The 57,671-nt window shown below is 72.2% G+C and carries 45 protein-coding genes (1 of these 45 running past the window's edge); 17 read left to right on the top strand and 28 right to left on the bottom strand.

Annotation, left to right across the window (positions count from 1 at the left end; genetic code table 11):
• The 3 genes from fdh to AB0G15_RS28100 all read right to left on the bottom strand — a co-directional run.
• Nucleotides 1–2,581: the 5' portion of a formate dehydrogenase gene (gene fdh, locus AB0G15_RS28110; protein ID WP_362845545.1), read on the bottom strand. 611 nt of this gene lie to the left of the window's left edge; the window shows 2,581 of its 3,192 coding nt (coding positions 1–2,581); it begins with the start codon at nucleotides 2,579–2,581; its stop codon lies off the left edge, out of view.
• A gap of 81 nt (nucleotides 2,582–2,662) precedes the next feature.
• Complete coding sequence (locus AB0G15_RS28105; protein WP_362691042.1) at nucleotides 2,663–3,163, bottom strand: flavin reductase family protein; 501 nt, start codon at nucleotides 3,161–3,163, stop codon at nucleotides 2,663–2,665.
• A gap of 9 nt (nucleotides 3,164–3,172) precedes the next feature.
• Nucleotides 3,173–4,396, bottom strand: a complete 1,224-nt coding sequence (locus tag AB0G15_RS28100; protein WP_362845503.1) for a styrene monooxygenase/indole monooxygenase family protein — start codon at nucleotides 4,394–4,396, stop codon at nucleotides 3,173–3,175.
• 403 nt (nucleotides 4,397–4,799) lie between these two features.
• On the opposite strand from AB0G15_RS28100, the gene AB0G15_RS28095 reads away from it, so the two are divergent.
• The 4 genes from AB0G15_RS28095 to AB0G15_RS28080 are packed head-to-tail and all read left to right on the top strand — an operon-like array spanning nucleotide 4,800 to nucleotide 10,535.
• The gene (locus tag AB0G15_RS28095) at nucleotides 4,800–5,183 is read left to right on the top strand and encodes a YbaB/EbfC family nucleoid-associated protein (protein WP_362845501.1); all 384 of its coding nucleotides are present in this window, start codon (nucleotides 4,800–4,802) and stop codon (nucleotides 5,181–5,183) included.
• Nucleotides 5,180–5,491 carry a hypothetical protein gene (locus tag AB0G15_RS28090; protein WP_362845499.1) on the top strand — a complete coding sequence of 104 codons (312 nt, stop codon included), beginning with the start codon at nucleotides 5,180–5,182 and terminating at the stop codon, nucleotides 5,489–5,491. Before AB0G15_RS28095 ends, AB0G15_RS28090 begins: the two co-directional genes overlap by 4 nt.
• 9 nt (nucleotides 5,492–5,500) lie before the next feature.
• A complete protein-coding gene (locus AB0G15_RS28085; protein ID WP_362845497.1) occupies nucleotides 5,501–9,844 on the top strand; it encodes a hypothetical protein in 4,344 nt (1,447 codons plus the stop codon).
• A gap of 1 nt (nucleotide 9,845) precedes the next feature.
• Nucleotides 9,846–10,535 (top strand): hypothetical protein, encoded by a 690-nt coding sequence (locus AB0G15_RS28080; protein WP_362845495.1) that lies wholly within the window; start codon nucleotides 9,846–9,848, stop codon nucleotides 10,533–10,535.
• A 101-nt stretch (nucleotides 10,536–10,636) separates the two neighbouring features.
• Here AB0G15_RS28080 and AB0G15_RS28075 read toward each other — a convergent pair whose 3' ends face one another.
• Entirely contained in the window at nucleotides 10,637–11,290 is a 654-nt protein-coding gene (locus AB0G15_RS28075; protein WP_362845493.1) for a response regulator transcription factor, read from the bottom strand.
• A complete protein-coding gene (locus AB0G15_RS28070) occupies nucleotides 11,265–12,416 on the bottom strand; it encodes a histidine kinase (RefSeq protein ID WP_362845491.1) in 1,152 nt (383 codons plus the stop codon). The genes AB0G15_RS28075 and AB0G15_RS28070 overlap by 26 nt, the downstream gene beginning before the upstream one ends.
• Before the next feature lie 167 nt (nucleotides 12,417–12,583).
• Between AB0G15_RS28070 and AB0G15_RS28065 the strand changes: the two genes are divergently transcribed.
• Complete coding sequence (locus AB0G15_RS28065) at nucleotides 12,584–14,446, top strand: serine hydrolase domain-containing protein (protein ID WP_362845489.1); 1,863 nt, start codon at nucleotides 12,584–12,586, stop codon at nucleotides 14,444–14,446.
• A gap of 332 nt (nucleotides 14,447–14,778) precedes the next feature.
• Here AB0G15_RS28065 and AB0G15_RS28060 read toward each other — a convergent pair whose 3' ends face one another.
• Nucleotides 14,779–15,744, bottom strand: coding sequence for a WYL domain-containing protein (locus AB0G15_RS28060; RefSeq protein ID WP_362845487.1), 966 nt, complete (start codon nucleotides 15,742–15,744; stop codon nucleotides 14,779–14,781).
• A 243-nt stretch (nucleotides 15,745–15,987) separates the two neighbouring features.
• Here AB0G15_RS28060 and AB0G15_RS28055 point away from each other — a divergent pair, with 243 nt between their 5' ends.
• The gene (locus AB0G15_RS28055; protein WP_362845485.1) at nucleotides 15,988–17,109 is read left to right on the top strand and encodes an epoxide hydrolase family protein; all 1,122 of its coding nucleotides are present in this window, start codon (nucleotides 15,988–15,990) and stop codon (nucleotides 17,107–17,109) included.
• Nucleotides 17,110–17,291: 182 nt separating this feature from the next.
• Here AB0G15_RS28055 and AB0G15_RS28050 read toward each other — a convergent pair whose 3' ends face one another.
• A complete protein-coding gene (locus tag AB0G15_RS28050) occupies nucleotides 17,292–17,774 on the bottom strand; it encodes a hypothetical protein (RefSeq protein ID WP_362845483.1) in 483 nt (160 codons plus the stop codon).
• A 168-nt stretch (nucleotides 17,775–17,942) separates the two neighbouring features.
• On the opposite strand from AB0G15_RS28050, the gene AB0G15_RS28045 reads away from it, so the two are divergent.
• Complete coding sequence (locus tag AB0G15_RS28045; RefSeq protein WP_362845481.1) at nucleotides 17,943–21,230, top strand: BTAD domain-containing putative transcriptional regulator; 3,288 nt, start codon at nucleotides 17,943–17,945, stop codon at nucleotides 21,228–21,230.
• Between the two features lie 225 nt (nucleotides 21,231–21,455).
• On the opposite strand, the gene AB0G15_RS28040 is transcribed toward AB0G15_RS28045, so the two are convergent.
• The 3 genes from AB0G15_RS28040 to AB0G15_RS28030 are packed head-to-tail and all read right to left on the bottom strand — an operon-like array spanning nucleotide 21,456 to nucleotide 23,064.
• Nucleotides 21,456–22,409 (bottom strand): NAD(P)-dependent alcohol dehydrogenase, encoded by a 954-nt coding sequence (locus AB0G15_RS28040; RefSeq protein WP_362845479.1) that lies wholly within the window; start codon nucleotides 22,407–22,409, stop codon nucleotides 21,456–21,458.
• Nucleotides 22,406–22,609, bottom strand: coding sequence for a helix-turn-helix transcriptional regulator (locus AB0G15_RS28035; protein ID WP_281048031.1), 204 nt, complete (start codon nucleotides 22,607–22,609; stop codon nucleotides 22,406–22,408). The genes AB0G15_RS28040 and AB0G15_RS28035 overlap by 4 nt, the downstream gene beginning before the upstream one ends.
• A gap of 23 nt (nucleotides 22,610–22,632) precedes the next feature.
• Entirely contained in the window at nucleotides 22,633–23,064 is a 432-nt protein-coding gene (locus tag AB0G15_RS28030; protein ID WP_362845477.1) for a hypothetical protein, read from the bottom strand.
• A gap of 354 nt (nucleotides 23,065–23,418) precedes the next feature.
• Here AB0G15_RS28030 and AB0G15_RS28025 point away from each other — a divergent pair, with 354 nt between their 5' ends.
• Nucleotides 23,419–24,219 carry a hypothetical protein gene (locus AB0G15_RS28025; protein WP_362845475.1) on the top strand — a complete coding sequence of 267 codons (801 nt, stop codon included), beginning with the start codon at nucleotides 23,419–23,421 and terminating at the stop codon, nucleotides 24,217–24,219.
• 136 nt (nucleotides 24,220–24,355) lie between these two features.
• Here AB0G15_RS28025 and AB0G15_RS28020 read toward each other — a convergent pair whose 3' ends face one another.
• From AB0G15_RS28020 to AB0G15_RS28010, 3 genes are all read right to left on the bottom strand, one after another.
• Nucleotides 24,356–25,837 carry a cryptochrome/photolyase family protein gene (locus tag AB0G15_RS28020; protein ID WP_362845473.1) on the bottom strand — a complete coding sequence of 494 codons (1,482 nt, stop codon included), beginning with the start codon at nucleotides 25,835–25,837 and terminating at the stop codon, nucleotides 24,356–24,358.
• 76 nt (nucleotides 25,838–25,913) lie between these two features.
• Complete coding sequence (locus tag AB0G15_RS28015) at nucleotides 25,914–26,441, bottom strand: anthrone oxygenase family protein (protein ID WP_362845471.1); 528 nt, start codon at nucleotides 26,439–26,441, stop codon at nucleotides 25,914–25,916.
• A gap of 87 nt (nucleotides 26,442–26,528) precedes the next feature.
• Nucleotides 26,529–26,927, bottom strand: coding sequence for a VOC family protein (locus AB0G15_RS28010; protein ID WP_362845469.1), 399 nt, complete (start codon nucleotides 26,925–26,927; stop codon nucleotides 26,529–26,531).
• A gap of 406 nt (nucleotides 26,928–27,333) precedes the next feature.
• Between AB0G15_RS28010 and AB0G15_RS28005 the strand changes: the two genes are divergently transcribed.
• On the top strand, nucleotides 27,334–27,987 hold the full coding sequence (locus AB0G15_RS28005; protein WP_362845467.1) for a TetR/AcrR family transcriptional regulator: 654 nt from the start codon (nucleotides 27,334–27,336) through the stop codon (nucleotides 27,985–27,987).
• A gap of 191 nt (nucleotides 27,988–28,178) precedes the next feature.
• Here the strand turns inward: AB0G15_RS28005 and AB0G15_RS28000 are convergent, their stop codons facing one another.
• Nucleotides 28,179–29,168: an AraC family transcriptional regulator gene (locus AB0G15_RS28000; RefSeq protein WP_362845465.1), complete on the bottom strand. Its 990-nt coding sequence runs from the start codon at nucleotides 29,166–29,168 to the stop codon at nucleotides 28,179–28,181.
• A gap of 327 nt (nucleotides 29,169–29,495) precedes the next feature.
• Here AB0G15_RS28000 and AB0G15_RS27995 point away from each other — a divergent pair, with 327 nt between their 5' ends.
• Complete coding sequence (locus tag AB0G15_RS27995) at nucleotides 29,496–30,479, top strand: dienelactone hydrolase family protein (RefSeq protein ID WP_362845463.1); 984 nt, start codon at nucleotides 29,496–29,498, stop codon at nucleotides 30,477–30,479.
• A gap of 212 nt (nucleotides 30,480–30,691) precedes the next feature.
• Here the strand turns inward: AB0G15_RS27995 and AB0G15_RS27990 are convergent, their stop codons facing one another.
• Entirely contained in the window at nucleotides 30,692–32,857 is a 2,166-nt protein-coding gene (locus AB0G15_RS27990) for a glycogen debranching N-terminal domain-containing protein (protein ID WP_362845461.1), read from the bottom strand.
• Nucleotides 32,858–33,044: 187 nt separating this feature from the next.
• Between AB0G15_RS27990 and AB0G15_RS27985 the strand changes: the two genes are divergently transcribed.
• The 6 genes from AB0G15_RS27985 (at nucleotide 33,045) to AB0G15_RS27960 (ending at nucleotide 39,633) form a co-directional block, all read left to right on the top strand.
• Complete coding sequence (locus AB0G15_RS27985; RefSeq protein ID WP_362845459.1) at nucleotides 33,045–34,247, top strand: LacI family DNA-binding transcriptional regulator; 1,203 nt, start codon at nucleotides 33,045–33,047, stop codon at nucleotides 34,245–34,247.
• A gap of 56 nt (nucleotides 34,248–34,303) precedes the next feature.
• Complete coding sequence (locus tag AB0G15_RS27980) at nucleotides 34,304–35,575, top strand: extracellular solute-binding protein (protein ID WP_362845457.1); 1,272 nt, start codon at nucleotides 34,304–34,306, stop codon at nucleotides 35,573–35,575.
• Nucleotides 35,576–35,641: 66 nt separating this feature from the next.
• Nucleotides 35,642–36,775 (top strand): sugar ABC transporter permease, encoded by a 1,134-nt coding sequence (locus AB0G15_RS27975; RefSeq protein ID WP_362845455.1) that lies wholly within the window; start codon nucleotides 35,642–35,644, stop codon nucleotides 36,773–36,775.
• Nucleotides 36,775–37,662 (top strand): carbohydrate ABC transporter permease, encoded by an 888-nt coding sequence (locus tag AB0G15_RS27970; RefSeq protein WP_362690945.1) that lies wholly within the window; start codon nucleotides 36,775–36,777, stop codon nucleotides 37,660–37,662. Before AB0G15_RS27975 ends, AB0G15_RS27970 begins: the two co-directional genes overlap by 1 nt.
• 44 nt (nucleotides 37,663–37,706) lie before the next feature.
• Entirely contained in the window at nucleotides 37,707–37,937 is a 231-nt protein-coding gene (locus AB0G15_RS27965) for a zinc-ribbon domain-containing protein (RefSeq protein ID WP_362845453.1), read from the top strand.
• 166 nt (nucleotides 37,938–38,103) lie between these two features.
• Entirely contained in the window at nucleotides 38,104–39,633 is a 1,530-nt protein-coding gene (locus AB0G15_RS27960) for an N-acetylmuramoyl-L-alanine amidase (RefSeq protein ID WP_362845451.1), read from the top strand.
• A 149-nt stretch (nucleotides 39,634–39,782) separates the two neighbouring features.
• Here AB0G15_RS27960 and AB0G15_RS27955 read toward each other — a convergent pair whose 3' ends face one another.
• The 4 genes from AB0G15_RS27955 to pdxH all read right to left on the bottom strand — a co-directional run bounded on the left by AB0G15_RS27955 (nucleotide 39,783) and on the right by pdxH (nucleotide 44,140).
• The gene (locus AB0G15_RS27955; protein WP_362845543.1) at nucleotides 39,783–40,400 is read right to left on the bottom strand and encodes a DUF2461 domain-containing protein; all 618 of its coding nucleotides are present in this window, start codon (nucleotides 40,398–40,400) and stop codon (nucleotides 39,783–39,785) included.
• 53 nt (nucleotides 40,401–40,453) lie between these two features.
• Nucleotides 40,454–41,638: a 3-deoxy-7-phosphoheptulonate synthase gene (locus tag AB0G15_RS27950; protein ID WP_362845449.1), complete on the bottom strand. Its 1,185-nt coding sequence runs from the start codon at nucleotides 41,636–41,638 to the stop codon at nucleotides 40,454–40,456.
• Nucleotides 41,635–43,413, bottom strand: a complete 1,779-nt coding sequence (locus AB0G15_RS27945; protein ID WP_362845447.1) for an AMP-binding protein — start codon at nucleotides 43,411–43,413, stop codon at nucleotides 41,635–41,637. Before AB0G15_RS27945 ends, AB0G15_RS27950 begins: the two co-directional genes overlap by 4 nt.
• A gap of 88 nt (nucleotides 43,414–43,501) precedes the next feature.
• Complete coding sequence (gene pdxH / locus AB0G15_RS27940; RefSeq protein WP_362845445.1) at nucleotides 43,502–44,140, bottom strand: pyridoxamine 5'-phosphate oxidase; 639 nt, start codon at nucleotides 44,138–44,140, stop codon at nucleotides 43,502–43,504.
• Between the two features lie 117 nt (nucleotides 44,141–44,257).
• On the opposite strand from pdxH, the gene AB0G15_RS27935 reads away from it, so the two are divergent.
• Nucleotides 44,258–44,941: a methyltransferase domain-containing protein gene (locus AB0G15_RS27935; RefSeq protein ID WP_362845443.1), complete on the top strand. Its 684-nt coding sequence runs from the start codon at nucleotides 44,258–44,260 to the stop codon at nucleotides 44,939–44,941.
• A gap of 108 nt (nucleotides 44,942–45,049) precedes the next feature.
• On the opposite strand, the gene AB0G15_RS27930 is transcribed toward AB0G15_RS27935, so the two are convergent.
• From AB0G15_RS27930 to AB0G15_RS27890, 9 genes are all read right to left on the bottom strand, one after another.
• On the bottom strand, nucleotides 45,050–45,805 hold the full coding sequence (locus tag AB0G15_RS27930; RefSeq protein ID WP_362845441.1) for an ABC transporter permease: 756 nt from the start codon (nucleotides 45,803–45,805) through the stop codon (nucleotides 45,050–45,052).
• Nucleotides 45,802–46,590 carry an ABC transporter permease gene (locus AB0G15_RS27925; RefSeq protein ID WP_362845439.1) on the bottom strand — a complete coding sequence of 263 codons (789 nt, stop codon included), beginning with the start codon at nucleotides 46,588–46,590 and terminating at the stop codon, nucleotides 45,802–45,804. The genes AB0G15_RS27930 and AB0G15_RS27925 overlap by 4 nt, the downstream gene beginning before the upstream one ends.
• The gene (locus AB0G15_RS27920; RefSeq protein WP_362845437.1) at nucleotides 46,587–47,744 is read right to left on the bottom strand and encodes an ATP-binding cassette domain-containing protein; all 1,158 of its coding nucleotides are present in this window, start codon (nucleotides 47,742–47,744) and stop codon (nucleotides 46,587–46,589) included. Before AB0G15_RS27920 ends, AB0G15_RS27925 begins: the two co-directional genes overlap by 4 nt.
• 66 nt (nucleotides 47,745–47,810) lie before the next feature.
• Nucleotides 47,811–48,209, bottom strand: coding sequence for a nuclear transport factor 2 family protein (locus tag AB0G15_RS27915; protein ID WP_362845435.1), 399 nt, complete (start codon nucleotides 48,207–48,209; stop codon nucleotides 47,811–47,813).
• A gap of 42 nt (nucleotides 48,210–48,251) precedes the next feature.
• Complete coding sequence (locus AB0G15_RS27910) at nucleotides 48,252–49,031, bottom strand: alpha/beta fold hydrolase (protein WP_362845433.1); 780 nt, start codon at nucleotides 49,029–49,031, stop codon at nucleotides 48,252–48,254.
• Complete coding sequence (locus AB0G15_RS27905; RefSeq protein WP_362690900.1) at nucleotides 49,028–50,155, bottom strand: Gfo/Idh/MocA family oxidoreductase; 1,128 nt, start codon at nucleotides 50,153–50,155, stop codon at nucleotides 49,028–49,030. The genes AB0G15_RS27910 and AB0G15_RS27905 overlap by 4 nt, the downstream gene beginning before the upstream one ends.
• Nucleotides 50,152–51,351 (bottom strand): saccharopine dehydrogenase NADP-binding domain-containing protein, encoded by a 1,200-nt coding sequence (locus AB0G15_RS27900; RefSeq protein ID WP_362845431.1) that lies wholly within the window; start codon nucleotides 51,349–51,351, stop codon nucleotides 50,152–50,154. The genes AB0G15_RS27905 and AB0G15_RS27900 overlap by 4 nt, the downstream gene beginning before the upstream one ends.
• Nucleotides 51,348–57,068 carry an amino acid adenylation domain-containing protein gene (locus AB0G15_RS27895; protein ID WP_362845429.1) on the bottom strand — a complete coding sequence of 1,907 codons (5,721 nt, stop codon included), beginning with the start codon at nucleotides 57,066–57,068 and terminating at the stop codon, nucleotides 51,348–51,350. The genes AB0G15_RS27900 and AB0G15_RS27895 overlap by 4 nt, the downstream gene beginning before the upstream one ends.
• Nucleotides 57,065–57,671, bottom strand: a 607-nt coding sequence (locus AB0G15_RS27890; RefSeq protein WP_362845427.1) for a phosphopantetheine-binding protein, incomplete at its 5' end; no start/stop codon positions are given. The genes AB0G15_RS27890 and AB0G15_RS27895, both read right to left, overlap by 4 nt.

Here is a 57,671-nt window from a genome sequence, read left to right as displayed (position 1 = left end):
AGCCCTTGCCGTCGGGCTGCATGATGAACGGGTCGGTCCCGGCCAGCGCGGCCTCGGCCAGGGCGCCCTCGGGCGGCAGGTAGCCGGGCGGCTTGTCCCTCTCGAAGTCCGGCACGTCGAGACCGGTCCACTCCCCCTTCACCCCCTTGTCGGGGTCCCACCACACGTAGGCCTTGCGCTCGCTCCACGGGCGGCCCTCGGGGTCGGCGGAGGCCCGGTTGTACAGGAGGCGCCGGTTCGCGGGCCAGGCCCAGCCCCATTCGGGCGCGACCCTGCTCTGCTCGCTCCCCGGCCTGCGCCGGGCCGCCTGGTTGACCTCGTCGGCGTACACCCCGCAGTAGATCCAGCAGCCGCACCGGGTGGAGCCGTCAGGCCTGAGCTCGGTGTAGGCCGACAGGGCCCGCCCGTCGGGGCCGGTGCCGTTGATCTCGCGCAGCACGGCCCGCGCCGACGGTTCCGCGTGCTCGCCCTCCTCGGGATAGTCCCAGGTCAGCTCGCGGACCGGCCGGTCGATCTCGTCGTCGGTCATCCGCCGCCTGATCCGCTTGCCCAGGTGGTAGTAGAACGACAGGTCGCTGCGGCAGTCGCCCGGCGGCTCCAGCGCCTTCTCCCGCCACTGCAGCAGCCGCTGGGTGTTGGTGAAGGTGCCCTCCTTCTCCACGTGGCTCGCGGCGGGCAGGAAGAACACCTCGGTGGCGATGTCCTCGGTGCGCGTCTCCCCGGTCTCCAGTTCGGGGCCGTCCTTCCAGAACGTGGCCGTCTCCACCAGGGTCAGGTCCCGCACCACCAGCCAGTCGAGGTTGGCCAGGCCCAGGCGCTGGGCCCGGCCGCCCGAGGAGCCGACCGCCGGGTTCTCCCCCACCACGAAGTAGCCCTTCACGGTGCCGTCGATCTGTCCCATCACCGTGGTGAAGTGGCCGTGGTCGCCGGTCAGGCGCGGCAGGTGCTCGAAGCGGAAGTCGTTCTCCTCGGTGGCGGCGTCGCCCCACCACGCCTTGAGCAGGCTCACCATGTAGCAGCGCTTCCTGCCCCAGAAGCCGGTGTCGGCCCCGGCCTTGGCCAGGTAGTCGTCGAGTCCCTCGTGCCGGTGGGCGTGCGGCATCGGCAGGTATCCCGGCAGCAGGTTGAACAGGGTGGGGATGTCGGTGGAGCCCTGGATGCTGGCGTGGCCGCGCAGCGCCATGATGCCGCCGCCGGGGCGGCCGATGTTGCCCAGCAGCAGCTGCAGGATCGAGGCCGTGCGGATGTACTGGGCGCCCACGGTGTGCTGGGTCCAGCCGACCGCGTACGCCCAGGCGGTGGTGCGCTCCCTGCCCGAGTTCGCGGTGATCGCCTCGGCCAGCTCGGCGAAGCTCTCCCGGGAGATGCCGCACAGCTCCGCCACCGTCTCGGGGGTGTAGCGGGCGAAGTGCCGCCGCAGGATCTGGTAGACGCAGCGCGGGTGGCGCAGCGTCGGGTCCGTGGGCGGCCTCGACGGCGCGGCGGCGCCGCCGGAGCCGTACTGCTCGGCGCCCGCCACCTCGGCGTGCCGCGCTCCGCCCTCCAGGTGCTCGCCGTGCTCGCCGCCGGCGCCGGCCTCCTCCACCCTGCCCTCGCCGCCCTCGCCGCCCTCGCCGCCCTCGCCGCCCTCGTACGCCCAGCTCGACGGGTCGTACGCGCGCGTCTCGGGGTCGAAGCCGGAGAACAGCCCGTCCAGGTCCTCGGTGTCCCCGAAGTCCTCGGAGATGATCGCCGAGGCGTTGGTGTAGGCCAGCACGTACTCGCGGAAGTCCAGCTCGTTGGCGAGCACGTGGTTGATCAGCGCGCCGAGCAGCACGATGTCGCTTCCCGCGCGGATCGGCAGGTGGCGGTCGGCGATCGCGCTGGTGCGGGTGAAGCGCGGGTCGATGTGGAACACCTTCGCCCCGCGCGCCTTCGCCTCGACCACCCACTGGAACCCCACCGGGTGGCATTCGGCCATGTTGGAGCCCTGGATGACGATGCAGTCGGACTCGGCCAGATCCTGCTGGAAGTCCGTGGCACCGCCACGCCCGAAGCTGGCCCCCAGACCGGGGACGGTGGAGGAGTGTCAAATACGGGCCTGGTTCTCCACCTGGATCGCGCCGAGGGCGGTGTAGAGCTTCTTCATCAGGTAGTTCTCTTCGTTGTCCAGCGTCGCCCCGCCCAGGCTCGCGATGCCCATGGTGCGCCGGACCGTCCTGCCCTCGAACTCCTGCTGCCAGGTCTCCCGGCGGGTCCGCACCACCCGGTCGGCGATCATGTCCATCGCCGTCTCGAGGTCGAGCGGCTCCCAGTCGGTGCCGTGCGGCCGCCGGTAGAGGACGCGCGTCTGCCGGCCGGGATGGGTGACCAGCTGCTTGCTCGCCGATCCCTTGGGGCACAGGCGCCCGCGCGAGATGGGCGAGTCCGGGTCGCCCTCGATCTGGGTGACCCGGCCGTCCTTGACGTAGACCAGCTGGCCGCAGCCGACCGCGCAGTACGGGCAGATCGACCGCGCGACGCCGTCGGCCTCCTCGGTGCGGGGCCGCAGCGCGCCGGTGCGCGCCGAGCGCGCGGCGTCGCCCCTGGCGTCCTCTCCCATGAGCTGCCGGATCACCGGCCAGCGGGAGATCCCTCTCCCCCGTGTCACCTTCGGGGCCCTACCCCTTCCCACCTGCTCTAATCACCTGGCGGGTTCGCAGAGCGCCATCTCGCGGTCCGGCGCGGAGAAGGCCCGGTAGTTCCCCGAGTGGAAGACCAGCGGCTCGCCCTCCTCCCGCCGGAAGTGCTCGACCTCCCCGACGAAGATCAGATGGTCGCCCCCGTCGTACGTGGCCACCGCGCGGCAGGCGAAGTGGGCGACGGTCCCGGCGAGCACCGGCACCCCGCCCGGGGCGAGACGGGTCTCCACCCCGGCGAACTTGTCGGGCAGCGGCGTGGCGAACCGCCGCGACAGGTGCTCCTGGCCGGCGGCCAGGACGTTGACCGCGAACCGCCCGGCCTCGGCGAAGGCCGGCGCGCTGGGGGCCCGCCGGGACAGGCACCACAGGACCAGCGGCGGGTCGAGCGAGACGGAGGTGAAGGAGTTGACGGTCACGCCCAGCCGGTCACCCCGCGGGGTGGCGGCGGTGACCACCGCCACCCCGGTGGCGAACTGCCCGAGGGCGTCGCGCAGGGATCTCATGACGGCCCCTCACTTCCCGGCCCGGGCCAGGTACTCGGCCGCGCCGGCCGGGTCCAGGAACCAGCCGGCGTAGTCGGACGGGTCGTCGAAGCCGTTGACGAAGCGGGAGGCCACCTCGGGCAGCCCGCCCGCGGCGCCGAGGATCTCCAGCACGTGCGGCGGCGGGGGCGCGAGGAGCGCGTTCGTCCAGGTGGTGACGTGCCGGGCGTCCAGCCAGTAGCGCTCGAAGACCCGCTCCATCCACGCCGCGTCGTACGGCCGCTCGCCGCGCTCGAGGATGTCGGACAGGTAGGAGGCCGCGCACTTGGCGGCGTTGTTGGAGCCCTGCCCGGTGATGGGGTCGTTGAGCACGACCACGTCCGCCACGCCCAGGACCTGGGCGCCCGACGGGAGCGTCGCCACCGGCCTGCGCACGACCGGGGTGAAGCGGCCGGACAGGACGCCGCCCTCGTCGGTGAGCTCGACGCCCGCGGCGCGCTCGGCCTCCCACGGCAGGAAGGTCTCCAGGATCCGCCTGCTCATGGCCAGGTGCTCGGCGGGGGTGCGGGCATCCGCCCAGCAGTCCATCGGCCCGCCGGGGACGCCCTCGAACACCATGATCTCGCAGGGGCCGGTGACGGTGAGCGCGGGGAACACGAAGTACTCGCCGACCCCGGGAATCACGTTGAAGCACACCGCGGAGTAGTCGGGCCGCGGCGCGAGGCCGTTGACGTAGGTGAGGGCGAGGGCCCGCTGCGGGGCGCGGTACGGCGAGCGCGGCGCGTCCCGCTCGAAGAGCGAGGCGATCGGCCCCTTGCCCGCCGCGACCAGGACCAGGTCGTACTGGGCGGCGTAGTCCTCCAGGTCCTCCACGGTGGCGTCGTGGATGACGATCTTCCCGCCGAGCCGCTCCACCTCGGCCATCCAGGCGGGCATCTTCAACCGCTGGTCGACCGAGCGGGCGGGGGCGTCGAGCCGGGCGGCCCAGCGGATCGCCGGGTCGCCGTCGGGCCCGGCCACCGCGAACTGGATCCCGTCGATCGGCGGGCAGCCGTCCGCCCACAGGTCCAGGCCGAGGTCACGCTCGTGGCCGAGTGCGGTGCCGAACATGGCCTGGCTGGACATGACCCGGCCGCCACGGATGTCCTCCGGGGTCCGGTTGGAGACGACGGTGACGTCGTAGCCGTTCCGCAGCAGGCCGAGGGCGAGGTGCAGGCCCGCCTGACCGGCGCCGACGACGAGGATTCTGCGCATGGTGACGTGTCCTTTCGAAGAGGGTCGGAAAGCTTCGGGAAGCCTTGAGGAGGCTTCGGGGAAGCGGGGAAACGGTCGAGCGGCGCCTGGTGAAAAGGTACGACGGCCGCCGCCGCCCGTGCCATCCGCTCAGCGCGGGTTCCATCCATCTGGCGCGGATCTCCCCGGACCCCCTCTCCGGCGCGGGCGCCGACGCCGAGGTGGAGCGAGTGCGGTGGATGCCGGAGCGGTGTGCCGGCCGGTGGATACGGCGGGCCGGCCTGAGGACGCCGCCGACCTTGCGCGGGTGCCTCACGTCGACGCTTGCCAGCGACCCCTGTTGGATTGTCCGCTATTACTACTTAGACCCCAATCCTGAATAATGTGATGTTAATCTTTCCTTCATGAGGCAGAAAGCAGTCGAATGACGGATGCGCTCCAAACGACCGTCGAAGAACTGGCCGGCCAGGTCAACCAGCAGGTCGAGCGCGTGCGCGAGGCGTATGAAGCGCTCAACTCGATCGAGTCCACGATGGGCTCCTCCGACGGGCTGATCAGCGTGACCGTGGGGCCTCAGGGCCAGGTCCGAAACATCGAGCTGAACGCGCGCGTTTACCGCAAGCTCTCCGCCACCGAGCTGGCCGACGCCATCATGGAGCAGATCAACCGTGCCACGGCGGCCGTCTCGGAGCAACGCCGGCGCCTGCTGGAGCCGCTCATGCCCGACGAGCTTCGCTACGACCAGGTCTTCGGCGAGAACGTCACGCTCGACGCGTTCCTGCCTCCCTTCGTGGATCCAGACGCATGAGCGGATCCTCCGGCGGCTACCACGTCCGCCGTGATGTGCTGCGCCGGCAAGCCCACGTCTATGACGAGCAGCGCGTCGACATGACGCAGGTGCGCGACGACCTGCAGGCGGCCTTCGACCGCGACAGGAACACACTGGGCAACGACGAGTATGGAGCCGAGTTGGCCAAGAAGCTGCCGGGGATAGAGGAACGCATTTTCTCGGACCTGCAGGCCTACATCGCCAACTTGGAAGGCACGATCTCCGGCCTGCACACCGCCGCCGGCAACTACGAGCGGGCTGATCAGCCCTGGGCCTCCGGCTCCTGATCGTCGTCCATGGGGTTCGACGGGTTACTGGTGCCCGACTGGGCCAAGCCGTACGTCGGCTGGGTCGTCGGCATGGACTGGCCGGAGGGCGACGAGACCGGCTGTTTCCGGCTCGCCGACGCGTGCGTGACCGCCGCGCACCGTATCGTCGAGGGCACTGCCGCCGACCAGCCGTGGACCGCGGACAAGATCGGCTCTGAGTGGGACGGCGCCGCCCACCTCGCCTTCGCCGAGCGCGTCAACAAGATGGCCGGTCAGCAGGTCGCCGATCTGGTCAACCGGCTGATCAACACTGCCGTCGCGCTCAACGGCGTGGGCGTGCAGATCCAGTACGCCAAGTACATGATCGAGGTCACCGTCTGGCTACTGATCGTGCAGATTGCTTACCTGATAGCGGCCGCTTACGCCAGTGGCGGGGCGAGCCTGGCCCTCATCCCGCCCCGCGTGCAGCTCGCCCGCCTGGCAGTCGCGCAGATCGCCAAGCGGACGCTGCTCAACATTGCGCTGTTCGCCGGAATCGTGGCCGGTATGGACGCCGGCATCCAGCTCACGCAGATGGCGCAAGGACGCAGGGACGAGTTCGACGTACGGCAGCTTGGGGTGTCCGCGCTCAGCGGCGGCGCGATGGGCGGGCTCATGGGGCTGCTGAGCGGCGGGCTCACCCGGCTGGCCACGCCCGCCCTGCGCGCGGGGCTGACCAGGGCGGAGATGGCCACGGCCGAGCGGCTGCTGGCGGCCGCCAGCTCCTCTGTCTACGGGCAGGCCGCCCAGTACGCGGTGACCGGTGGCATCACCACGGCCGGGACCATGCTGGCGCAGGGCAACTTCAGCTGGGACCTTCTGGCCAAGGGCATCACCTCCAGCGCGCTCGGCGCGGACGGTCAGCACCTGACCCCCACCCTGCCGACCCGCGGCGGCGACACGTCGTTTCCCAACGGCGACCCGTTCCCCGACCCGCACAACGGTCCCCACCCCGGCCCGGACCCCGTCTCACTCCTGGACACCGATCCGCGTCTGACCTCGGATCCGGTCACCCAGAGCAACACGGACCCGGTCACCCAGAGCAACACGGATCCAGTCACCCGGAACAGTGCGGACCCGGTCACCCAGAGCAACACGGATCCAGTCACCCGGAACAGTGCGGACCCGGTCACCCAGAGCAACGCGAATCCAGTCACCCGGAACAGTGCGGACCCGGTCATCCAGAGCAACGCGGATCCAGTCACCCGGAGCAACGCGGATCCGGTGCCCCATCAGCAGGTCGGAGCGCGCGTGGAGCCCGGAACCGATCCGGATCGCGGCACCACGCTGAGTCAGGCGACCGATACCGCGTCCGCGGCCGGACCCACCACCGGACCTGAGCCCGCCCGCCGGGACCTCGCCTCGCACGACGTACCGGATCGGCAGGCGCAGGGGCCGGCGGGAGAAGCCCAGAAGCAGGCCGCGGTGCAGCAGCACCCGATGTCCGTGCACCCTGCGGAGGCGGCACCGCGCCCTCGGACGCCCGAGCAAGGCACGCATCCCGTGGTCCGCGGCACGCCGGACCACGGGGCCGATGGCGCACCCCGCCAACCGGGCGAGCGGGCGTCCGGCAGCGCGCCCAACCGCACGACACAGGGCGGCACACCGCATCAGGTACCGGAGCGTCCGGTCGGAGGCACACCACATCAGGTACCGGAACGGACAGGAGGTGGGGCGCCTCCGCATCAGACGCCGGAGCGTCCGGTCGGAGGCACACCACATCAGGCGCCGGAGCGGACAGGGAGTGGCTTGGCGCAGCCGACGGGTGAGCGTGGGCCCGGGAGCTCGCCCGCCGACACGGCGGGACGTGGCGGCGGAGCCGAGCCGGGCGTACCGGCGCGGCAGGGGGCGTCCGGGGAGACGCCTCCCATGAGCAGGATCGAGCGGCTGCTCAACCACCACGTCCCCGACTCCGGCGACACCGGCCCGTCGCCCCAGACGCCGGGCGGAGCCGGACAGGCGACCGATGGCACACCGCCGCCGCCCCGCCCGGGCGAGCTCTCGGCCAGGCCGCCCCAAGGCGGGCCCGGTTCGGGGAACAGTACGTCGTCGCGGGTCCCGTTCGACTTCCAGCGCTTCTACAACGACCCCCGCTGGACGGCTGAGGCCACGAGGTTCGAGCAGAGCCTGGGCGCGTACTACTTCAACGACTCGAAGACCGTGGACGCCGCCCGCGCCGCACTGGGCAAACTGCGGGACGTCCTCCTGGGCCTCACCTCAAGACAGCCCGGCGAGAGCCGTGAGGCCTTCGTCCGCCGTGTCGAGAGCGTCTTCTTCAAGGATGACGCGGCCAGCGCCGGTCAGGTGGGCACCCGCTCCGGCGTGACCGTGGACGACCTGCTCGCACACGGGAACCTGCGCGAGTTGGTGACGGCCTTCTACAACGGCGCCTACTACAACCGCGCCAATCCGCTCATCTTCGGCAACGCCCTGCTCGACATCATGGACAACGGGGGCTGGGGCCGGGCACGCGAGGTCGGTCTCGACATCGGCGAGGTGCGGCGGGCGCAGCACCAGCTCGACGAGCGGCTGCACCGCCCGCTGCTCGGGCGGCTGGAGGCCAGGTTCATGCCGAACATGTACACCTTCAACCGCGATCCGTTCGGCACGGGAAACGTCGGCATGCTCTCCGAGCGCGGGGCCAGGGATGTGGCCGAGATCATCCAGAGCCAGTTCAGTCGGCATGAACGTACGGAAGAACATATCCAGGAGCTCGGCCTCAACACGACCCCCCGTCACTACGACCGGCTGGGAGCGCCGTTGGGCAGGTTCGAGCGGGCGTTCGTGGAGGAGAACGTCCACGGGCGGCTCGCCCCGGACACGCCGCTGCCCTGGCGGGAGGGCGTGACCATGCACGACACAACAGGAAGCCGGTGGGCCAGGAAGATCACCGCCGAAGGCTTCCCCGTGATCGACGGGGTCTCCGGAACCACCGCCAAGATGCTCACCGCCGTCAAGTTCCTCAACCTCGGCCCCAGCACGACCGAGCACTTCCTGGGCGCACTCATGGGATGGATGCTGCCGGGCCGGGACCATTCCCTGTTCGAGATCGCCAGAGGCGCGCAGATCGCAGACGTGGGCGGGATGAGGCTGGAGCCCGGCTCCCGGCCCAACGTGGTGGACTTCTACCGGAGCCTGCCCGGCATAGACCTCGCCACGCTGCGGCGAGAGATCCTGCCCGACGGCATGTTCCCGCACGAGTCCAGATATGCCGCGAATGCCAGGGACCCGGCAGGTTTCTCCGAGACGCAGCATCCCAAGGTGGGCGGGACCGTCGACCGTTTCTGGCCGCAGTTCGAAACCGGCCGGGTCACCGATCCGGATCTCGCCGGCTGGCTGGACCGCTCGGGCATCGACCCGAGCGACCCGGCCCAGGTGCGGGCGCTGGGCGAGCGGCTGTCACCCGCACACGTGATGGCGCTGACCGTCTACACCAGGCACAGCCACTACCTGATCAACAACGTGACGCGCACCCAGCTCTGGACCGGCGGGGTGTCGGAGTCGATGGTCCAGAACCGTATGGTGGACAAGGTCCACCAGCTCGTCGGCAACTACCTGGACAATCTCGCCGCGAACACCAAGGCCCTGCCGCTGCCGATGGCCCTGCGGCCGCTGCTGCACATGGGTGACGGTCACCTGGACTCCAGATCGCCGCTGAGCGCGTTGGCCGACTCCTACGTCGACGCGGCCCGCCGTACCGAAGAGGCCAAACAGCGCTTCGCCGAAGCGCGGGACGAGGGCCGCAAGGACGACGCCAGGCAGGCCGGGAAGGACCTCAGGCAGGCCCGGCGGGACGGGAACGAGTCGTGGAAGGCGCTCAAGGAGCACCTCGGCCAGGTCATGCCGCGCCTTTGGGATGAGATGCGCTGGCACGCCGACATGGTGCACGACGCGATGGCGCAGCTTCCGGGGGTCGGCTCGCCCGAGAGGCCCGTGCAGGCATACCGTGGGGACTGGATGACGCCGGTGCACTCGCCGATCTACGGCTCCAGGTTGCATCCGTACGGAACGGCTCGCGAGTTCCTCAGCGTGAGCAAGCTGCTGGAGGTGGCGATCAGGTTCATGGTCGAGAACCCGGCCGGCGAGCGCAAGATCCTCGTGGCCTACCAGCTCACCGGGCAGCAGGCCAAGGACATCTCGATCTTCTCCTCCTTCACCGAGGACCAGGAGGCCGTCTTCCCGCCGCATTCGCGCGTGCGCCGGAGGAACGACCCGGAGCTGGTCGCGAGCCTGCGCGACGAGGTGGACCGGCTCGCGGCGGACATGGTCGAGCGCGGCGTCATCCCAGAGGTGCCACGCTCGTACGAGATCATCGTGATGGAGGAAGGCTGACGTGAGCGCCGGATGGGCTGAGCTGGACGACAGGGCATGGCGGCTCTACGGGGGTGTGCACCGCCTGTTGCTGCGCCTGGCAGGCCAGCTTCCGGACGAGCTGATCACTCGGGCCCGCACCATGCTGGCCGAGGGCGACCTGGCCTACCTGCCCGACACGGTGACGATCGCCGCGGCGGAGGCCGGGGTCGGGCTGACGGCTCAGGAGGTCGGGGTTCTGCGCGAGGTGTTCGTGGCGCTCGGCCTGGAGGGCGAGCCGACGGCGGCCGACGAGATCACGCTCACCACCACCACCCCCGCGACCGGCCACATCTTCTCTCCCGACTCGGCCCGGCCGGCGCGCGTGCCCGCCGGGCTCGACCTGACGGACGGCGTCCCCGGCGAGGTCGCCGACCTGGAGGACGACCTGTTCGACCTCACCGACCATCTTGTGGTGGACGCGCTGAGCGAGAACGCGGGCGTCGTCGCGGTGCGGCGCGCCTGGCGCGACGGTTCCGGGGAGAGGCGGCGGGTCTATCTGGTCGAGGTGGATCCGGGCGTGCCCGCCTGGGAACTGGCGCTGGAGGGGCAGAAGGAGGCGGCACAGATGGGCGAGAGCGATCCCCAGGTCGAGGTCTACTGGAGCGGCGATGACCTGCCGCCCTACCACCGCTCGGCGATCGAGGCCGCGATCCTCCTGTGGCGGCGCTGAGGCACCGTCCAGGCGGCGCGACCATGTCGGGCCCTGTTCCGGAGGCAGGCCCGCATCAGGCCCGAGGAGAAGAATCACGGCGGACGCGACGACGGAAGTGCTCAGTCCACCAGGCCGGCGCGGTAGGCGGCGATGGCCACCTGTACCCGGTTGGTGACGGCGAGCTTGTCGAACAGGTGGGATACGTGGCTTTTGACGGTTGCCTCGCTCATGTGCAGGCTGGCCGCGATCTCGGTGTTGGAGCGGCCGAGCCCCACCTCGATGAGCACCTCCCGCTCGCGGCCGGTGAGGGTTTCCAGCCGGGCGAGGGCGTCACGGCGACGCCGGACGGGCACGTCGGTGGTGACCCGGTGGATCAACCGCCGGGTCACCCGCGGGGACAGCATCGCGTCACCGCTGCGCGCGAGGCGTACGGCACGGATCAGATCGTGCGGCGAGGTGTCCTTGAGGAGGAATCCGCAGGCCCCGGCCTCCAGGGCGGTGAAGACGTGCTCGTCGCTGTCGAACGTGGTGAGGATCACGACCGCGGGCGCACCGGCGAGCCGGCGGATGGCCTCGGTGGCGGCGAGGCCGTCGGTCCGCGGCATCTTGATGTCCATCAGGATGACGTCCGGCCGCAGGCGGTGCACGGCGTCGACCGCCTCGTCCCCGTCCGCGGCCTCCCCCACGACCTCCACGTCGGGCGCGGATTCGAGGATGAACCGCAGTCCGGCGCGGATCAGCGATTCGTCATCCACCAGCAGCGTCCTGATCATGTGTGTCCCTCGCGGATGCGTCCCACGGCAACCGGCCCTCGAGACGCCAGCCTCCCGCATCGCCGGGCGCGCCGCGTACCGTTCCGCCGATCAGCCGGAAACGTTCCGCCAGGCCCACGAGACCGGCCCGGGCGCCGGAAGGACGCGCGGCGGGCCGGAGCGATCGCCCGTTGACGACCGTGATCGTGACGCCGTCCTGCGGGCTCCCGGTCACGGAGACGGTGACGGGTGCTCCGGCGGCGTGCTTGTGCGCGTTGGTCAGCCCTTCCTGTACGAGCCGATAGGCGGCCCGGGCGGTCGCCACCGGCAACGTGCCGAGGTCGCCGTGCAGCGTGACGGCGTTGCCGGCCGACGTCCAGGACTCCACCAATCGCCGCAGGTCGGGAAACCCGTCGTCATGTCCGGCCCGCAATACGCCCACGATCTTCCGTAGCTCTTCGAGGGCCTCCTGCGCGGTGACCCGGATCAGCGCCGCCTCCCGCTCGATCCGTGCCGGTTCCACGCCGGGGTTGACCTCCAGCCCGCCGGCGTGCAGCGAGATGAGGGTGACCTTGTGCGCGAGCACGTCGTGCATCTCCCGTGCGATCCGGCCGCGCTCGGCGGCCTTCGCCTGTTCGTCGCGCAGGTGTTGTTCGGTCTCGGCGCGCTCCGCGCGTTCCCGCAGTGATCTGGTGAGTTCGCGGCGGGTGGCGGTGTACCCGCCGGCCACCAGCACGGCGGCGGTGGCGGCCATCGCGGAGAGGAGCGCGTCCGTGCTGAACCTGCCGTCGTCGACCCACTGCTGTGCCAGGAATCCCGCCACGCCGATCGCCGCCAGCGCCGCGAACCGCGGGCCCAGCCGCGCCCCCGCACCGGAGAACAGGCCGATCAGCAGCGGCCCGGGGTTGCCCGACAGCGCGTACGCACCCGCCCCGATGGCGGTGACCGCGGTCGGCCACCGATCGCGGAACCACACGGCACCCGTGGCGAGCAGCCCGGCGGCCGCGATGACCACGCGCGGCAGCGGCGCCCACGGCACCCTGACCGCCAGAATGGCCAGGAACAGGCAGAACGCCACGGAGGCCGCGCTGATCGCGCGCGGGCCGAGTGTGACGACCCGCCGCAGCGCGTTCCGGTACGTCACCATCGGCCCAGCGTAGCCAGGACGGCGGCGCGTCACCTCCTACGAACGTCGATGCCTTCCGTCCGAAAATCTCCGACTTTAGTGTGATGCGACCATGGCTGTGATGGCGATGCAGCCGCGCCCTCGCCGGCGGCACCGTTGATGCTCCCGACAACGTCAGGAGTCACGCCGTGTGGCCAGTCGCCCTTCCCCGCCTGCTGCTCATCGCCGCGCTGTCGCTGGTGGCCGTCTGGCCGCCTGCCACGGCGGCGGCCTCGACGCGCGTTCCGGACACCCGTCAGCTGGCGGACTTCTTCGACGCCGCCATGCCGAGAGGGCTGGAGGCCAACCACGTGCCGGGCGCGGTGGTCTCGGTGGTGGGCGCCGGGAAAACCCTCTTCAGCAAGGGGTACGGCCTGGCCGACCGCGAGAACGGGACGCCGTTCGACCCGGGCACCTCGTTGGTGCGGATCGCCTCGATCACCAAACTGTTCACCTGGACCGCGGTGCTGCAACAGGTGCAGCGGGGCAGGCTCGACCTGCACGCGGACGTGAACCGCTACCTCACCACATTCCGCGTCCCCGCGACGTACCCCCAGCCGGTCACGCTGGCGCAGCTGATGGACCACACCGCAGGGTTCGAGGACCGCACCCTCGGCGTGGGCGCGCGGCGCAAGGCCGACGTGCCGCCTCTGGGCACGTATCTCGCAGAGCGCATGCCGGCGCGGATACGCCCGCCCGGAGAGGTGTCGTCCTATTCGAACTATGGCGCGGCGCTGGCCGGGCACATCGTGTCGCAGGTGAGCGGGCAGCCCTACGACCAGTACGTACAGGACCACATCCTGGACCCGCTCGGCATGCGGCACAGCACGGCCTCCGAGCCGGTCCCCGCCCGCCTGGCCGCGGGCCAGGCACGCAGCTATGACTACGAAGACGGGATGTACCAGCGCAAGCCCTTCGTCTTCGACAACCTCCCGCCCGACGGATCGATCAGCGCCACCGCGGACGACATGGCCCGCTTCATGATCGCCCACCTGGAGAACGGGCCCATCCTCGACGAGCCCACCGCCCGCCTCATGCACCAGCGGTCCTTCGCCGCCGACCCCCGCATCGACGGGTACGCCCACGGGTTCAAGGAGCAGACCGTCAACGGGCATCGCGTGATCATGCACGACGGCAGCTGGGAAGGCTTCCAGAGCGCGCTCCTGCTGGTGCCCGGCGCCGACATCGGCCTGTTCGTCTCCACCAACGGCATGGGCGGCATCGATACCGTCACCGAGCTCATACCCGCCTTCTTCAATCGTTTCCTCCCCGGCGAGCGCGCCGCGCCCTCCGCCCCGCCCGGCAAGGCGGCCACGCCCGTGGCGGGCTTCTACAAGCCGGCCCGCACCGTCGAGTCGACCATCGAGAAGGTGCTCACCCTCACCGGCTCCTCCCGGCTGCGGGTCGAGGACGGCGGGAAACTCGCCTTCAAGGGCATGACGTGGAGCCCCCTGGCGCCAGGGCTCTACCAGCAGGACGGCGGTTCCCAGCGGCTGGCGTTCGTCACGAACGGCGCCGGCGTCACGTACGCGGCCACCGACGGGCCCGCCTACGAACTCCTCCCCTGGTGGGACACCCCTCCGGCCAACCTCATCGTCGTCCTGGTGTTCGTCGTCACCGCCCTGACGGCCGTACTCGGCCTGCCGTCGGCCGCCGCGCTCCGGCGACTGCGGAGACGCCCCGCTCGAACGCCTCGCGCCTGGCGCGCCGGCCGCCTCCTCGCCGGCCTGGCCGGCGCCGTCGGGCTGGCGTTCGTCGTCATGTTCGCGCTGACTCTGACCGGCGACACGAGCATCCTGTACGGCGCGCCGGCGACCCTCCGGGCCCTGCTGCTGCTTCCCCCGCTGTTCCTTGCCCTCACCGTCGCCGCGATCGCGACCACCGTGATCGGCTGGAGACACGGGCCCGTCGGCATCCTGGCCCGCGGTCACCAGGTGACCCTGCTGGCCGGAATGCTGGCCCTCGTCTGGTTCTGCCTGCACTGGAACCTGCTCGGCTGGCGGTTCGGCTGATTGCCGCCCGCCGACAGACGATCCACCTCCACGATCTCACCCCGCCACCACGGCGTTCACACCCGACCACCACCACACCAGCCCGTCCACCTATCGCGGTGGCGGGGACCGTCCTGTGGTTCCTCCCGGTGGCCAACATCGTGGGGGCACTGCGCCGGCTGTTCGCCAAGCCGGTCGTACGCGAGACCGTGGACGGGCTCACCGGAACCGCGTTGATCGCCCTCGGCGTCAACCTGGCCGTCGCCGGCCGGCTGTGCGGTGGTGGCCTCGAAGAGTTCGGCGGCGCGGCGGCAGGACAGCCGTGCGGGTGCGGGGGCGGGCGTGGGGATCGCTCATCCGGCAGGTGGGCCGAGCGCGTGGCCGATGCGCGCGTGCAGCGTTCCGAAGCGCTCGACGAGCTCGGCCGGTTCGTGGACGGTGAAGTCGAAGCCGAGCAGGGTCACGTGCAGGGCGAGCCCGTCGAGGGAGTTCGAGCCGACCCACAGAGTGCAGCTGCGCTCGTCGACCGCTTCGATCACCCCTGTTTCGGCCGATACCCGTTCGGCCACCCGTGCCGCCGGGGCGTACATGGTGAACCGCGCCCGGTGGCGATACCGGCCGACGCCCACGGCCCAGGACGCGTACTCGCCGATGTCGTCGGCGGGCGGCTCGCGGGGGCTGAACCGGGCGCCGGCCGGGGTCCGGGGCCGCAGCCGGTCGACCCGGAAGGTCCGCCAGTCCGCCCGGCCGAGGTCGTAGGCCACCAGGTACCAGCGGCGCCCGGCGTGGACGAGCTTGTGCGGCTCGACCGTGCGGGTGCTCTCGGTGCCGTCATGGCCGCGGTAGTCCATGCGCAGCCGCCGATGGTCGCGGCAGGCCGCGGCGATCGTGGCCAGCGCCTCGGCCGAGACGACCGCGCCCGGCCGGTGCTGGGCCACGATGGCCGCGTCCAGCGTCGAGACCCGGTATCGCAGCCGGGGAGGCAGGATCTGTTCCAGTTTCGCCAGAACACGCACCGACGTCTCCTCGATCCCGGCCACCGCGGCGTTGACCGCGGTGCGCAACCCCACCGCGACCGCGACGGCCTCCTCGTCGTCGAGCAGCAGCGGCGGCATGGCGGCCCCGGCGCCCAGCCGGTACCCGCCGATGTTCCCGATCGTGGCGTGCACCGGATAGCCGAGCTCGCGCAGCCGATCGACGTCACGGCGCACGGTGCGCACCGTCACCCCCAGCCGCTCGGCCAGCTGCGGACCGGTCCAGTCCCGGCGCTGTTGCAACAACGACAACAACCGGAGCAACCGGGCGGACGTTTCGAGCATGCCGCCATTGTGCATCGCAATGAGGACAGTAACTGACCTCCTTGGCTGGCATGCTTGTCTCAGTGGCCGCCGCTGACCGGAGCGGACGCCGGACGGCGCGGTGCCGGCGGATCCTTCGCCCGCGATACCGGCTCGTGGGTCTTCGGGCGGTCCCGTGACCGGGCCCTGCGACGTGAACACGCCCAGCCAGGGCACCACCCCACGCACGCGGCCGAGCGCCTCGTGCCGACATGGAGGAGTCGTGTGTTGAACAGCGACGTCAAGCCGTTCCAGATCCACATCCCGCAATCCGAGCTGGACGACCTGCAGCGGCGCCTGTCCTCCGTGCGCTGGCCCGGCCAGATTCCGGACGTCGGCTGGAGCCGGGGTGTGCCGCTGGATCACCTGAAGGAGCTGACCGAGTACTGGACCACGACATACGACTGGCGCGCGACGGAGAAGCGGCTCAACCGGCACCCGCAGTTCACCACCCGGATCGACGGGCTGGACCTGCACTTCCTGCACGTCCGCTCACCCCACCCGCAGGCGTTCCCGCTGATCGTCTCGCACGGCTGGCCCGGGTCGATCGCGGAATTCCTGGACGTGATCGACCCGCTGACCGACCCCGACGACCCGGCCGACGCCTTCCACCTCGTGATCCCCTCGCACCCGAACTTCGGGTTCACCGGGCCGGCCGCGGCGGGCTGGGACTCGCGCCGCATCGCCACCGCCTACGCCGAGCTGATGTCCCGGCTCGGCTACGACAGGTACGGGGCACAAGGCGGCGACTTCGGCGCGATCATCGCGCCCGACCTCGGACGGGTGGACCCCGAACACGTCGCCGGCGTGCACGTCAACGCGGCCACCGTCGGGTTCATCCCGCTCGGCGACGTGCCCGCGGACACGGTGCTCACCGACGCCGAGCAGGCCAGGCTCGACCGGATGAACCGATTCCTCTCCGACGGCAACGGCTACTTCCAGATCCAGGCCACCCGCCCGCACACGCTCGGCTTCGGCCTGGCCGACTCCCCGGTCGGCCAGCTCGCCTGGATCGGCGAGAAGTTCCACGACTGGGCCCACCCCGCGGGCTCGATCGGAGCCGACCACGTCATCACCCACGCGATGATCTACTGGCTGACCAACACCGGCACGTCCTCGGCCCAGATGTACTACGAGTCCGTGCACACCGGCAACTGGCCCACGCCTTCCCAGGTGCCCACCGGTGTGGCCGGTTTCGCCGAGGACATCGCGATCCGTCCCTTCGCCGAACCGTTCAACAACATCACCCGCTGGACCGAATACGACCGCGGCGGGCACTTCGCCGCGCTTGAGGTCCCCGACTTGTTCGTGGACGAGGTGCGCGCCTTCTTCCGTACCGTCCGCTGAACACCCGGCGACCAGGCCCCTCGCGCCGCTGCCCGCCTCCCGAGCCGCCGGCGCGCATCGCTCGCTCGGGCGGCGCGGCGTTCGCGGGCGGTTCGTCCTGCGGTTCGGCTGACCGATCCTCGCCGCCGACGCTCCTGCCGCGCTGCCCCGCGGCGGCAGCGCGGCTCCGGCTCCGAGGGCGGTTACAGAGCGGTCATCTCAAGGCGGACCACGTACGAGTACGCCGTCTGCTCGGTCCCGGTGAGGGTCTCCGCGATGATCGTGCTGGCGCCCGGGGCGAGCCCGGCGCACGTGCTGCCGGAAGCGGTCACCGTGCCGAGCGAGTCGCCCTGTCCCCAGGCCGGGCCGTCGGTCTCGCGCAGGCCGAAGACCACGTCCTGGGTGTTCAGGATGATCGAGGTCGGGTCCTCGAAGTCGCCGGGATCCCCGTCGCCACCGGCGTTCATGCCGAAGTAGTTGGCGTTGAGCCTGGGGAACAGGTTCCCGCCGACCAGGAACCGGACCTCGTCCCGGCCGTCCCGGTCGGCCACGTTGCCGGCGTCGATGTCGTACAGTTCCACGCGGCACGAGCCGGCCATGGCGGCCGCCGGGGTCGCGGCCAGCGCCACCGGCGCCACCAGACCTCCGGCCAGGGCGAGTGCGGCGATCACCTTACGAGAATGCATGCTGCTCCTCCTGGAGACGCTGCCGTTTCGCGACCGTCGCGAAACGCGGCATCAGAGTCGCGGACGCGGCGTGAGCACATCGTTAGACCACAGGTCAACGGCATAGAGCACACGGTCTCCGCGCCTTCTGACACAGCCGGGCGAAAGGCCCGCGCCTACTGTCCTCGTATGGGAGACTCCTTCAGCCTGCTGCTGCTCGGCACGCCCGAGCTGGCTGTCGGGGGACGGCCCGTGCGGATCCGTTCCGCCAAGACCCGGGCGCTCCTGTGCTACCTCGCCACCACGCCGGGGGCGCGCTCGCGGGCCGAGCTCGCGGGGCTTTTGTGGGGCGAGCGCCCCGACGCCAACGCCAGGGGCAGCCTGCGGCTGGCGCTGTCGGAGCTGCGCAAGGACGTGGGCGGCTGGCTCGACATCACCCGCGGCCACGTCGCCTTCCGCGCCGACGACGGCTGCTTCGTGGACTACCGGCAGCTCACCCGGGACCCGACGGTGGCGGGGGCGCTCCGGTTGTGGCGCGGGGAGTTCCTCGACGGTCTCTCCTTCGGGGACGCGCCCGCGTTCGCCGGGTGGCTGGAGTGCGAGCGGCGGCGGGCCCGGCTGGTGCTGCGCGAGCTGCTCGTACGCGCCGGGCCCGCCGCCTCCGAACACGTCGTACGGCTGGCCAGGATCGTGACGGAGCTGGACCCGTACGACGAGGAGGCCCACCGGGTGCTGATCGCCTCCCTGGCCGGGACCGGGAACCGGGCCGCGGCCCTGGCCTGCTACGAGGAGCTGCGCCTGCGGCTGGCGCGCGAGCTGGGCGTCGATCCCGCACCCGAGACCCGCGCGCTCCGCCGGGACCTCACGCCCCGGCCCGCGACCGCCCGCCGGGCCGCCCTGCCGGTCCCCGGGTCGGAGCTGGTCGGCCGCGAGTCCGACGTTCGCCGCCTGCGTGCCCTGCTGTCCCGGGAACGCCTGATCACCCTGTCGGGCCCGGGCGGCATCGGCAAGACCCGCCTGGCCATCGCCGCGGCGGAGGCCGGGGACCGGGACGCCGCGTCCCTCTCCTTCACGGGGACCGGGAAGCCCTCCAGGGGGACCGGGAAGTACGACACCGCCTCCCCCTCCTCCGCGAAGCCCGGTGAGCACGACGCCGCGTCCCCCTCCCCCTCTTTCGCGGATGTCGCTTTCGTGTCTTTTGTCGGGGTGCGGGCGGAGGCGGCTGTGACGACGCTCGCGCGCCGGCTCGGCGTGGACCTCTCGCCGCCGCGGCCCGCCGCCGAGCTGCTGCTCGCCGCCCTCGCCGGTCGCTCGGCGCTGCTGGTGCTCGACAATCTCGAACATCTGCCGTCCTTCGACGGGGTGATCGCGGAGATCCTGCGGGTGGCGCCGGGCCTGCGGGTGCTGGCGACCAGCCGGCGGCGGCTGGACGTGCCCGGGCAGGTGATCGTCCCGGTGGAGGGGCTCGCCGGGCCGGCCGCCGAGGCGCTGTTCGCCGCGCGGGCGCTCAGGGCCCGGCCGGGGTTCGACCCCGAGCGCGAGGCCCCGCTGGTGGCCGCGATCTGCGCCGCGACCGGCGGGCTGCCGTTGGCGATCGAGCTGGCGGCCGGCCTGCTGCGTGCCGTGCCGTGCGCCGATCTGGCCGAACGCCTCGGCGTGGACACGGGGCTGCTCTCCACGGCCGGGCCCGCCGCACGGTCCAGGCACGCGAGCATGCGTACGGTCTTCGAGACGTCCTGGCGGCTGCTCGACCCGGCGAGGCGGGAGGCGCTGGCGGCGTTGTCGGTGTTCGGCGGCGGCGCCACCCTGCGCGCGGCCCTGGAGGTCACCGGAACCGGCCCTGAGGTGCTGGTCCACCTGGTCGACCACAGCATGCTGCGGCTCACCCCGTCCGGCCGCTACACCCTCCACCCTGTCATCCAGCAGCTCGCCGCCGCCCGTTCGAAGGACCCGGGGGTACGCGAACGGCACGCCCGCCACTACGCCCGTCTCCTCGACCGGCACGCCACCGCGCTCCAGAACGGCTCGGACGCCGAGGTCGTCCGCGTGCTCGGCGCCGAGATGGACAACATCCGCCTGGCCTGGCGGGTGTCCGGGCAGCCGCGCTTCCTGGACCACTACTGGACGTTGTGCCTGCGGCTGCGCCTGTACGAGGAGTCGGTGGCGATCGTCCGCGAGCACCTCGACCGCCCTCCGCAGGACCCGCTCCTGCGGGCCCGCCTGCTCCGGATGGCCGCGGTGGGCTCCCACCAGCTCGCCAGGGAACGCGCCGCCACCCGCCTGGCCCGCGCCGCCCTCGACACGCTCGGCGAGCCGCTCCCCACCACTCCCGCCGGTCTCGCGACCGCTCTCCTGACCGCCGCCGTCCGCCAGGCCGCCCACCGCCTCCTGCCGGTCGCGGCCGCCCGCCGCCTCCTGCCCGCGCCCCGTACGGACGAGGCCGAGGCCGCGCGGGCGCTGACCCTGCTCGCCCGGCTCGCCTACCACCGGCAGGACCTCCCCGTGATGCTGGTGACCTCGCTGCGCCAGCTCAACGCCGCCGACCGCGGCACCGAGCCAGGCCTGCGCGCCGAGTCCTACGCGAACTTCGCCACCATCGCCCGCCTGGCCGGTCTCCACCGGATCGCCACCCGCTACGGCGGCCTCGCCGACCGGGAACTCTCCGGCGCCGGACACCCGGACGAGGCCGTGCACCGGGCCCGGCTGGCCCGCGGGATCGACCTGCTCCACGCGGGCCGTTTCGAGGACGCCAGGCGGTCGTTCGCGGAGGGACGGTCGCGGACGATCGACCCGCGGGTGGCCGAGAACTGCGCCGGCATGCTCGCCGAGACCGCGCTGTGGCAGGGCGAGTTCGCCGCGGCGGCCGCCGGGTACGCGGAGACGGAGGAGCTGGCGGTCGCGCGGGTGGGCGGGGACGACATCGGCCGCCACTGGTGCCTGACCGGGCGGGCGGAAGCGCTGTTGCGCCTGGACGGGGTGCCGGTGGAGCGGATCCGGGAGCTGCTGGCGGGCGCCCGCGCCTCGCACGAGCGGCGGCGCACGCACGCGAAGGAGATCGGCCTGCGCGACAGCCCGGCGAGCCGCACGATCCAGGAGCTGCGCCTGCTCACCATCGCGGCCCGCCTGGACCCGGCGCGGGCGCCCGCGGCGCTGGCCGAGGCGCTGACGCTGGCCGAGCGGCTGCCGACGGTGCAGCCCGGCATGCTGGAGTGCTGGACGGGCCTCGCCGAGCTGCTCGGGGACGCGGGGCAGGACCGGGCCGTGGCCTCCCTCCTGCTCGGGCACCTCTCCCGGTACGCCGCCCGCAACCCCGGCGCCGCCGCCCGGATCGGCTGGGCCCTCGCGCTGGTCCTGACCTCCCTGGGCGGGCGAAGGCGGGCCAGGCGGGCGGCCGAGCAGGCGATGGCGACCGCCGAACGCCTGGCCGCACCGTACGACCACCGCAGAGCCGAGTCCCTGGCCCGCGCCCTTGGATGAAGGTTGTACCGTCTTCGAGGACGGATGGTGCGCACGCGGCCGTCGCCTTCACGCCGCCGGGAGCCGGCGCCCGCGCCGAGCCGAGCTCGTCCTCGCCGGCGTCGGCCCGGGCCCGGTCCGACGCCGGCGTACGGCTCCCGGACGAAGCCGGGGTGCCGGCGAGAAACATGTCATGGGCCCGAAAAGGCGTCGATCCCGTGGCTCATCGATCCCGGCGCCCCGGGGTCAGTCAATCGTGATGACGAGCTTTCCCGGCGCGTTGCCCGCCGCCAGGTCACCCACCGCGGTGGGGGCCTCCGCCAGGGGGTACGTGCGCCCGACGGCCGGTCGCACGGCCCCGGCCTCGATGAGGTCGCGCAGCGCGTCCAGGTCGGCGGTACGGGTCAGCGCGATCTGCGCGTCCAGGCGCTGGCGCGTGAACGGGGTGATCAGCCGGGCGGCCAGCAGCCGGCCGATCCCGCCGAACCACCGGCCGCCGCCCTCGCCGCCGACGATGGCGAGCCGGCCGCGCTCGGTGAGCAGCCCGCGCAGCAGGGGCAGCGGCCGGATGCCCGCGATGTCGATGATCAGATCGTAGGTCCCGGTGAGCGGCTCGCGCGTGTAGTCGATGACGGCCTGGGCGCCCAGCGACCGGACGAGGCCGGCCTTGGCCGTGCTGCACACGGCGGTGACGTGGGCGCCGCCGGCGACCGCGAGCTGCGTCGCGAAGCTGCCCACTCCGCCGCCGGCGCCGATGACCATTACCTTCTCGCCGGTGGTGACCTGGCCGACGGCCCGTAACGCGGTCACCCCTGACACGGGTACGGCCGCCGCTTCGGTGAAGCTCAGGTTGGCGGGCTTGCGGGCGAGCTTGCCGGGGCGGGCGAGCGCGAACTGCGCGTACGCGCCGGTCGCCTGGCCGTACACCTCGTCGCCGGGGCGAAACGCGGTCACGTCGGCGCCGACGGACTCCACGACGCCGGCCACGTCCATGCCCGGCACGCGGTTGCGGGGCCGGCGCAGGCCGAAGCCGAGGCGGCCGACGAGCGGCAGCCCGGTCATGACGTGCCACACGCCGTAGTCGACGCCGGCCGCGTGCACCCGGATCAGCACATCGCCGGCGCCGGGCGCCGGGGTCGGGACCTCGCCGAGACTCAGCGTGTGCGGCGGGCCGTACTCGTCCTGGACGATCGCTCTCATGAGGGGTCTCCTTCGGTGTCGGGGTACTGGAAGACGTCGTCGAGTCCGACCCGGAACACCCGGGCGATGCGGAACGCCATCTCCAGCGAGGGGGAATAGCGACCCTGTTCGATCGCGATGATGGTCTGGCGGGTGACGCCGACCCGGTCGGCCAGCTCGGCCTGGGTCATCTCGTCGTGCGCGAACCGCAGCGCCCGGATCGCGTTGGTGACCCGCGTCGGCTTCACCACGTCTGGAAGCCGCCCTTGCGGTACGCCATGATCTTGGCGAACGAGCTGAGCACCGAGGACAGCACGAACGCCAGGTAGACGGCGTTGGCGATCCAGAAGTGGCGCAGCTCGGCGATGGCCATGACCAGTGCGGCGAGCGCGCCGATGACGACGATCGACTGCCCGATGCGCTCACTGACCTGGTTGATCTCACGGTCGCGCTCGTCGGTGCGGTCGGCGCCGTGGCCGCCCGCGACGGCCATCGCGATGTGGGCCACGATCGCGGCGACGATGGCGCCACCGATGGTCCACAGCAGGGTTCCCGCGTAGGCGACGTCGGCGAGCGGACCGTCGCCGGCCCGGCCCAGGACGATCGCCAGGTAGATCGCGTACGCACCGGCGGAGACCACGATCATCACCCAGGCGCGTTTTTCCTCGAAGGCCATGCCCGCCCCTCATGTAAAACAAAGCTGACATCAATCAATGTAAAGCGCCCCAGACACCATGTCAAAGTTTATTTACACGATCGGGCCCGGGCTCAGCCTCGGCACCGTCATCCGGCCCCGCGGCGGCGACTCGAACGGCGGCGGCGTTCCACGCTGACGCCTCCGGCGATCACGGCGCGCGTGAGTGGCCTCCGACCGCCCCTTGCGGGGGCCGCTCGCGCGGCCGCCTCTTCCGCCAAGCCGGCGAGCCGTGTTCCCGGTGCTCGGCCGTGCCCGCCCGAAGAGGGGTGAGACACGTCCGTGATCAAGGTCGGGAAGGATTCCCCTTCCGACCCGGACTATCAAGGAACCCCTATGAAGCGAATGATCGCGAGCGTCTCCGCGGCCACCGCCGTCGCGCTCATGACCGGGGCACCGGCCCAGGCCCAGGCCCAGACCGCCCCCGCCGACCCGGTCAAGGCGTTGAAGGGCCAGTTCGTCCCGGGCAAGGGAGTGAGGTTCACCGACCTGACCACCATGATCGAAGACGGCGAGGGTAAGCCCTACCTGCGGCGCACCGGTTCCTTCCAGTTCGGCCGAGGCGGGATCGTCGCCTCCGACATCACCTCGAAGGGCGCCGGCCCGGCCGACGATCGCCTCAACCCGCCCGTCCCCGCGCGGACGATCCGGATCGGCACCACGAGTTACTCCCAGGGCGGCACCTACCGCGACAAGATGCCCCGGGGCAAGAGCTGGTACAAGGACCCGGACGGCATGACGGGCGACGTGGACGGCTGGTTCAGCCAGCTGGTGAACGTCGCCGAGCCGGCGACCCTCACCAGCCTGTTCAAGGGCGCCAAGAAGACCCGTACCACCTACAGCGGTACCACCACCTTCGGCAGGCTCGCCAAGGTCTCGCCCTGGTTCCGCGCCACCCTGCCGCTCCGGTCGAGCGACAAGACCGTGGTGACGTTCAGGCTCACCGTGGACAGGAACCGCCTGCCGCAGCGCCTGACCACGTCCTTTCCCGTCACCGGCATCTTCGACAGCGCCGGGTGGGAGGGCAAGACGATCAGCGTCGAGACCCGCTTCACCGGCTGGGGCGGCAGGGTCTCCATCAAGGCGCCGCCCGCGAACAAGGTGACGACCAAGCTCGAGGACAAGGACGGACTGTGACGGCGACCTGACGGCGGCCTGACGGCGGCGCCGTCGCCGTGGGACGGGCCGGCCACGGTGACACCGTGGCCGGCCACCCCGGTGACCGCCGCCGTGTCGCCGGCTTTGCCGCCCGGCTTCGCCCGGCGGGCCGGGGTCAGGGGGGCGCGTCGCCGCGTGCGGCCTCCTGGGCACACACCTCGTCCAGGTCGTCGAGCCGCCGCATGCCGTGCACGCCGCGGGCCGTGCGCGGGTTGGCGGCCAGCCACTCCTGGTTGCGGGCGAAGAACCACCAGTAGCCCGCGGTGAACGGGCAGGCCTCCTCGCCGGTCCGCCGCGAGGGCCGGTAGCGGCAGGACCCGCAGAAGTCGCTCATGCGGTTGATGTACGCGCCCCCGGCCGCGTACGGTTTGGTCGCCAGCATGCCGCCGTCGGCGTGCTGCGACATGCCGACCACGTTGGGCACCATCACCCACTCGTACCCGTCGACGAAGCAGCGGTGGAACCAGTCGGTCAGCCGCGCGGGGTCGTACCCCCGCTGGAGCGCGAAGTTCCCGAGCACCATCAGCCGGACGATGTGGTGGGTGAACCCGGTGTCGCGCACCTGGGCGAGCGCCCACGACAGGCAGCGCGCCTCGACGGCGCCGGCGTCCAGCTCCTCGAACCAGGCGGGCGGCGCCACGCGGGCCGACAGCCGGTTGAGGTCGCGGTAGTCCTCGCCGAAGTACCAGTACAGGTGCCAGATGTAGTCGCGCCAGCCGATGAGCTGCCGCACGTACCCCTCGACGCTCGCGAGCGGGGCGTGGCCCGCCCGGTAGGCGGCCTCGGCGGCCCGCACGCACGTCATGGGGTCGAGCAGCCCGAGGTTGATGGCGGGCGAGAGCATGCTGTGTGCCATGAACGGGTCGCCGGCGAGCATCGCGTCCTGGTGCGGGCCGAAGGCGGGCAGCCGGTGGCCGACGAAGCGCCGCAGCGCGCTGCGGGCCTCCGCGGCGGTGGCGGGGAACGTGCGCGGGCCGTCGCGCCCGACGAAGGACACCTCGCCGTCGCGTTCCCACCGGTCGAGGTCGTGGCGCACCCGCTCGTCGATCTCGTCCTCCTCGGCCGTCCACGGGCCGGGCACGTCCAGCCCTCCGGCGGGCGGCGGCTCGCGGTTGTCCGCGTCGAGGTTCCACCGGCCGCCGACGGGCTCGTCGCCGTCCATGAGCACGTCCAGGCGGCGCCGGGCGTCGCGGTAGAAGTCCTCCATGAGCAGCCGATGGCCGTCCCTGCTCTTGGCCCAGGTGGCGAACTCCTCCGCGGTGCTGGTGAACCCGCGCGAGGGCAGGACGGTCACCTCGGCGCGGCCCCGGACGAACGCGTCGGCCGCGTGGCTGGTGGGCCCGCAGACGGTGACCCGGCCGCCGGCGCGGCCGAGCGCCTCGGAGAAGGTCTCGGTCCGCAGGAACAGCGCGCGGTCGCCCAGCTCGGCCGCCCGGTGCCGCAGCGCCGAGAGCACCAGGTGCGCCTTCTGCCGGTGGTAGCGCCGCCGTCGCAGCGCCGACCTGGCCTCGACCAGCAGCACCGGCTGGTCGTCGGAGTCGAGGAAGTGGTCCCCGAGCTGATCGGCGAAGAGCCATCGCCTGCCGTGTTCCCCCATGCCGCCATCTTGGCGGCTCGGCGCGCCGCTTTCCTCGCGCCTCGCTGGTCGAGCCGCGTGCGCTATCCGGTCACGGTCACCGCGTTTCGGTCGCCAGGTGGTGGTGCCCGGGGACGGCCGGCTGTCCCCGGCCGGGGTCGGGGTGGATCCGGGCGGCGCCGTGGGCGACCAGGGCCCAGGCCAGGCATCCGAACGCGGCGGTGTGCAGTAGAGCGCGGACGAGATTCCAGGTGACCCACCGGTTCTCGAAGTGCTCGCGGGCCATGGCCAGGGCGTCGCCGTCGCGCAGTGGGGTGACCTTGGCAAGCCGGTCGTTGAGCGGGACGTTGACCGCACCGGTGATGCCGAAGGCCACCAGGTACAGCAGCAGCGCGGCGACGATCCAGGGAAGGGCGGACCGGCCGTGGTCGTGCCAGGCCATGACGGCGGCCAGGGCCAGCAGGGGGATCGAGCCCATGAAAGGGAGCATGAACGCGGGGTTGACGATGGCCTTGTTGATGTTCTGCATCGCCTCGATCAGGGTGCGGTCGGAGGACCGGCCCAGACCGGGCATGACCGAGTAGGCGAAGCCGGCGAACAGTCCGGCCATCAGGCCGGTGGTCATGGTGGACGCCAGGAGCACGACGGCTTGCAGGGGTTTGATGGATGAGCTCGCTTCCTGAAGCTGATGGTGAGGGCCGGCGGGGCGGGGTCAGGCGTGCTCGGTTCCGGCCGGGACCGCCCATTCGACGAACTGCACGATCACGCCGTTGGGGTCGGTGACCTGGAAGAGGCGCTCGCCCCAGGGCTCCTCGCGCAGCGGCATGGTGATCTCGACGCCTGCGGCGCGCAGTCGCTTCTCCTCGTCGGCGACGTCGGCGACGGTGAAGGCGAGGATGAGGCCGGTGGCGTGCTGGTCGCGCTGGTCGGCCGGAAGCACCTCGGTGCCGCGTGCGAGCAGGACGACGTCCACTGCCGCGTCGTCACGCGACAGAGAGGCGAATCCGTCGGCGGCAGCCTGCTCGACGTAGCCGAGGTGGGTGGTGAAGAACCGCTGGGACGCGGCGAGGTCGTCGACGGTGAGCGAGACGGTTGACGCGGTGATCTGCAAGGGGGTGCTCCTTGTCGCGGGGCTTGTCGTCTTGTTGGTCGGAACTTGCCGCCGGCCGATCGGAGAGGCGATCGGACGTGGTCGTCGGCGCGGCGGCGAGCGCGGATCGGTGGCCGCCGCGGCGCGGCAGGCTACGGGCGGGCGAGGGAAGGCGCCGGGCGCGGGCCGAGGCCGTCCGTGCGGGCGACCGCTGTCACCGCGGTGCGAGGAGGAGTTCGGTGCGGCGGGCGGCCCCGTCCGATCAGGACCTTTCCGAGGTCGATGGCGAGGATGTCGGCTGAGGTGCGGTGGGTTCGGACATGGGCGTTCTCTTTCGCTCATGGGCGCAAACTTACTATGGACGTAAACTTAGTCCAGTAGTACTAAAGATGTCAACATAAAAATGCTACGAGGGTAAGATTGCGCCATGGCCACCGACACCGCATCGTCTGCCCAGCCCACCGGCTTGCGCGATTCCAAGAAGCAGGAGACGAGGCAGCTCATCTCCGACCACGCCACTCGCCTGTTCATCGCCCAGGGCTTCGAACAGACCACCATCGCCGAGATCGCCACCGCCGCCCGGGTCGCCAAGAAGACCGTCACCAACTACTTCCCACGCAAGGAAGACCTGGCTCTGGACCACCAGGACGCCTTCGTCGCCTCCCTGGCCCACACCGTGACCGGCCGCCTGCCCGGCGAGTCCGCCCTGGCGGCACTACGCCGCGCTTTCGCCGAAGCCACGGCGGCCGCAGATCCGGTCGCCGGGTTCTCCGGCCCCGCCTTCGCCCGCATGATCGCCGACAGCCCCACCCTCTCGGCCTGCCTGCGCGGCCTGCACGACCGGCGCGAACACGCCCTGACCCAGGCTCTCGCCGCAGCTGTCGGCGCACCGCAAGACGACATCACCGTCCGTACCGCCGCCGGACTGCTCGGCACCGTCCACCGCATCCTGTTCCAGCGCATCCAGGACCTCACCCTGGCCGGACGCCCCAACGACGAGATCGCCGAAACCGTCGACGCGGAGGCGTCCCTCTCCTTCGAACTGCTCGAACCCTCCCTCGGTCACTACGCCATCGCCTGAACACCCCCGGCTCCGCGGAAGGTGCTCACGCGTCCTTGCCGAGATCGGCATGCGTACCCGTGTCCAGGCCGTGATCTACGCGTACCGGTCAGGACAGGTGTCCCCGGACGCGTGACGCACCGGCTGGCCGCCTGGAGTCCGTTCCTCGGCGGAGGCGGGTTCGGGCGGCGCGTGCGGCCGGCCGGGTGCGGTCAGTTGCCGCGCAGCGTCTGCGACGGCGCCTGGCCGTACCGCGCGCGGTAGAGGGCGGCGAAGCGCCCCTGGTGCGGGAAGCCCCACTGGGCCGCCACGTTCGTCACGGTGCACCTGGCCGGATCCCCGGCCGCCAGCTCGTCGTGCACCCTGCCCAGGCGCACGTCCCTGAGATAGGTCATCGGGGTCAGGCCGAGATGGCGGCGGAAACCCTCCTGGAGCGAGCGGCCGCTGACCGCCACGGCGCGCGCGACGTCGTCGGTCGTGAGCGGCAGGTGGGCGTGGTCGTCGATGTACCGCATCGCCCGGCGCACCACCTTGGGCAGGGCGGGCGGCCGGGGGGCGGTCAGCCGTTCCAGGTAGTTGGACGGCTGCCCGGTGAGCAGGGAGGAGAGCATGGCGTTCTCCAGGTGGGCGATCGCCAGCGGCTGCGCGGCGAGCCCGTCGCCGTGCTCGGCCTCCATGACGATCAGGTCGGCCATCGACTTCCAGGCCCGCGCCCAGCCGGCCGTCATGTCCATGCCCAGGTCGAAGACGATCGGGCGGTCGAGCCGCTCCCCGAGCATCCGCTCCAGGGCGCCCTCGACGACCGGCCGGTCGAATTTGACGATCAGCTGGGGGCAGCCGGCTCCCCAGCGCATGTCGAGGTACTCCGACGGCGACGGCAGGGACGCCAGGCCGGGCATCGACACGATCTCCTGGCCGCCGCACCGGATCAGGCTGCGCCCGGCCAGCGGGATCTGCACCAGGAAGAAGGACTCGAGCTCCCCGGGCTCGATGCGGACGTCCGCCCCGTAGTCCAGGTAGTTCACCCGCACGGTGCCCAGCTGGACCGAGTTGAGCCGCGCGGCCAGCCCGGAGACGTCACCGGTGAGCTCCAGCCGGTGGGGGCAGAACACCCGGCCCACCAGCTCGCGGGTCTCGTCGAGGTCCGCGGTGTCGAAGACCGGCCTGTTACCCAGCGGGAGCGGCCCTCGCGTCTCGCCCATCGACACTCCAACCCTCTGTGCCCGTACGTGTCCGCACGTGCCGTCGCATGCGTACGGCGACTCGAGGTCGCGCACGGCCGATTCCCACATGGTCCACCGGCCGGACCCGGCCGACTATGGAGAAATACACAAAGGCCCCGGGGGGCGTGTCCGATAGCGGACAGCCTTCGCGGGCGAGGCGCGCCGGCGGGCTCACGGGCGCGCCGGGTCCGCGTGAGTCGCCGCCGGGAGGGCCCCATCGGGTGGTGACGCGTGGCCCGGCTTTCGGGTGACGGCACGTGGCCCGGCTTTGCCGTGGCTTTCATCCGCCGGTCCTACCGTGTGCTGGTGACGTCTTTTCACCGGTACCTCGCGGAGGAGGTCGCGGTCGACCACGCGGAAGGGCTCATCCCCCGGCGTGAGGCACTGCACCGCCTGACCCTTCTCGGGCTGGCGGCACCCGCCGCCGGCGCGCTGCTCGCGGCCTGGGAAACCGGCGGGGAGAACGCGACCGCATCGGCCGCCACGGGATCCGGCACCGGATCCGGCACGGCGACGGCGACAGCGGTGACGGCGACAGCTGTGACGGCGACGGCGACGGCGACCACCGTGCCCCCGGACGGCGCCCCGCCCGCGGGGCCCTCGCCCCTGCCGACCGAGGAGATCATCTTTTCCGGCGCCGAGACCGGCGTCACCCTCAGGGGTACCTGGGCGGCGCCCGCGCAGCCGCGGGGCGCGGTGCTGGTCATCCACGAGAACCGCGGGCTCACCGATCACATCCGGTCGATCGCCGGGCGCCTGGCGGCCGACGGCTACTGCGCGCTCGCCGTCGACCTGCTCTCCCGCGAGGGCGGGACCGCCTCCTTCGAGGACCCCGCGCAGGCCACCGCGGCGCTGGGCGCCATCTCCCCCGAGCGCCTCGCCTCGGACATGAAGGCCGCCCTGGGCGAGCTGGAGCGGGGCGCCCCCGGAAAGAGGCTCGGCGTCACCGGTTTCTGCTTCGGCGGCGCCATGACCTGGCTGCTGCTCGCCTCGGACGAGCCGCGCCTGTCGGCGGCCGTCCCGTTCTACGGCCCGCTTCCCGACGACGCCGACCTCTCCGGATCGAGGGCCGCCGTCCTCGCGATCTACGCCGAGCGGGACGACCGGGTCAACGCCACCCGCGACGAGGCCAAGACCGCCCTGGAGAGGGCGGGCCTGGAACACGAGCTCGTGACGTTTCCCGGCGTCGACCACGCCTTCTTCAACGACACCGGCCCGCGGTACGACGCCGGTGCCGCCGCCGAGGCGTACCGGCGCGTCCTGGACTGGTTCGGCCGTCACCTGGCCTGAGCGCCCCCGTGGCTCACCGGCCTGAGCGCCCCCGCCGTGGCTCACGCGCCCGCGTAATTCCGTGTCCCCGTACCCCGGCCCCGCTCGCCCGTACCCCGGCCCCGTCCCCCTCGGCCGGCGGACGGCGCGACGGGCGAGGCGCCGGGGAGGGACGGGACGGCGGGCGGGGCGGGGCGGGGACGGCGGGCGGGGACGGGACGGCGGGGCTCAGCTCACGTCGAGGCCCGCTCGGTGGAGATCCCCCCGGGCAGGCCGGTCACCACGACCTCTCCCTCCCGGTCGACGGCCGCGCTCACCTCCGCTCCGGCGACCCGCAGGCCGCGGGCGGAGACCGCGCCCAGGGGGGCGCCGGCGAGCGGGCGAAGCAGCAGCCGGCCCCCGGGCACGTCGGGGTAGAGGCCGAGTGCCGCGTGCACGACGGTCACCGCGGCGGCGGCGGACCAGGCCTGCGGGCGGCAGGCGGCGGGATAGGGCACGGGGCGTCCGAGCGCCGAGCGGTCGTCGCCGCCGAACAGCTCCGGCAGCCGGTAGCCGAACGTCTCGCCCGCCGCGAGCAGCCCCTCGGCCAGGGTCGCCGCGTGCGCGGCGAATCCGGCGCGGGCCAGCCCCGCGACCACGATCGCCGTGTCGTGCGCCCAGATCGACCCGCAGTGGTAGGACAGCGGGCTGAAGCCGCCCGCGTCCGCCGACATCGTCCGCAGGCCGAAGCCGCCGGCCATCTCCGGGGAGACGAGGAGGTCGGCGATCTGAGCCTCCTCGGGCCCGGTGAGCAGGCCGGTGCCGAGGAGGTGCCCGATGTTGCTGGTCAGCGCGTCGACCGGGCGCTTGTCCCGGTCCAGGGCCAGCGCGGGGAACCTCCCCCTCGGCCCGTCCACCCAGAAGCGGGCCCGGAAGCGCTCGGCCAGCGCCGCGGCGTGCTCGCGCCAGCGGGCCGCGCCGGGACGGCCGAACGCCTCCAGCAGGTCGGCGCCCTGCCGGGCCGCCTGGTGGGCGTAGCCCTGCACCTCGACCAGGGCGATCGGCGGCTGGGCCTGGCGGCCGTCGTGGAAGCGCAGCGCGTCGCCGGAGTCCTTCCAGCCCTGGTTGGCCAGGCCCCGGCCGCTGGTGTCGACGTATTCGACGAAACCGTCCCCGTCGGGGTCGGCGGGCCCGCCGAGCCAGCCGAGGGCGGCCTGCAGGTGGGGCAGCAGCGCGGCGATCTCCTCGGCGGGGGCGCCCCAGCGCCAGGCGTCGTGCAGCAGGCCGATCCACAGCGGCGTGGCGTCGATCGTGCCGTAGTAGGCGGCGGGCAGGTACAGGCCGTTGCCCTCGACCGCGAAATCGTGCCGGCGCAGCTCGTGCATGATCTTCCCGGGGGCCTCGCCGGAGCCGGGGTCGATCTTGGTTCCCTGCCTGCGGGCCAGCACTCGCAGGGTGCCCATCCCCAGTTCCGTGCCGAGCGGCAGCAGCATGCGGGCGGCCCAGATGCTGTCGCGGCCGAAGAGGGTGAGGAACCAGGGCACTCCCGCGCCGAGGAAGGTGTCACCGGGGGCGGCGGTCTCGGCCAGCCGCAACGAGCGCAGATCGTCCATGGACTGCTCGAAGAGCCTGCTCAGCCGGTGGTCGCCGGCGACGACCTGGGGTTCCCCCTCCCCCACCGCCCACTCGGCGGGGCGGCCGGGCGCGGTCACCACGGCCTGGGGGTCGTGCACCTCGACCCTCCAGGACAGGGTGACCCGGCCGCGGGGCGCCAGCTCGACCGGCCAGCGCAGGAAACCCGTGCGCGCGTACCCGGTGGACACAGCGGACACAGCGGGCCCAGCGGACTCGGCCCGCGCGCCCGTACCGGTCACCGTGACCCGCACGCCGCCGGAGCGCCAGGAGATCTCACCGGGCGCGGTGCGCTCCGGCGCCGCCTCCGCGGTGTCGCCGCCCGACTTGACCACCTCGATGGGGGCGAAGTCGCAGGCCAGCTCCAGGCTCACGACGGCGGTGACGGGAACGGTCGCACTGGAGACGATCTCGACACGTTCTTCCATGCCGCCCGGTACGACCTGCCGGAACCGCTCGATCCGTACAGTGGGGTCGGGGACGGGATCGCCCAGCCATCGGGCCAGCGTGACGAACGTGGTGGCGCCCGGCCCCTGCGGCGCGTGGCCGACGGCCTCGGGCTCGCGGCCGTCGATCGTCAGGGTGGCCTGCGACAGGGCGCGGGAGTCCGCGTGGAACACGCCCTGGACACCGGCCGGGCGGATCTGCCCGTCCTCGCCGCTCAGCGCGACGGTCGGCGCCAGCACGGTGCTGACGAGGTCGTGCAGCAGGGGCTGGAGGCGGTGGGCCGCGGTGGAACCGGCCGCCGTGACCGCCTGGAGGGTGGGGGACGAGGCGTCGTCGAGCACGACTTACTCCCTGAGATCGTGTCGAGCCGGTGACGTCTTGACAGACGACGGCCGGGGGGTGCACATTGCGAAACACTCTCTTTACTTGAACGATCCAACCATTACGCTTCGTTTACTTGAACGATCCAATCATGCCTCATACCCCTTTGAACGTTCAAACCCCAGAAAGGTACATATGGCTACAAAGGTGACGATCACTGACGTCGCGCGCCATGCCGGGGTGTCGCGTCAGACGGTGTCGAACGTGCTCAACAGCCCCGAACTGGTCCGCGAGGGGACTCGCGACCGGGTGCGGGAGGCCATCGAGACGCTCGGCTACCGGGCCAGCCAGGCCGCGCGGCAGATGCGGACCGGCCGCTCGCGACTGATCGCCACGCGCATCGAGCCCGACCGGGACGGGATCAACGGCTCGGTGCTGGACCGGTTCCTGCACGGGCTCACCGCCTCGGCGGCCCGTGCCGGATACCGGATCCTGCTGTACGCGGCGGGCGACGAGCGTTCGGAGATCGACACCTTCGACGACCTGGTCGGCAGCCACGAGCCGGACGCCTTCGTGCTCACCAGCACCTACCACGGCGACGGCCGCCCCGCGTGGCTGCGCGAGCGGCGGCTGCCGTTCGTCACGTTCGGGCGGCCCTGGGGAAACACCGGGAACGCCGGAAACGCCGGGAACGCCGGGAACGCCGGGAACGCCGGGAACACGGCAAACGCCGGGGACCCAGGTGACGCCTCCGGCGATCCGGGGTACCCCTGGGTCGACGTGGACGGCGCGGCGGGCACCGCGGCGGCCACCCGCCACCTGCTCGACGCGGGCCACCGGCGGATCGGGTTCCTCGGCTGGCCGCCGGGCTCCGGCGTGGGCGACGACCGCAGGTCCGGCTGGGCCAGGACCCTCGCCGCAGCCGGGGTCGACCCGGCGGGCCTGGACCAGGCCACGGACGACGGGGTGGCCGACGGCGAGAAGGCGGCCCGCGACCTGCTGCGCGCCGAGCAGCCGATCACCGCGCTGGTCTGCGCCAGCGACTCGCTCGCCCTCGGCGCGCTGCACGCCGTCCGTTCCCTGACGGCCTCGGGACAGCTGACCGCCTCCGGGCGCCTGACGGCCGAGGGACGTCTCACGGTCGGGGGGCGGGCCGGCGGCGAGGAGGGGCTCCCGGTCAGCGTGATCGGTTTCGACGACACGCCGGTGGCGAAGGCGGTGGGGCTCAGCAGCGTCAGCCAGCCGCTGGCCGAGGCCGCGGCCGGCTGTGTCGGCCTGCTCACCCGGCTGTTCGACCCGCCCTCCCCCGGTGACCGCGGTGGATCCGGTGACCCGTACGACTTCGAAGCCGGCGGGCCTCGCACGCACATCCTGCTCCAGCCGTCCCTGGTCCTGCGGCAGTCGTCATGACCGCATGATCACCTGATTCTCCTTCAGACCACCCCCCAGAAGATTGGAAGACCACGATGAAACAGCCGACCAAGCAGCACAGCCTCCGTACCGCGGCGCTCGCCGCGCTCGCCGCGGGCACCCTGGCGACCTCGGCCGCCTGCGGCAGCGGTTTCGACGACTCCGCCGGCCAGAGCGCCGCCCCGCAGAGCAGCGGGCCCGCCAAGCTGCAGGTGCTCATCGGCTCCTCGGGCGACGCGGAGACGAACGCGCTGCGCGCCGCCGCCCAGACGTGGTCGGCGTCCTCGGGCGGCACCGCGACGATCACCCCCGCCCAGGACCTGACCCAGCAGCTCGGCCAGGCGTTCGCCGGGAGCAACCCGCCGGACGTGTTCTACGTCGACGCCGCGCGCTTCGCCGACTACGCGAGCGTCGGGGCGCTGGAGCCGTACGCGGACAAGATCTCCGACTCCGCCGACTTCTACCCCGGCCTGCGCGAGACGTTCACCCACAACGGCACCTTCTACTGCGTGCCCAAGGACTTCTCCACCCTGGCGCTGATCGTCAACGACGGCCTGTGGAAGAAGGCCGGGCTCACCGACGCCGACGTGCCGACCACCTGGGAGCAGCTCACCTCGGTCTCCAGGACGCTCAAGGAGAAGGTGCCGGACGTCACCCCGCTGGTCATCGGCGACACCCGCGACCGGGTCGGCGCGTTCATGGTCGAGGCCGGCGGCTGGATCGTGAGCCCCGACGGCAAGAAGGCCACCGCCGACACCCCCGAGAACGTCGCGGGCCTGAGCTACGTCCAGGGCCTGCTGAAGGACAAGCTCGCCCAGTTCCCCAAGCAGGTGGACGCGGGCTGGGGCGGCGAGGCGTTCGGCAAGGCCAAGGCCGTGATGACCGTCGAGGGCAACTGGATCAAGGGCGCGATGAAGGCCGACTACCCGGACGTCGAGTACAGCGCCCACGAGCTGCCGGCCGGTCCCAAGGGCAAGGGCACCCTGTCCTTCACCACCTGCTGGGGCATCGCCGCCAAGAGCAAGTACAAGGAGCAGGCGATCGCCTTCGTCGAGGCGATGACCAAGGCCGACCAGCAGATGGCCTTCGCCAAGGCCTTCGGCGTGATGCCCTCGCGCCAGTCGGCCAAGGACGCCTTCACCCAGGCCTTCCCCGAGGACGCGCCGTTCGTCGACAGCGCCGAGTACGCCCAGGGTCCGGTCAACGCCGCCAAGATGGACAGCGTGCTCGCCGACTTCGACACCGCGATCCAGCAGCTGCCCGCCGGTGACCCCAAGAAGATCCTGGCGAACCTGCAGAAGAACACCCAGGCCGCGCTCGGCAACTGAGTCAGCCCGGTGCGCGGCCCCCGGAACGTTCCGGGGGCCGCGCACCGGACGTGAGGGAGACTTGACGTGGCCGAGACAACGACCGCACCGCGGCGTCCCGCGCGCCGCCTTGGCGACAGGGCCAGGGAGAACATCGCGGGCTGGCTCTTCGTGGCACCGGTGGTGGTGATCCTCACCCTGTTCATGCTGCTGCCGATCGGGATGGCGCTGTGGGTGAGCCTCACCGACTGGAACGGGCAGGGCAGCCCGTTCCGGGCGCAGGTGCCGTTCGTCGGCGTGGACAACTACACCGAGCTGTTCACCCAGGACAACCTGAGCCGCCTGAACTTCATGACGAGCCTTCGCAACAACTTCTACTACGTGCTGGTCGTGGTGCCCGCCCAGACAATCCTGGCACTCGGCCTGGCGCTGATCGTCAACCGCCGGCTGCTGAAGGGCAAGACCTTCTTCCGCACCGCGTTCTTCTTCCCCTCGGTGACCAGCTCGGTGGCGATCAGCGTCCTGTTCCTGTTCATCTTCAGCAACTCCGGCGCGGTCAACCAGCTGCTCGCGTTCGTCGGCGTCGACGGGCCGCCGTGGTTCTCCGACGCGCGGGGCGTGCTGCACGTGCTGCTGGGCTCCGTCGGCCTGGTCGATCCCGAGGCGCCCCCCGCGGCGCTGACCGCCGGCGGCCCGTTCGGGCTGTCGTGGTGGGACTGGCTGTCGGGCCCCAGCGTGGCCATGTGCACGATCATCATCCTGGTCGTCTGGACCACCTCGGGCACGTTCATGCTCATGTTCCTCGCCGCGCTCCAGGACATCCCGGTGACCCTGGAGGAGGCGAGCATGCTGGACGGCGCCGGCTCCCGCCAGCGCCTGCGCTACGTGACGCTGCCGATGCTCAAGCCGACCCTGTTCCTCGTCCTCACGCTCGGCCTGATCGCCACCTGGCAGGTCTTCGACCAGGTGTACGTGATGAGCCAGGGCAAACCCGCGAAGACCACCCTGACCCCGGCCTTCCTGTCGTACCAGACGGCCTTCAAGGAGCTGGACTACGGCTCCGGCGCCGCCATCTCGTTCGTCCTGTTCGTGCTCATCGTGGTGCTGGCGGCGTTCCAGCGGTGGGTCATGCGCGACAGGGACGCCAAGGGCGGCGGCACCGCGAGGCGCCCCGCGCTTCGCCCCGCGTCACGCCCCGCGTCACGCCAGAGGAGGGCATGATGTCCGCGGTCAAGACCCGTTCCGCCCCCGCCCGTCCGGAGGGGGCGGGCGGGGGGATCCGCTCGCTGGTCTCCACCTTCGGCGGGTACGCCGTCCTGGTCTTCTTCTCGCTGGTCTTCCTCTACCCGTTCGTCATCCAGGTCGCCAACGCGTTCAAGACCGAGCCCGACGCCGCGGCCAACCCGCTCTCACCGATCCCCGACCCGGTGACGATGGCCGGTTTCGAGCGCGTGTTCGCCGACACCGGCATGCCGCTGTGGCTGGGAAACTCGCTGCTGGTGACCGTCGTCATCACCGTCGGCCGGGTGTTCCTCGACTCCCTGGCCGGGTACGCTCTCGCCCGGTTGCGCTTCCGGGGGCGCAGGGCGCTCTTCACCGGGATCGTCGCGATCATGGCGGTCCCGGGGGTGGTGCTGTTCATCCCGAAGTTCCTGGTGCTGAACCAGCTCGGCATCTACGACAGCTACACCGCGCTGATCCTGCCGATCATCGCGGACGCGGCCGGGGTGTTCATCATGAAGCAGTTCTTCGAGTCGATCCCGGTGAGCGTGGAGGAGGCGGCGCGGATCGACGGGGCGGGCCGGTTCCGCACCTTCTGGTCGGTGGTGCTGCCGATGGGACGCCCCGCCGTCATCACCCTGACGATCATCTCCTTCCAGAGCAGCTGGAACGAGTTCCCGCACACCCTGGTGGCCGTCCAGGACCCCAGCCTCTTCACCCTGCCGCGCGGCCTGGCCGACCTGGTCAGCGGCTCCCTCGGGCTCGGCAGCCAGTATCCGCTGAAGCTCGGCGCGGCGGTGCTCGCGACCATCCCGGTCGCGATCATCTTCGTGATCTTCCAGCGCTACTTCATCCGCGGCGCCAACGAGGGCGCGGACAAGGGTTGACGAAGCGCGACGAGTAGCGCGTCCGTACCGGGTAGGTCTGGGGAATGCTCATCTTCGGTTTGCGTACCGTGGTCCGTCAGCTCGGGGTCGTGACCCTGATCTGCCGCAACTGCGGCAACACGGCGGCGCAGGTGCTGTCGCGACGGGTCACCAAGTTCAGCCTGTTCTTCGTCCCGCTGTTCCCGGTACGGACGAAATACGGAATGCAGTGCACCTTCTGCGCGGCCTCGTACACGATCTCCAAGGACGAGGCGACCCGGCTGGCGGTCCACTGAGACCCCCGCCCACCTGCGCACATAACGGACTATCAGATTAAAGGGGGAATGTGTCTGAAACAAACAAAGAAGTGTTGATTATTTACACTTGTCGTGTTTCTGCTTTACGGTGCCGAATCAGCCGGTGTCCGGATGGGACCCGGACCCCGATTCCCGAGGAGGCTCCGTGCAGAACGCACGGCCGCGCTCGCACCGCCGGTCAGCCGCGATCCTGTCCGCCGTTCTCGCCGCCCTGCTCCTCGTGCCCGCCCAGGCGGCGGGTGCCCGGTCGGCGGGCCCCCTGGCGGACGCCTTCGCTCGCGCCTCCGCCGCGTACGACGTGCCGCGCGACCTGCTCGTGGCGCTCGCGTACGCGGAGACGCACCTCGACGGGCACGACGGCGAGCCGAGCGCGAGTGGCGGGTACGGGGTCATGCACCTGGTCAGCAACCCCGCCGTGCGCGTCCTGGAACGCGCGGCCCAGCTGACCGGCCGGCCGGCGGCGACGCTGAAGACCGACGACGCGGCCAACATCCTCGGCGGCGCCGCGGTGCTGCGCTCTCACGCCGACGCGCTCGGCCTCGACGCCACCGCCAGGAAGGACGCCGGGCGGTGGTACCCGGCCGTGGCCAAATACGGCAACGCCTCCAGCTCCGAGACGGCCAGGCTGTACGCCGACACCGTCTACGACCTCCTCGGCAAGGGCGTCCGGGCCACCGCCGCGGACGGCGAGGTCGTCACCGTCACCCCCGTGGAACTGCAGACCGACCGCGGCGTCTACGAGGGCGTGCGGGAACTGGCCGCCAAGGCCCCGAGCCCGGACTACCCGGCCGCGAGCTGGGTGGCCGCCCACGCCGGCAACCGGACCGCCGCGAGCAGGCCGGGAAGCTCCAAGATCGACCGGATCGTCGTCCACGTCACCCAGGGGGCGTACGCGGGCACGCTCTCCTGGTTCCAGAACCCCAGTGCGAAGGTCTCCGCGCACTACGTCGTCCGCTCCTCCGACGGCGACGTCACCCAGATGGTCCGCGACAAGGACGTCGCCTGGCACGCCGGGAACCGGTCCTACAACACCAGGTCGATCGGGATCGAGCACGAGGGGTTCGTCAACAAGGCCTCCTGGTTCACCGACGCGATGTACCGCGCCTCGGCGGCCCTGACCCGCGCCCTCTGCGACAAGTACGGCATCCCCAAGAACCGCTCGCACATCATCGGGCACAACCAGGTCCCCGGCGCCACGCACACCGACCCGGGCTCCCACTGGGACTGGGCCAAGTACATGCGGTACGTCACCGGGAACACCGCCCCCTGGTCCGCGACCGCCGACAACTCCACCTCCGGCGCGTTCACCTCGAGCGCGAACTGGACCGCCTCCGCCGCCGCCGCCGGGCGCCACGGCCCCGACCACCGCCAGGCCAGGCCGGTGACCTCCAGCGACGTCGCCTGGTACCGGTTCGCCGTCCCCGCCGCGGCCACCTACCAGGTCGAGGTCTGGTACCCGGCCGCCCCCGGCCACAACAGCTCGGCCCCGTACATCGTCGCCACCTCCGCCGGGAGCAGGACGGTCTACGTCGACCAGCGCGCCGGCGGCGGCGCCTGGCGAAGTATCGGGACGTTCTCCCTGAAGGCCGGGACGTACAACGCCGTCGGCGTCAGCCGCTGGACCTCCGGCACGGGACTGGTCGTCGCCGACGCCGTCCGCCTCACCCGGCTCTGACGGCTCCCGCCCGCGGCACCACGCGGCCCGCGCCCCCCCCGGGGCGCGGGCCGCACCCGTCCGGAACTCCACGTCGGAAGTCCTCTCCCGCGAAAGAGCCCTGCTCCGGTCCCCGGGCCCCGGGACACCCCGCGACCGGGGGTGACCGGTCAGCCGGTCGCCACGTGTTCCAGCAGCCAGTCGGCGAGGGGGCGGACCTTGCGCCAGCCGTCGCGTACCTCGGTGAGCGCCTTGCGGCCCTGGAGCCTGGACTTCGCGACGGCCCGCTCGGCCCCCAGCGACTTGTGACGGATCAGCTCGATGCGCGGGTGGTCCGCGGAGTAGCCGCGCGGCTGGGTCTTGACGCGCTCGCCGACGAGCTCGAACCCGTCCCGCACCAGACGGTCGGTGATCTTGACGAGTTCCTTGCCCGGCCCGTCGGCGTCCACCGCGGACCGGTAGCGGGCGGTGTCGGCGGAGTCGAAGGAGTGGAAGCCCGCCCCCAGGAGCATCCCGTCGGCCTGGAGCTGGAGGTAGTAGCCGACGGTGCCGCCCACGCCGACCGTCACCCCCTGGTAGGTCTTGTACGGCGACTTGTCGTCGGTGAACCTGGTGTCGCGCTGCGGCCGGAACAGCTTGGCCTGCCCGAACTCCTCCTCCAGCTCCTCGAGCAGGGCGAGCAGCGGCTCGCGGACCTCGCTCTCGTAGGTCTCCTTGTTCCTGTGCCAGTGTTCGCGGGTGTTGTCGGCGGCGAGTGCCTCGTAGAAGGCGAACGCCTTCCTGCCGATCCCCTGGAAGCCGGTGATGTCCTCTCTCCTCTCCTGCGCTCAAGCTCGTACGCTCACAGCATGCCCGCGAATCGCTCGACGACCTCGCAGGCCTGCTCGGCGTTCAACCTCGGGTCGCAGGCCGTCCGGTAGCGCGACAGGGGCGGCGGCGCCGAGAACGGGCGCGGGGCGGACACGCACTCCGTCACGTCCTGCGGCGTCATCTCCAGGTGCAGCCCTCCGGGATGCTCGCGCAGGGAGCGCAGGATCCGGACGAACGCGGTGGTCTCCTCCAGGATCGCCTCCATCGGCCGTGTCTTGACCCCCGTGCCCATCCGCATCGTGTTGCCGTGCATGGGGTCGCACACCCACACCACGGGCGTACCCCGCCTGGCGACCTCGCCCACCAGCTCGGGAAGCAGGCGCCGGATCCGCGCGCTGCCCATGCGCACGATGAAGGTGAGGTGGCCGGGGATCGCGCCGGGGTTGAGCAGGGTGCTGAGGTGGACCGCCTCGGCCGGGCCGATCGACGGGCCGATCTTGACGCCGACGGGGTTGGCGACCGACGAGGCGAAGGCGACGTGCGGGCCGTCGACGGAGCGGGTCCTGTCGCCGATCCAGACCGAGTGCGCCGAGGAGGCGTAGCGGCCCGCGGCGCCGTCCCTGGCCAGGGGGTACTCGTAGTCCAGGAGCAGCGCCTCGTGCGAGACGTGCACCCGCTCGGTGACCTCGCGCCCCTCCCAGGAGGCCCGTACGGCGGCCAGCACGCGCCCGGCGCAGTCGTAGGCCCGCAGCAGGCGGGTGGGATCGGCGAAACGGGCGCCGGGCTCGGCCGCCGGGCCGTTGACCGCGTCGCCCCGGTAGGTGGGGATGACCCCGCCACCGGGGGCGCTCTCCCACGACTCGGAGCGCGGCTTGCCGTACTGCCCAGCCATCCGGCCTATCGCCACGACGCCGGCGCCCGAACCGGCGCGCAGGCGGCCGGACAGGGAGTGGAGCTGGTCGACCTTCCTGCCCGTCTCCTCGGCGTTGGCCTCGCGAAAACGCTCGGCGCAGTCGCCGCCCTGGAGCACGAACGCCTCCCCCCGCGCGACCCGCTCCAGCGACTCCGCCAGCGTCGCGCACTCTTCCTCGGTGACCAGCGGCGGCCGGGAGCGCAGCTCTCGCCTGACCTCCTCAAGGGCCTCCGGGTCGCTCCACTCCGGCTGCTGGGCGGCGGCTCCGATGGCCGTGGTGGTCGTGGTGGTCGTCGTCTTCACGATCCGTCACCGTCCTTGAGCCGGGCGCGGAGCTCGGCCTTGTCGACCTTCCCCACCGGGGTCAGCGGCAGGGCCGCGACCACCTCGATCCTGTCAGGCACCTTGTAGGCGGCGACCCCGCGTTCGTGCAGGAAGGCCGCGATGGACGGCAGGTCGAGGGCGGCACCGGGGCCGGCGTTCGTAACGGAGTCTGTGCCGGCGTTCGTGGCGGTGGCGACGAGGTAGGCGCACGAGCGCTCCCCCATGAACTCGTCCGGCATGGCGACCACCGCCGCGGCGCGGACGCCCGGGTGGGCCAGCAGATGGTCCTCCACCTCGTCGGCGGGCACCTTGTCACCACCCCGGTTGATCACGTCCTTGACCCGGCCGGAGATGACGAGATGGCCCGACGGGGTGAGGCGAGCCAGGTCGCCGCTGCGGAAGAAGCCGTCCGGGGTGAAGGCCGCGGCGTTGTGGTCGGCGGCCCGGTAGTAGCCGCGAATGGTGTAGGGACCGCGGGCGAGGAGCTCGCCGACCTCGCCGGGGGCCACCTCCTCGCCGTCCTCACCGACGATGCGCACCTCGTCGGCCGGGGAGATCGGCTTGCCCTGCGTGGTCTCCAGCAGCTCGTCCGGGTCGTCGCCGCGGCTCTGGCTGAGCAATCCCTCCGCCATGCCGAAGGACTGCTGGACCCGCCCCAGTTCCTTGCCCACCCGGCGGGCGAGGTCCGGGGAGACAGCCGCCCCGCCGACCTGGACCAGGCGGAGGCTGGACAGGTCCTGGGGCGACCAGCCGGCCGCCTCCACCCACAGCAGCGCGAGGGAGGGCACGAGGCCGGTGACGGTCACCCGCTCCCGCTCGATCAGGGGGAACGCCTCGTCCGGGCTGGGTGCCGGGGAGAGCACGACCGTGCCGCCCGCCTGCAACGTGCCCAGCACGCCGGGGCAGCCGAGCGCGTAGTTGTGCGCCACCGGCAGGGCCGCGAGGTAGACCGAGGTCTCGTCGAGACCGGCGTTCTCCGCGCTGACCCTGATGTTGTACGCGTAGTCGTCGTGCGTGCGCGGGATGAGCTTGGAACGGCCGGTGGTGCCGCCCGACAGCAGGAACAGCGCGACGTCACCCGGCTCGGGTCCTCGCGGCGGGGAGTCGCCGCGTTCGGGGTCCGCTCCGTTACCCGCCTGGGGGGCGGTTTCGAGGTCCGCTCCGGGACCGGTTCCGGTGCCCGCCCCGAGGCCGGCTCCCTGGCCCGCCCCGGGAGTGGTTTCGGGGACGACCTGGGGGCCTGCTTCGAGGTCGGCGAGAGCGGTGAACTCCTGCGGGTCGCCGACGACGAGCACGTGCGCGAGCGACGGCGCCTCCGCCCGCACCTGGCGGGCGAGCTCACGGTGGTCGAACCGCTGGAAGACGTCGGGGATCACGTACGCGACGGCGCCGGTGGCCTCGGCGAGGTGCCCGATCTCGCTGCCGCGGTGGGGCGGCAGCGCCAGCACCGGCGGCGCGCCGAGACGGAACAGCGCGAAGCACAAGACCACCAGCTCCGGAACGTTCGGCAGCTGCACCAGCACGCGGTCACCGCGGCCGATGCCGAGGCGGCTCAGGCCCGCCGCCAGCCGGTCGGCCCGCTCGTCGAGCTCACGGTAGGTCCAGCGGTCCTCCCCCGCCACCAGCGCGGTCCGGGAGCCGTGGGCGGCGGCGAGGCGGCGCAGCAGATCGCCGAGCGTCTCGCCGCGCCAGTAGCCCTCCCTCCGGTAGGAGGCCGCGACCTCCGATGGCCATTCCACACATCCGGCAAGCATGGGTCTCCTTTCCCGGCGGCCCCCGCTTCCGGGGAGCCACCGGTTGCCCGGCGGCCCCGCGGGGCCACCCGTTCCTCGGCGTCCGCCCTCAGGGGGCCACCTGGTCGATCCGCCAGCCGCCGCCCTCGCGGCTGTAGCGGAACCGGTCCTGGACCTCGTCGGCGCGGCGCTGCCAGAACTCCACCTCTCCCGGCACCAGGCGGTAGCCGCCCCAGTGGACGGGGCGCGGCACCTCCTGACCGGAGAAACGCTCGCCGACCTCGGCCAGGCTCTCCCGGAGCTCCTGCCCGCCGTTCACGATCCGGCGCTGGTCGGTCGCCCACGCGAGCGACTGGATCCCCCTGGGCAGGGTCGCGAAGAAGGCGTCCGACTCCACGTCGGGGATCCTGGCCGCCTCGCCCTCGACGCGGACCTGGCGGCCCACCTCCAGCCAGCCGAAGCAGAGGGCCGCCCGCGGGTTGACGGCGAGGTCGGCGCCCTTGCGGCTGCCGTGGTCGGTGAAGAACACGAACCCGTGGTCCACGTAGGCCACGTCCACCCAGCGGGCCGACGGACGGCCCGCGTCGTCCGCGGTCGCGAGGACGGCGGACGAGCTCGCCGGACGGGCGGCGGCGAGCCACTCGTCGTGCCAGCGGCGGAACTGCGCCAGCGGGTCGCTCTCCAGTCCCGAGGGCTCCACCCCCTCCCTCCGGTAGGAGGCGCCCAGCCGCGAGAGTTCTGCTGTCATCGACATCTTTATTCCCTCTGTTGAATGTCTTTCGGCACCATGCCACGGCTGGCATGCTTTAAACGCTAATGCCTATAATTGAGAGACGCAATGTCAACCGGAGATCGGAGAGAGCCGATGAATACTCGCGCGCAGGAGGCCGCGGGAAATCTGCTGGCGCGGCACAGGGAAATAACCGGGCCGCAGACGTTCCGCCTGCTCGGCCTCGAATGGGACCTGTTGCCCGGCGTCTACGCGCCCCACCTGGCCCAGTCGTCGGCGCTGTACGCCGAGTGGATCCCCTATCCCCTGTTCGGGAGCTTCTGCGAGGTCGGCAGCGGCACGGGCTACATCGCCGTGACCGCCGCCCTGCGCGGCTGCGCCGAGGTGGCCGCGATCGACATGAGCCGGGCGGCGGCCGACAACACGCGGCGCAACGCCGAGCGGCACGGCGTGGCCGATCGTGTCCGCGTGAGCTGCGGAGACATGTTCGAGCCGCTGGGCGAGGACGAGCGCTTCGACATGATCTACTGGAATTCCAACTTCGTCGAGGCACCGGCGGGAGAGGCCTCGGCCGACGACCTCGACCGGGCGTTCTTCGACCCCGGATACGCCGCGCACGAGGCCTACCTCGCCGGCGCCGCGGCCCGCCTGCACCCGGGCGGCAGGCTGCTGCTCGGGTTCACCGACCTCGGGAACGCGTCGTTGATCGACGAGATCGCCACCGGGCACGGCTGGCGCCAGGTCACCCTGCGAGCCGCGGAGTGCCTCGCGCCGCAGGGCCGCATAAACTACCGGCTGATCGAATTCCTCCGAGCCTGAAAAGGCTCGGAGGAATTCTTCCTCCACATTTATCCGGCACCGTTCCCCGACAATTCCCATCGGTTCCCGTCGGAATGGTCACCGGCTCCCGATGATCACCACGGCGAATTACCGGCGCCGGTAGAGCCGAACGGAAAGTGGTGCCGATATCGCGGTCACCACCACCGTCCACGCCAGCGTGAAGAGCACCGGCGCCGCCACCGGGCCGCCCTGCGACAACCCCACGAGGGCGTCGCCGCCCAGGGAGAGCGGGTTGGCCCGCACGATCGGCTGCAGGAAACCGGGGAACTGCTCGAGCGGCACGAAGCCCGACGACAGGAACAGCAGAAGGGTCACCGGGGTGTTGAGCGCGCCGCTGACCGCCTGCTCGCTGGACGCGGTCAGCGCCACCACCATCGCCAGCCACAGGAACATCGAGGCGAACAGCAGGACGACCCCGAAGAAGGCCAGGGCGGCGAGCGGTCCCTGGGTGAAGCGGAAGCCGGCGAGATAGGCCACCGCGGTGGTGGCCACCGCGACGATCAGAACCCGCACCAGGTCTCCGGCCAGCCTGCCCGTCAGGACGGAGAGCCTGCCGATGTCCATCGCGCGGAACCGGTCGACGAGGCCGGTCCTCAGGTCGGTGTGGAAGCCGATGCCGGTCCCGACCGCGCCGTAGGCGGCACTGAACAGGATGATCACCGGGGCCAGGCGGTCGATGTAGGCGCCGCGGGTGGCCGCGCCGACCAGCTCCCCGAAGACCAGCAGCATCAAAAACAGCAGGATGACCGGGAACATGACCGTGTCGGCGACCAGCTGCGGCGTCTTGAAGAACCTTCGCAGGTTGCGGCCGGCCAGCAGGCCGGTCTCGGTGAGAGTGTTCATGTCGCCCTCCTGAACGCCCGCACGGCCGCCAGGGAGAACAGGACCAGCAGCCCCGCCATCCACAGGAGCGCCCGCGTCACCGGGCCCGCGGTGGGTCCGCCCTCGGCCAGCGCCCGCAACGCGTCGATCACCGCGGTGACCGGCTGGAGGCTCACCACCGGCTCCAGCCAGGCCGGGAACGCGTCCGCGGGCACGAACGCCGAGGAGATCATCAGCAGCGGCATGTAGATGAGATGCAGGGTGGAGGAGACCGTCTCGGGCTCCTTGGAGGCCAGACCGAGCGCGCTCGTCCCGGCGGAGAGCGTGAGCGCGAACCCGACCGCCAGAGCCACGAATCCGAGCGCCGCGAGCGGCCCGGCCTCGAAGCGGAAGCCCGCGACGTATCCGGCGGTCACGATCACCGCGATCGCCAGCAGCGCGCGCAGCACGTCGGCGGCCATCCGGCCGACCACCACGGCGCCGCGGTTGATCGCGAGCGCGCGGTATCGCGCGAGGATGCCCGAGCGCCGGTCCGAGGCGAAGAAGAACGCGGTGGAGATGGCGACCGAGAACATCCACTGCACGACGAGTGCCGGTGGCAGGAACTGCGCGTACTCGATGCCCTTGACCTGCACCAGGTTGCCGAACAGGGCGAGGAAGCCGAACACGAAGATCACCGGGAAGACGATCATGGTGCTGATCGTGTCGGACACCGAGGTGAGCCGGATGTTGCGGCCCGCGAGCAGCATCCCCTGCCGCGCGAGGTTGCCGAGCCCGCGCTCGGTCCGCACCGGCACCGCGGTCACGGCCCGGCTCCCTGCCGCGCGGGCCCGCTCTCCCCGACCCTCGCCGGACCGCCGTCACCGGAGCGCGATCCGGCGTCCCGGTTCCCGGAACCGTCGGAGCCGCCCGGCCCGCTTCCCGCGTCACCGTCCGCCGCGCCGTCGTTCACCACGCCATCGTCCGCCGCGCCACCGTCTCGGGTGCCGCCGTCTCGGGTGCCGCCGTCTCCGGCGGCACCGGGCGCCGTCCCGGTCAGCGCGAAGAAGACGTCGTCGAGCGTCGGGCGGCGCAGTGCCACGTCGTCGGGCTCGACGCCCGCGTCACCGAGGATCCGCGCCACCTCCGCGACCGTGCGGACGGTGGCTCCGGGCACGGTGATGACGCCGTCGTGCTCGGCGATGCCGTCCATGGGGCCGTCCATGGCACCGCGCAGGGCGCCGAGCGCCTTCTCGCGTTCGGTCGCGGACTCGATGTGGACGGCGCAGACGGTGCCGCCGACCTGGTCCTTCAGCTCCCGCGGGGTCCCCTCGGCGATGACCACGCCACCCTCGACGACGACGATGCGATCGGCGAGGCGGTCGGCCTCCTCCAGGTACTGGGTGGTCAGCAGGATGGTGGTGCCGCCGCTGCGCAGGCCGGAGACGACGTCCCACACCTCGCGCCGCCCGGCGGGGTCGAGTCCCGTCGTGGGCTCGTCCAGGAAGATCACCGGCCGTTCCACCACGAGGCTGGCCGCCAGGTCCAGCCTGCGGCGCATCCCTCCCGAGTAGGAGCCCACCGGGTCGTCGGCCGCCTCGGTCAGCCCGAATCCCGACAGGAGTTCCCCGGCGCGCGCGTGGGCCGCCTTCTTGCTCAGCTTCAGCAGGCGGCCGAAGAGCACCAGGTTCTGGCGCCCGGTGAGGACCTCGTCGACCGCGGCGAACTGCCCGGTGAGGGCGATGGACGCCCGCACGCCGACCGGGTCGCTCACCACGTCGTGGCCGGCGACCGTGGCGCGCCCGCCGTCCGGCGGGAGCAGCGTGCTGAGACAGTTGATCACCGTGGTCTTGCCGGCGCCGTTCCTGCCGAGCAGGCCGACCATGCTGCCGGGCTCGACCGAGAACGACACGTCGTCCAGGGCCACCTTCTTGCCGAAGGTCTTGCGGAGGTGGTCGACGTCGATGCCGCCTCCGTTCATGGTGGTGCCTCCCTAGTGTGAGAAGTGATCCCATCCATATGCCCGGGGGGAGAGCGGGAACCCGGATCAGCTCGCCTGGGCCTCCTGGTTTTCCTCCTTCACGGGCGTCTGCTGGTGAAAGATCAGCTTCCAGCCGCCGTCGTGCCGCACGTAGGCGCTGGTCATGTAGAGCTGGAAGGTGAGATCGGTCTGGCTGAGCCGCACGACCGCGCGGTAGGTGATGATCGCGCTGTCGCCGGTGAGCGGCAGGACCTTGACGTCCTCCAGTTTGTAGTCGTCGAACGGTGAGGGGTTGGCGTCGATGTCGGCGGCGAGCTCGGCTCCGGTCTGCAGGCCGTCGGGCTCGACGCACAGCGTCTCCTCCGTGACCAGCCGCCGGTAGAACTCCCCGTCGCCCTTCGAGATCGCGCTCCAGCCCTGCTCCTCCAAAAGGAGCAGTTCCTTCTCGATGGCACCGTTACCCATGATGATTCCTCTCTTTGGCGATGTCGTGGAATTTCAGGAGTGTTAGGGGGTCGAAGGCCACGGATCGACCGGGCCGCAGGCGCGCACCACCTCCTCGACCACGTCGGCCTCGCCGGGGAGCAGATAGAAGTGGTCGCCGGGGAAGGTCCGCAGGGTGAACGCGCCGGAGGTGTGACGCGCCCACGCGGCGGCCTCGTCGCCGTCGACCTCCGGGTCGGCGTCCCCGACGAAGACGTGGACGGGAGTCTCCACCGGCGGCGCGGGCCGCGTCTCGTACGTCTCGATCAGGTGGTAGTCGGCGCGCAGCGCGGGAAGCACGAGCTCGCGCAGGTCGGGGTCGGTGAGGACCTCCTCGTCGGTGCCGCCGAGCTTGCGCAGGTCGGCCAGGAGCGCCTCGTCACCGCCGAGGTGAACCTGCGTGTGCCGGGCGCGGTCGGGCGCCGGGCGCCCGGAGACGCACAGCCCGGCGAGGGGCCCGCTTCCGCCCTCCTCGAGCCGCATCGCCACCTCGTGGGCGACGGCCGCGCCCATGCTGTGGCCGAACAGCGCGAGCGGGCGGTCGCACAGGGGGCGAAGCGCCGCGGCGACGGGACCGGCGAGCGCGTCCATGTCGGGGGCGAAGTCGTCCTGGATGCGGTCCTGACGGCCGGGATACTGGACGGAGTAGAGCTCCACACCGTACGGCAGCCGCGCGGCCCACGTCCTGAAGAAGCCGGCCGCGCCCCCCGCGTGCGGGAAGCAGACCAGCCTCAGGCCGGGCACGGACACGTCCCGGTAGCGGCGCAGCCATCGCGCCAGCAGGTCGTCACCGGTGATCGTCATAGGGGCACCTCCTGGTGTTCTGCGCTCATCGCGGACATCAGATCACCGGCCGACAGCGGGCTGGGAGGCGGCCCGGCGAGTCGTTCCGGATAGCCGAGGACCGCCGCCACATCCTGCCACGCCTTGCTCACGGAGAGATGATATTGCCCCTCCTTCAGGGGGTCCCGGTTATTCCGGACGGCCTCCCACGCGGCGTCGATCGCCCGCCCGGCCCCGGCCGGCCACATCTCGCCGAGGATCTCCCGGTAGCTGGGGGCGCGCGCCGGGCCGATGGGCACGCAACTGGGGAAGTCGAGGTGCTCGTCCTCGGCGCCGTCGAGCGCGGTGAGCTCCCTGGCGCGGGCCGGCAGGTGCGGCCGGGGCGACCACAGCACGGGGCCGTGGGTGTTGACCAGCGTGAGCGTGCCGCCCTCGGTGCCGAGGGTGATCCGGTGCAGGAGGTGGGCGTGGTTGTCGGGGTCGGCGGGGTGCAGCTGGTTCTGCACCCGCAGGGTGAGCGGGACACCCGCCAGCACGCCCTCGACGGTACGGAAGGGCGGCGCGCTCTCCGACAGCCGCCGTACCGCCTCGGGCAGGCCGCCCGGCTCGGCGAAGCCCCACGGCCGCAGCCCGCCGAGGGCCTGACCCAGGATGTCGAACATGGTGTAGGAGACCTGGACGCCGCAGGCGGCGTCGACGAACAGCGCGGGCCCGCGGGCGAGCAGCGTCCTGGCGGCGGCCACGAACCGCCGTACCGGATCGAGGTGGACGTAGTGCGTGTTGACCCGGAAGACGACCCGGTTGCGGCGGGCGGCGCGCAGCGAGGCGGCGAGCTCGTCGTGCAGCAGCGGCGCCTCCTGCAGCACGTGGACGCCGCGTTCCATCAGCCTGGCCGCCACCTGGCTGCCGGGGCCGCCGTTGACGTCGGCGAGGAGCACCACGCAGGCCAGGTCGACGTCGTCGGGTGTCTCGTCCACGTCGGTGAACAGCGGCACCCCCGCGCGCTCGGCGCACAGGCGCGAACGCTCGCCTCCCCTGGCCAGCACTCCGGCGAGCTCGAACGGCGTGCCCGGCCGTTCCAGCGCCGCCAGGTGCACCCGCCCGAAACCGGTGCCGCAGACGATGACGCGTGGCCGGTCGCTCACAGGACCCCCTCCTCCACCGGCGCGGCGTGCGCCGCCCCTTCGACGATCTCCAGGCGGGTGACCCGCGGGTCGTCGAGAAGCGCGGCGAAGACCCGGCCCGGGTCGAGCACGTCCGCCGCCTCGCCCGGCCCCGGCGGGACCCGTCCGGCCTCCACCGCCTCCACCGCCGCGGCGGCGACCGCCGCGGTCAGCTCGTAGCCGTCGGCCGCGCGCGCGAGGAGCGTACGGGTCACGGCCGCGCCACCGGACTCCCCGGACATCTCGAAGACCAGCTGGAAGTACGGGGAGCGCCCGAACGCCTCCAGCCGGGAGACCCGCACCAGTTCCGCGGCGGCCTCCTCGGCGTCCATGTCCTGGAGCCTGCCGAGCGCGGCGGCCGTGAGGTCGCCGTCGAACACGCTCGCCCACTCGACCTCGGCGAGGCCGAGTTCCCTGGCGAGCCGCTCGGTCTCGGCGGCGAGGTAGGGGTAGGTGTCGACCCTGCCGGGGAAGTGCGGCACCCGCACGCCCATGCCGGGGCGCAGCGCGCGCGGGATCACCTGGTGGCCGCGCCAGGCGGCCAGCGGCGTGGCGTACCCGCCCGACAGCGAGGCCACGTAGTCGAGCGCGGCCGCCGGCGTGAACAGGTCCAGGCCGCCGGTGTACGCCCGCAGCCGCTCGGGCCGGTCGAATCCGGCGGCGAGGTGGCGGGGCAGCAGCGCCGACAGGCCGGGCATCATGCCGGCCGACAGGAGCGCGACCGATCCCGGGCTGTCGCGGGCCGCGCGGAAGACGCCGTCGAACGCGGCGGCGTCCCCGGCGACGTCGACGTAGTGGGCGCCCGCGGCCAGGGCCGCGCGGGCGGCCGTGTCGAGAATCACGCATGACGGCCCGGCGCAGTTGAGCACCAGGCGGCAGCCGTCGCAGAACGCGGCGAGCGAGGCGGCGTCGGCGATGTCCACGGCCACGGCCTCGTCGGCGGGGCCGCGGGCGGAGGCGAACCGCCCGGCCCCGTCGCCGGGGCCGGGGGCAGAGGCGGGGCCGGGGCCGGAAGCGGGGCCAAGGCCGGGGTCGGGGCCGTTTTGCTCGGCCAGCTCCCTGACCCTGCCGAGATCCCTGCCGCCCAGCCGGAGCGGGCCGATGCCCGCCTCGCGGAGCCTGCGCACGGCGGAGCGGCCGACCGCCCCGTAGCAGCCGAGGATTCCGACGGCTCTCATCGCTCCCCCTGTATCCGGTCCAGCACGTCCGCCACCTGGTCGACGTTGGGCGGCTGCAGGCAGGAGAAGTGGTCGCCGGGGATGTCGACCACGTCCAGGTCCCCCAGGCACAGGTCGCGCCAGAAGCCGGTCATGTCGTCGCGCAGCCACGGCAGGAACCTGGTGTCGCCGAGCTGCCGCAGGAAGGTGATGTCCCCCGCGTACGGCTGGGGAGTGTGTTTGCCGACGGCGTCCAGGCTGTGCTTGACCACCCGGAAGAGGGAGTTCACGTGCCGCTCGACCTCCCGGTCGGAGTGGGCGGCGGTGGCGGCGCGGCCGATGGCGGCCAGCCTCTCCTCGGGGGCGACGGCGGCGAGCCGCCGGAAGTCGGCGGCGGCGGCCTCCACGGCCGGGTCGCCGGTGAGTTCCGCCACCCGGCCCCTGGGCACCCGCTCGGGGTTCTCGTCGAGCAGGAGCTCGAACACCCTGGACATGACGTCCTCGTCGCCGGGGTAGCCGGCGTCGGCGGGGTCGACGCCCATGACGCGGGCGAAGACGTACTCCGCGACCAGCTCGTCCTCGATGACGCGAGGCAGGGTGTAGCTGCTGATCACGGTGAGGGTCTCCACGTCGGCGCCCGCCTCGGTGAGGTGCCTGGCGACCTCGGTGGCCAGCAGCCCGCCCATGCAGTAGCCGACGACGTGGAAGCGGGTGGAGCCGCTGTCGAGCAGCGTCCTGGCGTAGCGGGCGGCGCGGCGCTCGATGAGCCCCTCCGGCTCCTCGGCGAGATAGGGCTCCACCTCCGTGACGGCCAGGCCCGCCAGCGGGCCTCCCTTGTCCGCCAGGCGCCGGGCGAGCGCGCGGTACGGGGCCAGCGTGCCGCCGCCCTCGTGGACCAGCACGCGCATGGCCTCGCCGCTCTCGCCGCCGTCGCTCCCGTCGTCGCCGAGGCGCACGAGCGGGGAGGCGGCCTGCCGGGTGCCCTGCTCCCCCTCGTCCTGCGAGCGGCGCAGGTGCTCGGCCAGCGCGGCCACGGTGGGCCGGTGCAGGATCTGCCGGACGAGGTCGTCCCAGAACACGTCGCGGGTGGCGGGGACCTCCTCGCGCAGGCGCGCGGCGAGCTTGGCGATGACGAGGGAGTCTCCGCCCAGCTCGAAGAAGTCGCCGTCCCTGGTGACCTCGGGCAGGCCGAGGACCTCGGCCCACACCGTGGCAAGCGCGCGTTCGAGGTCGTCGGCGGGTGGGCCTCCGGCCGCGGCCCGCCCGGCGACGGCGCGGGGCAGCCAGGAGCGCAGCGTGTCGTGGTCGATCTTCCCGTTGCCGGTGAGCGGGAGGGCGTCCACGACCTGGACGTGTCCGGGGATCATGTACTCGGGGAGCCGCTCGGCCAGGTGCCGGGTGAGGCCGGGCGCGTCCAGCCGCGCGCGGTCGTTCTTGAAGCGGGCCGCGAAGACGCTCTGGCCGAGGGTGACGGTGGCGTCGCCGGGTCCCGGCAGGCAGAGGGTGGCGTCGGCGCCGGCCTCGGTGAGGAGTTCCAGCCACTGCTCGCGCTCCAGGAACGTCTGGTCGCGGCCCTTGCGGAGGTCCTCGTAGTCCCACTTGCGCGGGTCCTTCTCCGGCATCATGAACTCCATCGAGGTCATGATCTGGTAGCTGTCCTTGGTGGTGTCGATGAAGACCAGCCAGCCGCCGGGCGCCAGCATCTCCCTGAGCCTGGCCAGCACCCGGCCCGCGTGGCGGGCGTTGTGCAGCACGTTGGCGCAGAGGATGACGTCGAAGGAGCAGGCGGTGTAGCCCTGCTCGCGGTAGTCCTGGTTGATGTCGAACAGGCCGTAGCGCACCCAGGGACGGTCGCCGAAGCGCTCCCTGGCCTCGTTGAGGAAGAAGGGCGAGACGTCGCTGAACAGGTAGTCGACGTCGAAACCGTCCAGCGCGGGGATCATCTGCGCGCTGGTGCCGCCCACACCCGCCCCGACCTCCAGGACGTTCAGGCGTCCCTCGTGGCGCCCGGCGATGTCGGTGAGGATCGCGATGGCGGCGTGGTTGACGTAACGGCTGATGATGTTCTCGCGATAGGCGGCCTCGGATATCTCCAGGCGGCCCTCGGGGAACAGCAGCGGCAGCGGGTCCATCTCGTCGCGGACGAGCTCGGGCAGGTGCTCGGTGCTGGTCCTGAAGTAGTCGATGAGCTCGGCCTTGTAGCTGTCCTCGCGCTGCAGCTCGCCGACCTGCCGCCAGGCCTGTTCCAGGTCGTCGGCACCAGCCGTGCGCAGCGCGCGGAAGCGGCCGGACTCGCGCTCCAGCAGCCCCTCGTCGACCAGGACCCGCAGCCACCTGCGGACCAGGCGGTGGTGGCGGGGCGCGGCCCCGGTGGCGGCCAGGATCTCCTCCAGGGTCGCCTCCTGCCCGGCCGTCTCGAACAGTCCCCGGCGGCGCAGCGCCCACATCATGCCGAGCACCGCGGCCCGGTCCAGGCGGCCGAAGAACTCCAGGAGCTCCGTGCGGTCGATGTGCCGGGTGTGCGCGTCGCCCGCCGCCGATCCCGCGGCGGTCATCTCCGGCACCGGGTCGCCGGCGTCCGGCGTTCGTTCGAGGCGGACCGGTTCCACGAACGCGGCCAGCCGCCGGTCCAGGCCGGTGCCCTCGACGAGCACGTCCGCCGCGGCGACCGCCGGGTGGGCCTGGACGGCCGCCTCGACCTCGGCGAGCTCGATCCGGTGCCCGCGGATCTTGACCTGCCGGTCCTCGCGGCCGAGGAACTCGATGGTGCCGCCGGGGTGGTAGCGGCCCAGGTCGCCGGTGCGGTAGAGACGCTCACCGGTGACCGGGTGCGTGACGAACCTGTGGGCGGTCTTCTCCTCGTCGCCGAGGTAGCCCAGGGCCAGCCCCGCCCCGCCGATGTACAGCTCGCCGGGGACGTGGTCGGGGCACGGGCGCATGTCCTCGTCGAGGACGTGGAAGGTCTGGTTGGCCAGGGGCGTGCCGTACGGGATGCTCCGCCAGCCCTCGGGGACCTCGCCGATGGGGTGGTGGATCGACCAGATGGCGGCCTCGGTGGCCCCGCCGAGGCTGACCAGCTCCAGCCCCGGCAGGCGGCCCCGCACCCGGCCGGGGAGGTTGACCGGGATCCAGTCGCCGCTGAGCAGCGCCAGCCGCAGCGACGTCAGGCCGGGCTCCGGCTGGGAGCTGAGGTAGTGGTCGAGCATCTGGAGCTGCGCGGGGACGGAGTTCCAGAGCGTGACGCCGTGCTCGGCGATCAGCCGGGCCCAGTGCGCGGGGTCCCCGCGGCTGCCCGCGTCGGGAAGCACGAGGGTCCCGCCGAGGGCGAGCGGGCCGAAGATGTCGTAGACCGACAGGTCGAAACCCAGGCCGGCCAGGCCCAGGACCCGGTCCTCGGCCGTCACCGCGAAGCGCCGGTTGATGTCGGCGACGGTGTTGAGCGCGGCCCGGTGGGAGATCATCACACCCTTGGGGGCGCCGGTGGAGCCCGAGGTGTAGATCACGTACGCGAGGTCCCCCGGGTCCACGGCGGACGCGGCGCCGTCCGGGCCGGACGGGGCGGAAACGGCGTCGTTCGGGCGGAGCAGGAAGGAACCGGCACCGTCCGGACCGGACACCGAGGATCCGGCACCATCCTGACCGGACACGGAAGATGCGGCACCGTCCGGGCGGAGCACGAAGGAACCGGTACCGTCCGGACCGGACACCGAGGATCCGGCACCATCCGGGCGGAGCACGAAGGAACCGGCACCGTCCGGGCCCGACACACCGGATCCGGCACCGTCCGGACCGGACGCGCCGGGCAGGAGGTCGACGTCGATCGCGCCCTCCGGACGGTCGCCGATCCGCGACTGGGCGAGCACGTGGCGGACGCCCGCGTCGGTGAGGATCCTGTTCCGCCTGGCGGGTGGCTGCCCGGTGTCCACCGGCAGGTACGCGCCGCCGGCCAGCAGCGTGCCGAGCACCGCGACGACCTGTTCCCACCCCTTCTCCATCATGACCGCGGCCAGGTCGCCCCGGGCGAAGCCGCGCGAGGCCAGGACCCGCGCCACGTCCTCCGCCCTGCCGAGCAACTCGCCGTAGGTGAGGGTCCGGCCGCCGGAGACGACGGCCGGCCTCTCGGGCGTGCGGCGCGCCTGGGCGACCACCGGCTCGTGCAGCAACCCCGAGGGCATCGGCGCGGCGGTGTCGTTGACCTTCTCGCGCTCGCGCGCCTGCGCGGCGGGCAGCTCGACCGGGCAGGCGGCGTCCCACGCCTCGTCCGTGTCGGCCAGCTCGCCGAGCAGGCCGGACAGGGCCTCGAAGGCGCCCTCCACGACCCCCTCGGGGAACACGCCGTCACGGACGTCCCACCTGACCTCCAGCGCGCCGCCCTCGACCACCGCCTGGCAGTCGATCCACACCTGCGGCGTCTGGCTCGCGCCGTACACGACCTCGGCGAGGCCGCTCATCCCCTCGTGCCCGGCGGCCTCGTCGCTGAGCCCGATCGTGCTGGTGAACACCACGGGCATCAGCGCGGCGCCCCGGCCCCGGCGGCGGGCGATCTCCCGCATGAGCTCCACCCCGGAGTAGAGGCGGTGGTCGAGGTCCTCCCAGAGCCGGTCCTGGATCGCACGGGCCCGGTCGCGGAACGCGGTGCCCCGCCCGCCCTCGACGGCGAGGAGGCTGACGGTGGTGAAGTCACCGACCAGCTCTCCCACCTGCGGGTGCAGCGGCTGCCGGTTGAGCAGCGTCAGGTTCAGCGAGAAGCGGGGGCGGCGGCTCCAGCGTCCGACGACCTCGGCGAAGGCGGCCAGCACCGCCGTGGAGGGGGTCACGCCGTGCGCGCCCGCCCGGGTGCGCAGGCGCGCCCACCGCTGCGGGTCGAAGGTGACCTGGTGGCGGGTGAAGCGACGGCCTGCCTCGGTGGCGGCGTTCTCCCGTACGGGCAGCTCGGGCGGGCCCGGCAGGTCGTCGGCGCGCCCCTCCCAGTAGTCGCGGTCGCGCTCGTAGGCGGCTCCGTCGCGCTGCCGCCGGGCGGCGAGCAGGTAGTCGCGGAAGCCGATCTCCAGGGCGGGCAGGTCGTGGCCCGGATCGAGGTAGAGCCGCTTGAGCTGGGTCAGCAGCAGCTGGATGCTGAGGTAGTCGGCGATCAGGAAGTCGATGGACACGTGCAGCACGGCCCGGTCGCCGGCCTGGGTGACGCGCAGCTCGAACAGCGGCCACGTGCCGGTGTCGTAGACCCGGTGGTCCATCTCGGCCCTGACGGCCTCCAGGTGGGCCTCCACCTCCCGGGCCGGGCGCCCGCGCAGGTCGGTCACGCGCACCCGGTAGTCGGGGACGTCGGCCTGGATCCGCTGGTAGCCGTCGACGTGGACGACCGCGCGGAGCATGTCGTGGTGGCCGATCAGCCGCTGCCAGGCGGCCTCGAGGCGGGGCGGGTCGAGCTCGGCGAAGGCCAGCTCGGCGTAGACCTGGCAGGCGGTGCCGCCGAAGTCGAAGGCCTCCCTGCGTCCCAGCATGTAGGCGGCCTGGACGTCGGTCAGCGGGAACGGCTCGTGCCGGTCCGCCGGTTCCGGGGTCAGTGCCGCGGCGGGCTCGCGCAGGCACTCCAGGAGGTCGTCCCGGTACGCGGAGAGCTGTGCCCTCCGCTCCTCGGTCATCACGCCCTGCGGTGCCCGGAAGCGCAGCCGTCCTGATTCCTCCCACAGGCGTACGCCCAGGTTCTCTAGTTCCGCGATGAGCTGACCGGCTGTCATACGACGCCCTCCTCGAAGACTCCTGTCTCCTGCTGTTCGATCAGGACCGCGTGTTCGGCGACGGTCGGACCGGCGAATATCCGCCTCAGAGCGAGCTCCACGCCGAAGGCGCGGCGGATCTCCTCGGCGAGGCGGGCGGCCAGGATGCTGTCGCCGCCCAGGGTCACGAAGTTCTGGTGGCGGCCGACCCGCTCCATGCCGAGCAGCTCGCACCAGATGCGGCCGAGCCTCTCCTCGACGGGGCCGGACGGCGGCTCGTCCTCGGCCGCCGCGGGGACGTCCCGCTCGGCGAGCCTGGCCAGCGCGGCGCGGTCGACCTTGCCGTTGGCACTGAGCGGGAACCGCTCCAGCAAGGTGACGGTGGCCGGTACGGCGTAGGCGGGCACGCGCTCGGCCAGCCATTCGGTGAGCGCCCGGGGATCGGCGTCGGCGACGACGAGGGCGGCCAGGCGGCGTGCGGGCCGGCCGACGGTGGTGACCACGGCGTGGCGTACGGCCGGGTGGGCGTGCAGGGCGGTTTCGATCTCGCCGAGTTCGATGCGGTGCCCGCGGACCTTGACCTGATGATCCAGGCGGCCCAGGAACTCCAGGGTGCCGTCGGGC

Origin of the sequence: Streptosporangium sp. NPDC023825 (assembly GCF_040639575.1) — a bacterium.
Taxonomy (GTDB): domain Bacteria; phylum Actinomycetota; class Actinomycetes; order Streptosporangiales; family Streptosporangiaceae; genus Streptosporangium.
Note: the sequence above shows the minus strand (reverse complement) of the source record. Positions and strands in the feature narration are given on the sequence as shown.

Excerpts from the sequence above, each read along its gene's own strand:
- AB0G15_RS27945 (WP_362845447.1), bottom strand. The coding sequence starts at position 43,413 with ATGCTTGCCGGATGTGTGGAATGGCCATCGGAGGTCGCGGCCTCCTAC.
- AB0G15_RS28025 (WP_362845475.1), top strand. The coding sequence starts at position 23,419 with ATGAAGCGAATGATCGCGAGCGTCTCCGCGGCCACCGCCGTCGCGCTC.
- AB0G15_RS28015 (WP_362845471.1), bottom strand. The coding sequence starts at position 26,441 with ATGACCACCGGCCTGATGGCCGGACTGTTCGCCGGCTTCGCCTACTCG.
- AB0G15_RS28085 (WP_362845497.1), top strand. The coding sequence starts at position 5,501 with ATGGGGTTCGACGGGTTACTGGTGCCCGACTGGGCCAAGCCGTACGTC.
- AB0G15_RS28040 (WP_362845479.1), bottom strand. The coding sequence starts at position 22,409 with ATGAGAGCGATCGTCCAGGACGAGTACGGCCCGCCGCACACGCTGAGT.
- AB0G15_RS27900 (WP_362845431.1), bottom strand. The coding sequence starts at position 51,351 with ATGAGAGCCGTCGGAATCCTCGGCTGCTACGGGGCGGTCGGCCGCTCC.
- AB0G15_RS28090 (WP_362845499.1), top strand. The coding sequence starts at position 5,180 with ATGAGCGGATCCTCCGGCGGCTACCACGTCCGCCGTGATGTGCTGCGC.
- pdxH (WP_362845445.1), bottom strand. The coding sequence starts at position 44,140 with ATGACAGCAGAACTCTCGCGGCTGGGCGCCTCCTACCGGAGGGAGGGG.
- AB0G15_RS28020 (WP_362845473.1), bottom strand. The coding sequence starts at position 25,837 with ATGGGGGAACACGGCAGGCGATGGCTCTTCGCCGATCAGCTCGGGGAC.
- AB0G15_RS27910 (WP_362845433.1), bottom strand. The coding sequence starts at position 49,031 with ATGACGATCACCGGTGACGACCTGCTGGCGCGATGGCTGCGCCGCTAC.
- AB0G15_RS27895 (WP_362845429.1), bottom strand. The coding sequence starts at position 57,068 with ATGACAGCCGGTCAGCTCATCGCGGAACTAGAGAACCTGGGCGTACGC.
- AB0G15_RS28105 (WP_362691042.1), bottom strand. The coding sequence starts at position 3,163 with ATGAGATCCCTGCGCGACGCCCTCGGGCAGTTCGCCACCGGGGTGGCG.
- AB0G15_RS28095 (WP_362845501.1), top strand. The coding sequence starts at position 4,800 with ATGACGGATGCGCTCCAAACGACCGTCGAAGAACTGGCCGGCCAGGTC.
- AB0G15_RS28045 (WP_362845481.1), top strand. The coding sequence starts at position 17,943 with ATGGGAGACTCCTTCAGCCTGCTGCTGCTCGGCACGCCCGAGCTGGCT.
- AB0G15_RS28060 (WP_362845487.1), bottom strand. The coding sequence starts at position 15,744 with ATGCTCGAAACGTCCGCCCGGTTGCTCCGGTTGTTGTCGTTGTTGCAA.
- AB0G15_RS27935 (WP_362845443.1), top strand. The coding sequence starts at position 44,258 with ATGAATACTCGCGCGCAGGAGGCCGCGGGAAATCTGCTGGCGCGGCAC.
- AB0G15_RS28070 (WP_362845491.1), bottom strand. The coding sequence starts at position 12,416 with ATGGTGACGTACCGGAACGCGCTGCGGCGGGTCGTCACACTCGGCCCG.
- AB0G15_RS27930 (WP_362845441.1), bottom strand. The coding sequence starts at position 45,805 with ATGAACACTCTCACCGAGACCGGCCTGCTGGCCGGCCGCAACCTGCGA.
- AB0G15_RS28075 (WP_362845493.1), bottom strand. The coding sequence starts at position 11,290 with ATGATCAGGACGCTGCTGGTGGATGACGAATCGCTGATCCGCGCCGGA.
- AB0G15_RS28100 (WP_362845503.1), bottom strand. The coding sequence starts at position 4,396 with ATGCGCAGAATCCTCGTCGTCGGCGCCGGTCAGGCGGGCCTGCACCTC.
- AB0G15_RS28050 (WP_362845483.1), bottom strand. The coding sequence starts at position 17,774 with ATGCATTCTCGTAAGGTGATCGCCGCACTCGCCCTGGCCGGAGGTCTG.
- AB0G15_RS28005 (WP_362845467.1), top strand. The coding sequence starts at position 27,334 with ATGGCCACCGACACCGCATCGTCTGCCCAGCCCACCGGCTTGCGCGAT.
- AB0G15_RS27965 (WP_362845453.1), top strand. The coding sequence starts at position 37,707 with ATGCTCATCTTCGGTTTGCGTACCGTGGTCCGTCAGCTCGGGGTCGTG.
- AB0G15_RS27980 (WP_362845457.1), top strand. The coding sequence starts at position 34,304 with ATGAAACAGCCGACCAAGCAGCACAGCCTCCGTACCGCGGCGCTCGCC.
- AB0G15_RS28000 (WP_362845465.1), bottom strand. The coding sequence starts at position 29,168 with ATGGGCGAGACGCGAGGGCCGCTCCCGCTGGGTAACAGGCCGGTCTTC.
- AB0G15_RS28030 (WP_362845477.1), bottom strand. The coding sequence starts at position 23,064 with ATGGCCTTCGAGGAAAAACGCGCCTGGGTGATGATCGTGGTCTCCGCC.
- AB0G15_RS27920 (WP_362845437.1), bottom strand. The coding sequence starts at position 47,744 with ATGAACGGAGGCGGCATCGACGTCGACCACCTCCGCAAGACCTTCGGC.
- AB0G15_RS27915 (WP_362845435.1), bottom strand. The coding sequence starts at position 48,209 with ATGGGTAACGGTGCCATCGAGAAGGAACTGCTCCTTTTGGAGGAGCAG.
- AB0G15_RS27970 (WP_362690945.1), top strand. The coding sequence starts at position 36,775 with ATGTCCGCGGTCAAGACCCGTTCCGCCCCCGCCCGTCCGGAGGGGGCG.